Source organism: Enterobacter cloacae complex sp. P1B (assembly GCF_014982345.1).
GTDB classification, from domain to species: domain Bacteria; phylum Pseudomonadota; class Gammaproteobacteria; order Enterobacterales; family Enterobacteriaceae; genus Enterobacter; species Enterobacter bugandensis.
Genome location: NZ_JADCLF010000006.1, coordinates 225,601 through 282,194 on the forward strand (window position 1 = coordinate 225,601; position 56,594 = coordinate 282,194).

At 57.0% G+C, this 56,594-nt stretch carries 53 protein-coding genes, 1 tRNA gene and 1 pseudogene (1 of these 55 running past the window's edge); 30 read left to right on the top strand and 25 right to left on the bottom strand.

What is annotated here, in order from left to right; all coding sequences use genetic code 11:
• Both speA and yqgB read right to left on the bottom strand, forming a co-directional pair.
• Nucleotides 1–1,795: the 5' portion of a biosynthetic arginine decarboxylase gene (gene speA / locus INF77_RS05725; protein WP_045629995.1), read on the bottom strand. It extends 182 nt beyond the left edge of the window; the window shows 1,795 of its 1,977 coding nt (coding positions 1–1,795); it begins with the start codon at nt 1,793–1,795; its stop codon lies beyond the left edge, outside the window.
• A gap of 8 nt (nt 1,796–1,803) precedes the next feature.
• Nucleotides 1,804–1,935 carry an acid stress response protein YqgB gene (gene yqgB, locus INF77_RS05730; protein WP_127312443.1) on the bottom strand — a complete coding sequence of 44 codons (132 nt, stop codon included), beginning with the start codon at nt 1,933–1,935 and terminating at the stop codon, nt 1,804–1,806.
• 189 nt (nt 1,936–2,124) lie between these two features.
• Here yqgB and INF77_RS23390 point away from each other — a divergent pair, with 189 nt between their 5' ends.
• The 9 genes from INF77_RS23390 (at nt 2,125) to ruvX (ending at nt 9,669) form a co-directional block, all read left to right on the top strand.
• Complete coding sequence (locus INF77_RS23390; RefSeq protein WP_041908330.1) at nt 2,125–2,412, top strand: hypothetical protein; 288 nt, start codon at nt 2,125–2,127, stop codon at nt 2,410–2,412.
• Nucleotides 2,413–2,598: 186 nt separating this feature from the next.
• Complete coding sequence (gene metK, locus INF77_RS05745; protein WP_061097111.1) at nt 2,599–3,753, top strand: methionine adenosyltransferase; 1,155 nt, start codon at nt 2,599–2,601, stop codon at nt 3,751–3,753.
• Nucleotides 3,754–4,112: 359 nt separating this feature from the next.
• The gene (galP, locus tag INF77_RS05750; protein ID WP_045629996.1) at nt 4,113–5,510 is read left to right on the top strand and encodes a galactose/proton symporter; all 1,398 of its coding nucleotides are present in this window, start codon (nt 4,113–4,115) and stop codon (nt 5,508–5,510) included.
• A 58-nt stretch (nt 5,511–5,568) separates the two neighbouring features.
• Complete coding sequence (locus INF77_RS05755; RefSeq protein ID WP_136485047.1) at nt 5,569–6,066, top strand: SprT family zinc-dependent metalloprotease; 498 nt, start codon at nt 5,569–5,571, stop codon at nt 6,064–6,066.
• A 94-nt stretch (nt 6,067–6,160) separates the two neighbouring features.
• Entirely contained in the window at nt 6,161–6,868 is a 708-nt protein-coding gene (endA, locus tag INF77_RS05760; RefSeq protein WP_028014365.1) for a deoxyribonuclease I, read from the top strand.
• A gap of 51 nt (nt 6,869–6,919) precedes the next feature.
• On the top strand, nt 6,920–7,651 hold the full coding sequence (rsmE, locus tag INF77_RS05765; protein WP_041908327.1) for a 16S rRNA (uracil(1498)-N(3))-methyltransferase: 732 nt from the start codon (nt 6,920–6,922) through the stop codon (nt 7,649–7,651).
• A 19-nt stretch (nt 7,652–7,670) separates the two neighbouring features.
• On the top strand, nt 7,671–8,618 hold the full coding sequence (gene gshB / locus INF77_RS05770) for a glutathione synthase (RefSeq protein ID WP_033146605.1): 948 nt from the start codon (nt 7,671–7,673) through the stop codon (nt 8,616–8,618).
• Between the two features lie 74 nt (nt 8,619–8,692).
• Complete coding sequence (locus tag INF77_RS05775) at nt 8,693–9,253, top strand: YqgE/AlgH family protein (RefSeq protein ID WP_028014368.1); 561 nt, start codon at nt 8,693–8,695, stop codon at nt 9,251–9,253.
• On the top strand, nt 9,253–9,669 hold the full coding sequence (ruvX, locus tag INF77_RS05780; RefSeq protein WP_021242076.1) for a Holliday junction resolvase RuvX: 417 nt from the start codon (nt 9,253–9,255) through the stop codon (nt 9,667–9,669). The genes INF77_RS05775 and ruvX overlap by 1 nt, the downstream gene beginning before the upstream one ends.
• A 9-nt stretch (nt 9,670–9,678) precedes the next feature.
• Here the strand turns inward: ruvX and INF77_RS05785 are convergent, their stop codons facing one another.
• Complete coding sequence (locus tag INF77_RS05785; protein ID WP_028014369.1) at nt 9,679–10,659, bottom strand: type IV pilus twitching motility protein PilT; 981 nt, start codon at nt 10,657–10,659, stop codon at nt 9,679–9,681.
• Between the two features lie 17 nt (nt 10,660–10,676).
• Between INF77_RS05785 and INF77_RS05790 the strand changes: the two genes are divergently transcribed.
• The 6 genes from INF77_RS05790 (at nt 10,677) to INF77_RS05815 (ending at nt 14,393) form a co-directional block, all read left to right on the top strand.
• The gene (locus INF77_RS05790) at nt 10,677–11,378 is read left to right on the top strand and encodes a YggS family pyridoxal phosphate-dependent enzyme (RefSeq protein ID WP_028014370.1); all 702 of its coding nucleotides are present in this window, start codon (nt 10,677–10,679) and stop codon (nt 11,376–11,378) included.
• Nucleotides 11,379–11,399: 21 nt separating this feature from the next.
• Entirely contained in the window at nt 11,400–11,966 is a 567-nt protein-coding gene (locus INF77_RS05795) for a YggT family protein (RefSeq protein ID WP_045260768.1), read from the top strand.
• Nucleotides 11,963–12,259: a DUF167 family protein YggU gene (yggU, locus tag INF77_RS05800; RefSeq protein WP_047364545.1), complete on the top strand. Its 297-nt coding sequence runs from the start codon at nt 11,963–11,965 to the stop codon at nt 12,257–12,259. The genes INF77_RS05795 and yggU overlap by 4 nt, the downstream gene beginning before the upstream one ends.
• Before the next feature lie 3 nt (nt 12,260–12,262).
• Nucleotides 12,263–12,856 carry an XTP/dITP diphosphatase gene (locus INF77_RS05805; RefSeq protein ID WP_010435473.1) on the top strand — a complete coding sequence of 198 codons (594 nt, stop codon included), beginning with the start codon at nt 12,263–12,265 and terminating at the stop codon, nt 12,854–12,856.
• Nucleotides 12,849–13,991 (top strand): radical SAM family heme chaperone HemW, encoded by a 1,143-nt coding sequence (gene hemW / locus INF77_RS05810; protein ID WP_193532074.1) that lies wholly within the window; start codon nt 12,849–12,851, stop codon nt 13,989–13,991. Before INF77_RS05805 ends, hemW begins: the two co-directional genes overlap by 8 nt.
• A 63-nt stretch (nt 13,992–14,054) precedes the next feature.
• Entirely contained in the window at nt 14,055–14,393 is a 339-nt protein-coding gene (locus tag INF77_RS05815; protein WP_028014373.1) for an endonuclease domain-containing protein, read from the top strand.
• An 82-nt stretch (nt 14,394–14,475) separates the two neighbouring features.
• Here the strand turns inward: INF77_RS05815 and INF77_RS05820 are convergent, their stop codons facing one another.
• The 3 genes from INF77_RS05820 to trmB are packed head-to-tail and all read right to left on the bottom strand — an operon-like array spanning nt 14,476 to nt 16,295.
• Complete coding sequence (locus INF77_RS05820) at nt 14,476–15,192, bottom strand: DUF2884 domain-containing protein (protein ID WP_041908321.1); 717 nt, start codon at nt 15,190–15,192, stop codon at nt 14,476–14,478.
• Nucleotides 15,193–15,249: 57 nt separating this feature from the next.
• Complete coding sequence (locus INF77_RS05825; RefSeq protein WP_028014375.1) at nt 15,250–15,576, bottom strand: YggL family protein; 327 nt, start codon at nt 15,574–15,576, stop codon at nt 15,250–15,252.
• Entirely contained in the window at nt 15,576–16,295 is a 720-nt protein-coding gene (trmB, locus tag INF77_RS05830) for a tRNA (guanosine(46)-N7)-methyltransferase TrmB (RefSeq protein ID WP_028014376.1), read from the bottom strand. The genes INF77_RS05825 and trmB overlap by 1 nt, the downstream gene beginning before the upstream one ends.
• A 144-nt stretch (nt 16,296–16,439) precedes the next feature.
• Between trmB and mutY the strand changes: the two genes are divergently transcribed.
• The 4 genes from mutY to INF77_RS05850 all read left to right on the top strand — a co-directional run bounded on the left by mutY (nt 16,440) and on the right by INF77_RS05850 (nt 20,449).
• The gene (gene mutY, locus INF77_RS05835; RefSeq protein WP_169804859.1) at nt 16,440–17,492 is read left to right on the top strand and encodes an A/G-specific adenine glycosylase; all 1,053 of its coding nucleotides are present in this window, start codon (nt 16,440–16,442) and stop codon (nt 17,490–17,492) included.
• Nucleotides 17,493–17,518: 26 nt separating this feature from the next.
• Complete coding sequence (locus tag INF77_RS05840) at nt 17,519–17,791, top strand: oxidative damage protection protein (protein WP_023309138.1); 273 nt, start codon at nt 17,519–17,521, stop codon at nt 17,789–17,791.
• A gap of 56 nt (nt 17,792–17,847) precedes the next feature.
• Complete coding sequence (gene mltC, locus INF77_RS05845; RefSeq protein WP_045260773.1) at nt 17,848–18,924, top strand: membrane-bound lytic murein transglycosylase MltC; 1,077 nt, start codon at nt 17,848–17,850, stop codon at nt 18,922–18,924.
• 268 nt (nt 18,925–19,192) lie between these two features.
• Entirely contained in the window at nt 19,193–20,449 is a 1,257-nt protein-coding gene (locus INF77_RS05850; protein WP_041908317.1) for a nucleoside permease, read from the top strand.
• A 79-nt stretch (nt 20,450–20,528) separates the two neighbouring features.
• Here the strand turns inward: INF77_RS05850 and citG are convergent, their stop codons facing one another.
• From citG to INF77_RS05890, 8 genes are read right to left on the bottom strand one after another with little or no spacing between them, the layout of a single operon-like run.
• Entirely contained in the window at nt 20,529–21,332 is an 804-nt protein-coding gene (citG, locus tag INF77_RS05855) for a triphosphoribosyl-dephospho-CoA synthase CitG (RefSeq protein ID WP_193532075.1), read from the bottom strand.
• Complete coding sequence (gene citX / locus INF77_RS05860; protein ID WP_193532076.1) at nt 21,310–21,849, bottom strand: citrate lyase holo-[acyl-carrier protein] synthase; 540 nt, start codon at nt 21,847–21,849, stop codon at nt 21,310–21,312. The genes citG and citX overlap by 23 nt, the downstream gene beginning before the upstream one ends.
• A complete protein-coding gene (citF, locus tag INF77_RS05865) occupies nt 21,846–23,369 on the bottom strand; it encodes a citrate lyase subunit alpha (RefSeq protein ID WP_182034352.1) in 1,524 nt (507 codons plus the stop codon). Before citF ends, citX begins: the two co-directional genes overlap by 4 nt.
• Before the next feature lie 10 nt (nt 23,370–23,379).
• Nucleotides 23,380–24,255, bottom strand: a complete 876-nt coding sequence (gene citE, locus INF77_RS05870; RefSeq protein ID WP_049138302.1) for a citrate (pro-3S)-lyase subunit beta — start codon at nt 24,253–24,255, stop codon at nt 23,380–23,382.
• The gene (gene citD / locus INF77_RS05875) at nt 24,252–24,545 is read right to left on the bottom strand and encodes a citrate lyase acyl carrier protein (protein WP_028014384.1); all 294 of its coding nucleotides are present in this window, start codon (nt 24,543–24,545) and stop codon (nt 24,252–24,254) included. The genes citE and citD overlap by 4 nt, the downstream gene beginning before the upstream one ends.
• Before the next feature lie 16 nt (nt 24,546–24,561).
• Nucleotides 24,562–25,584, bottom strand: a complete 1,023-nt coding sequence (gene citC, locus INF77_RS05880; protein ID WP_193360125.1) for a [citrate (pro-3S)-lyase] ligase — start codon at nt 25,582–25,584, stop codon at nt 24,562–24,564.
• 10 nt (nt 25,585–25,594) lie between these two features.
• Nucleotides 25,595–26,458 carry a fumarylacetoacetate hydrolase family protein gene (locus tag INF77_RS05885; RefSeq protein WP_193532077.1) on the bottom strand — a complete coding sequence of 288 codons (864 nt, stop codon included), beginning with the start codon at nt 26,456–26,458 and terminating at the stop codon, nt 25,595–25,597.
• Nucleotides 26,459–26,475: 17 nt separating this feature from the next.
• Entirely contained in the window at nt 26,476–27,837 is a 1,362-nt protein-coding gene (locus tag INF77_RS05890; RefSeq protein ID WP_041908311.1) for a 2-hydroxycarboxylate transporter family protein, read from the bottom strand.
• A gap of 345 nt (nt 27,838–28,182) precedes the next feature.
• Between INF77_RS05890 and INF77_RS05895 the strand changes: the two genes are divergently transcribed.
• On the top strand, nt 28,183–29,808 hold the full coding sequence (locus INF77_RS05895) for a sensor histidine kinase (protein ID WP_041908310.1): 1,626 nt from the start codon (nt 28,183–28,185) through the stop codon (nt 29,806–29,808).
• On the top strand, nt 29,798–30,490 hold the full coding sequence (locus INF77_RS05900; protein WP_047367414.1) for a response regulator: 693 nt from the start codon (nt 29,798–29,800) through the stop codon (nt 30,488–30,490). The genes INF77_RS05895 and INF77_RS05900 overlap by 11 nt, the downstream gene beginning before the upstream one ends.
• Before the next feature lie 44 nt (nt 30,491–30,534).
• Here the strand turns inward: INF77_RS05900 and INF77_RS05905 are convergent, their stop codons facing one another.
• Entirely contained in the window at nt 30,535–32,673 is a 2,139-nt protein-coding gene (locus INF77_RS05905) for an ornithine decarboxylase (protein ID WP_193532078.1), read from the bottom strand.
• A 181-nt stretch (nt 32,674–32,854) separates the two neighbouring features.
• On the opposite strand from INF77_RS05905, the gene INF77_RS05910 reads away from it, so the two are divergent.
• The 3 genes from INF77_RS05910 to INF77_RS05920 all read left to right on the top strand — a co-directional run bounded on the left by INF77_RS05910 (nt 32,855) and on the right by INF77_RS05920 (nt 35,078).
• Nucleotides 32,855–33,568: a DUF554 domain-containing protein gene (locus INF77_RS05910; RefSeq protein ID WP_193532079.1), complete on the top strand. Its 714-nt coding sequence runs from the start codon at nt 32,855–32,857 to the stop codon at nt 33,566–33,568.
• 95 nt (nt 33,569–33,663) lie between these two features.
• Nucleotides 33,664–33,739 (top strand) — tRNA-Phe (locus tag INF77_RS05915).
• Nucleotides 33,740–34,259: 520 nt separating this feature from the next.
• Nucleotides 34,260–35,078 (top strand): DUF4225 domain-containing protein, encoded by an 819-nt coding sequence (locus INF77_RS05920; RefSeq protein WP_047364562.1) that lies wholly within the window; start codon nt 34,260–34,262, stop codon nt 35,076–35,078.
• Here INF77_RS05920 and INF77_RS05925 read toward each other — a convergent pair.
• The 3 genes from INF77_RS05925 to INF77_RS05935 all read right to left on the bottom strand — a co-directional run bounded on the left by INF77_RS05925 (nt 35,056) and on the right by INF77_RS05935 (nt 38,125).
• The gene (locus tag INF77_RS05925) at nt 35,056–35,382 is read right to left on the bottom strand and encodes a hypothetical protein (RefSeq protein ID WP_023298582.1); all 327 of its coding nucleotides are present in this window, start codon (nt 35,380–35,382) and stop codon (nt 35,056–35,058) included. The two genes, INF77_RS05920 and INF77_RS05925, sit on opposite strands and share 23 nt — an antisense overlap.
• Nucleotides 35,383–35,708: 326 nt before the next feature.
• Entirely contained in the window at nt 35,709–37,496 is a 1,788-nt protein-coding gene (locus INF77_RS05930) for a hybrid sensor histidine kinase/response regulator (RefSeq protein WP_047367408.1), read from the bottom strand.
• Nucleotides 37,493–38,125: a response regulator transcription factor gene (locus tag INF77_RS05935; RefSeq protein WP_028014393.1), complete on the bottom strand. Its 633-nt coding sequence runs from the start codon at nt 38,123–38,125 to the stop codon at nt 37,493–37,495. Before INF77_RS05935 ends, INF77_RS05930 begins: the two co-directional genes overlap by 4 nt.
• A 175-nt stretch (nt 38,126–38,300) precedes the next feature.
• On the opposite strand from INF77_RS05935, the gene INF77_RS05940 reads away from it, so the two are divergent.
• Nucleotides 38,301–38,615: a lipoprotein gene (locus INF77_RS05940; protein ID WP_028014394.1), complete on the top strand. Its 315-nt coding sequence runs from the start codon at nt 38,301–38,303 to the stop codon at nt 38,613–38,615.
• A gap of 114 nt (nt 38,616–38,729) precedes the next feature.
• Nucleotides 38,730–41,761: pseudogene (locus INF77_RS05945) on the top strand (autotransporter domain-containing protein).
• Nucleotides 41,762–41,822: 61 nt separating this feature from the next.
• Here the strand turns inward: INF77_RS05945 and INF77_RS05950 are convergent.
• A complete protein-coding gene (locus INF77_RS05950; protein WP_045260784.1) occupies nt 41,823–42,350 on the bottom strand; it encodes a helix-turn-helix domain-containing protein in 528 nt (175 codons plus the stop codon).
• Between the two features lie 673 nt (nt 42,351–43,023).
• On the opposite strand from INF77_RS05950, the gene pgaA reads away from it, so the two are divergent.
• The 4 genes from pgaA to pgaD are packed head-to-tail and all read left to right on the top strand — an operon-like array spanning nt 43,024 to nt 49,163.
• The gene (gene pgaA, locus INF77_RS05955; RefSeq protein WP_193532080.1) at nt 43,024–45,462 is read left to right on the top strand and encodes a poly-beta-1,6 N-acetyl-D-glucosamine export porin PgaA; all 2,439 of its coding nucleotides are present in this window, start codon (nt 43,024–43,026) and stop codon (nt 45,460–45,462) included.
• Between the two features lie 8 nt (nt 45,463–45,470).
• The gene (pgaB, locus tag INF77_RS05960; RefSeq protein WP_193532081.1) at nt 45,471–47,408 is read left to right on the top strand and encodes a poly-beta-1,6-N-acetyl-D-glucosamine N-deacetylase PgaB; all 1,938 of its coding nucleotides are present in this window, start codon (nt 45,471–45,473) and stop codon (nt 47,406–47,408) included.
• A complete protein-coding gene (gene pgaC / locus INF77_RS05965; RefSeq protein ID WP_136485029.1) occupies nt 47,401–48,732 on the top strand; it encodes a poly-beta-1,6-N-acetyl-D-glucosamine synthase in 1,332 nt (443 codons plus the stop codon). Before pgaB ends, pgaC begins: the two co-directional genes overlap by 8 nt.
• Nucleotides 48,729–49,163 (top strand): poly-beta-1,6-N-acetyl-D-glucosamine biosynthesis protein PgaD, encoded by a 435-nt coding sequence (gene pgaD / locus INF77_RS05970; protein WP_045260787.1) that lies wholly within the window; start codon nt 48,729–48,731, stop codon nt 49,161–49,163. Before pgaC ends, pgaD begins: the two co-directional genes overlap by 4 nt.
• A gap of 54 nt (nt 49,164–49,217) precedes the next feature.
• On the opposite strand, the gene gss is transcribed toward pgaD, so the two are convergent.
• The 6 genes from gss to INF77_RS06000 form a co-directional block, all read right to left on the bottom strand.
• Nucleotides 49,218–51,080 (bottom strand): bifunctional glutathionylspermidine amidase/synthase, encoded by a 1,863-nt coding sequence (gss, locus tag INF77_RS05975; RefSeq protein WP_193532082.1) that lies wholly within the window; start codon nt 51,078–51,080, stop codon nt 49,218–49,220.
• 116 nt (nt 51,081–51,196) lie between these two features.
• The gene (locus INF77_RS05980; RefSeq protein WP_193532083.1) at nt 51,197–52,168 is read right to left on the bottom strand and encodes an ABC transporter ATP-binding protein; all 972 of its coding nucleotides are present in this window, start codon (nt 52,166–52,168) and stop codon (nt 51,197–51,199) included.
• Nucleotides 52,165–53,139, bottom strand: a complete 975-nt coding sequence (locus tag INF77_RS05985) for an ABC transporter ATP-binding protein (protein WP_069732701.1) — start codon at nt 53,137–53,139, stop codon at nt 52,165–52,167. The genes INF77_RS05980 and INF77_RS05985 overlap by 4 nt, the downstream gene beginning before the upstream one ends.
• Nucleotides 53,132–53,977 (bottom strand): ABC transporter permease, encoded by an 846-nt coding sequence (locus tag INF77_RS05990; protein ID WP_028014404.1) that lies wholly within the window; start codon nt 53,975–53,977, stop codon nt 53,132–53,134. The genes INF77_RS05985 and INF77_RS05990 overlap by 8 nt, the downstream gene beginning before the upstream one ends.
• A gap of 4 nt (nt 53,978–53,981) precedes the next feature.
• Nucleotides 53,982–54,935, bottom strand: coding sequence for an ABC transporter permease (locus INF77_RS05995; protein ID WP_126817143.1), 954 nt, complete (start codon nt 54,933–54,935; stop codon nt 53,982–53,984).
• 44 nt (nt 54,936–54,979) lie between these two features.
• On the bottom strand, nt 54,980–56,569 hold the full coding sequence (locus tag INF77_RS06000; RefSeq protein WP_045260792.1) for an ABC transporter substrate-binding protein: 1,590 nt from the start codon (nt 56,567–56,569) through the stop codon (nt 54,980–54,982).
• Between the last annotated feature and the right edge of the window lie 25 nt (nt 56,570–56,594).

Consider the following 56,594-nt stretch of genomic DNA (forward strand, 5'->3'; position numbering starts at 1 on the left):
GCTCAACCTCGACGCTGCCGTCAGGGAAGACAAACACGTCAACCGCTTCGGTATCGCCGAACAGGTTGTGCATGTTGCCGAGGATCTCCTGATACGCACCCACCATAAAGAAGCCCAGCATTGGCGGGTTCTCCGGATCGTACTCCGGCATTGGCATCGTCGTTGCGATACCGTCACCGTCAACGTAGTGGTCAATCGCGCCGTCAGAGTCACAGGTGATGTCCAGCAGCACTGCGCGACGTTCCGGGGCGTGGTTCAGCCCTTCCAGCGGCAGAACCGGGAACAGCTGGTCGATACCCCAGGCATCCGGCATCGACTGGAACAGGGAGAAGTTGACGTACATTTTGTCCGCCATACGCTCCTGCAACTCGTCGATAATCGGACGATGCGCGCGGTTGCTCGGGTCGAGCTGTTTCTGCACTTCATGGCACATGTTCAGATAGAGCTGCTCCGCCCACGCGCGCTCCTGCAGGCTGAAGGTGCCTGACGAGTAGCCGACGTGAATATCGTGCAGATCCATCTGGCTGTCGTGCAGCCATTCGCGCAGGGAACGGCGCGTGCCCGGCTCGTGCATTTCCTGCCAGGTTTCCCACATGCTTTGCAGGGAACGTGGGGCATCGTCTGCCGGAGGCGTCGCTTCGGTGATTTCGCTGCGCTCGACGCCGATAATGTTAGACACCAGCACCGTATGGTGCGCGGTAACCGCGCGGCCAGATTCAGTAATCACCGTCGGGTGCGGCAGGCCGTGCTCTTCACAGGCATCGCCAATCGCCCAGATGATGTTGTTGGCGTATTCGTTCAGGCCGTAGTTCACCGAGCAGTCGGACTGCGAGCGGGTTCCTTCGTAGTCCACGCCCAGGCCACCGCCCACGTCGAAGCACTGAATATTCACGCCAAGCTTGTGCAGCTCAACGTAGAAACGCGCGGACTCACGCACGCCGGTGGCGATGTCGCGAATATTGGCCATCTGCGAGCCGAGGTGGAAGTGCAGCAGCTGAATGCTGTCCAGACGACCGCGCTCGCGCAGGATCTCCACCAGCTGCAGCACCTGGTTCGCCGCGAGGCCGAACTTGGATTTTTCACCGCCGGAAGACTGCCATTTACCGGAACCCTGCGACGCCAGACGCGCACGTACGCCGAGGCGCGGAATGACGTTCAAACGCTCGGCCTCTTCCAGCACGATGGCAATTTCGGTCATCTTCTCGATAACCAGATAGACCTTGTGGCCCATCTTCTCGCCAATCAGCGCCAGACGAATGTATTCGCGGTCTTTATAGCCGTTACAGACGATCACCGACCGGGTCATGCCCGCGTGCGCCAGAACCGCCATCAGCTCCGCTTTGGAGCCTGCTTCCAGTCCCAGCGGTTCGCCGGAGTGGATCAGGGATTCGATTACGCGGCGGTGCTGGTTCACCTTGATCGGGTAAACCAGGAAGTAGTCGCCGTTATAGCCGTAGGATTCACGCGCGCGCTTGAACGCGGCGTTAATGGAACGTAGGCGATGTTGCAGGATCTGCGGGAAGCAGAACAGTGCAGGCAAACGCTGGCCCTGCGCTTCACGGGCTTTCACCAGCTTAGCGAGATCCACGCGCGCTTCAGGGACGTCCGGGTCCGGGCAGACGCTGATGTGGCCCAGCTCGTTGACGTCGTAGTAGTTATTGCCCCACCAGGCAATATTGTAAGTGCGCAGCATCTTGCTGGCTTCCTGGGAGCTCATCGCAACCTCCTGCATAGAACGTAGTACACCCTGTTCGCCCGCTGACGAAGGCGAAAAAGAAGACATGTCGTCAGACATAGCGAACCTCAACTCTTTGTATTAAGTGTAAAACAGTTGACTACTATCGCAGCGTTATACGGCGATAACAACCCATAAACGGCTCCGTTTCCCAGCAGAGTATGCTGAAATCCAGACCGTGCGACCGGTTTCTTATTCATATCATTGTAAAACACGTATCCGAACTCTGTATGACAAGGTTCGGCGAAACCACGAGAAAACTCTTGTATTAACAAGAGCGCCCTTGTTCAGTTTTCACAGAGCGTAACCGGCCCTTGAATCCTGAGAAGCGCCGAGATGGGTATAACATCGGCAGGTTTGCAGACTAGAAATGCGGGTTGCGGGAATCAATGGCGCGCCAGAACGGCAGCGCTGAATTAGCGGAAAACGATGGTTCATTATCTCGTATCACCTCCACGGCCGCCTCTGATGAAACGGACCCCAAGCCAAAGCTAAAAGTTCACTGCTCAACCCGGCTGGAAGTGGCGACACGATGTATTCATCGAGCGCTGATTTTATATGAGCCGCGCGCCGCGTTTTATACCGAGAAGGGGGCTAAAAAGCAAAACAAAAATACGCGTGTTGCCAGCAGCGTCAGGAAAAATTTCCAGCAGCCATTTCAACGCAGTGAGAGATGAATCAAAAAAAACTGGAAATCGGGCGAAGAAGTGACCTAAAATAGCCATCCAGATGTTAATCCATCTATACTGATTAACACTCATACTGCCAGTGTCAAAAACCTGCAGGCCTTGGTAGAATTATCTCCTTTGGCTATTCCACACAGCAGCTTGAGCTAACCAAATTCCTCTTAGGTGAAATAAAACATGGCAAAACACCTGTTTACGTCCGAGTCCGTATCAGAAGGACATCCTGATAAAATTGCTGACCAAATCTCCGATGCGGTGCTGGATGCGATCCTGGCGCAGGATCCTAAAGCGCGCGTAGCGTGTGAAACCTATGTCAAAACCGGCATGGTTCTGGTTGGCGGTGAGATCACCACCAGCGCATGGGTTGATATCGAAGAGATCACCCGTAACACGGTGCGTGAGATCGGCTATGTACATTCTGATATGGGCTTTGATGCCAATTCCTGCGCGGTGCTGAGCGCGATTGGCAAACAGTCTCCGGACATCAACCAGGGCGTTGACCGTGCCGATCCGTTGGAACAGGGCGCGGGCGACCAGGGCCTGATGTTCGGTTATGCAACCAACGAAACCGACGTGCTGATGCCAGCACCTGTGACCTACGCACACCGTCTGGTGCAGCGTCAGGCTGAAGTGCGTAAAAACGGCACCCTGCCGTGGCTGCGCCCGGATGCGAAAAGCCAGGTCACCTTCCAGTACGACGACGGCAAAATCGTTGGTATTGACGCTGTGGTGCTGTCGACCCAGCATGCCGAAGATATCGATCAGAAATCCCTGCAGGAAGCAGTGATGGAAGAGATCATCAAGCCAGTTCTGCCAACCGAATGGCTGAGCTCAGCAACCAAATTCTTCATCAACCCAACCGGACGCTTTGTTATCGGCGGCCCAATGGGTGACTGCGGCCTGACCGGTCGTAAAATCATCGTTGATACCTACGGCGGCATGGCGCGTCACGGTGGCGGCGCGTTCTCCGGTAAAGATCCGTCTAAAGTTGACCGTTCTGCCGCGTACGCTGCACGTTATGTGGCGAAAAACATCGTTGCTGCCGGCCTGGCTGACCGCTGTGAAATTCAGGTTTCCTACGCTATCGGCGTGGCTGAGCCAACCTCCATCATGGTGGAAACCTTCGGTACTGAAAAAGTGCCTTCAGAACAGCTGACCCTGCTGGTGCGCGAGTTCTTCGACCTGCGTCCATACGGCCTGATTCAGATGCTGGATCTGCTGCACCCAATCTACCAGGAAACCGCTGCATACGGTCACTTTGGTCGTGAACATTTCCCATGGGAAAAAACCGACAAAGCCGCTCTGCTGCGTGAAGCTGCCGGTCTGAAGTAATCGACAGCCGAGAGTATTAAACAGGCCAGCCTTTGTGCTGGCTTTTTTTATGTCGGGTGGAGGCTAAAGCCGCACAACTGAAAGCGATTACACCGCACCGGCACCACTCCGCTTTCAGAATAATCTCTTTGCATGTTCGCCTTTCTTCTGCTGTTACATTTCCTTTCAGTTAAGTCTGAAATTCAAACAAACGCGATGCGCATCACCTCGTTTACCTCTATATTTTCAAAGCTTTAATAATTTTTACGGTTGCACGTTAGTGTAACCGATTACACCATTGTGATTAATCTCACATATTTTTACGGGTCGCTCACCTACCCTTATCATCAATAAAACTGATAACCCAACTGGAGGGCATAATGCCTGACAATAAAAAACAGGGGCGTACGTCCAACAAGGCGATGACTTTCTTCGTCTGCTTCCTCGCCGCCCTGGCAGGATTACTCTTTGGCCTGGATATCGGCGTCATTGCCGGCGCTCTTCCCTTCATCGCAGACGAATTCCAGATTAACGCGCATACCCAGGAATGGGTGGTTAGCTCCATGATGTTCGGTGCGGCCGTTGGGGCCGTCGGCAGCGGCTGGCTCTCCTTCAAGCTCGGACGCAAAAAGAGCCTGATGATCGGTGCGATCCTCTTCGTCGCCGGTTCGCTCTTCTCCGCTGCCGCCCCTAACGTTGAAGTGCTTATTCTTTCCCGCGTGCTGCTGGGCCTTGCGGTGGGCGTGGCGTCTTACACCGCCCCGCTCTACCTCTCCGAAATTGCGCCGGAGAAAATCCGCGGCAGTATGATTTCCATGTACCAGCTGATGATCACCATCGGTATTCTCGGCGCTTACCTGTCCGATACCGCGTTCAGCTACAGCGGCGCATGGCGCTGGATGCTCGGCGTGATCATCATCCCGGCCATTCTGCTGCTGATTGGCGTCTTCTTCCTGCCGGACAGCCCGCGCTGGTTTGCCGCCAAACGTCGCTTCGTTGATGCCGAACGCGTGCTGCTCCGCCTGCGCGATACCAGCGCGGAAGCGAAAAACGAGCTGGAAGAGATCCGCGAAAGCCTGAAGGTAAAACAGTCCGGCTGGGCGCTGTTTAAAGAGAACAGCAACTTCCGTAGGGCGGTGTTCCTCGGCGTGCTGCTGCAGGTGATGCAGCAGTTCACCGGGATGAACGTCATCATGTACTACGCGCCAAAAATCTTTGAACTGGCGGGTTACACCAACACCACCGAGCAGATGTGGGGCACCGTTATTGTGGGCCTGACCAACGTGCTGGCGACCTTTATCGCCATCGGCCTGGTGGACCGCTGGGGTCGTAAGCCAACCCTGACCCTGGGCTTCCTGGTGATGGCGACGGGTATGGGCGTTCTCGGCACGATGATGCATGTGGGCATCCACTCCCCAACCGCCCAGTACTTCGCGGTGGGCATGCTGCTGATGTTTATCGTCGGGTTTGCGATGAGCGCCGGTCCGCTGATTTGGGTACTGTGCTCTGAAATCCAGCCGCTGAAAGGGCGTGATTTTGGTATCACCTGCTCTACCGCAACCAACTGGATTGCCAACATGATCGTCGGCGCAACGTTCCTGACCATGCTCAACACCCTGGGCAATGCCAACACCTTCTGGGTCTACGCCGGTCTGAATATCTTCTTTATTGTGCTGACCATCTGGCTGGTTCCAGAAACCAAACATGTTTCTCTGGAACATATTGAACGTAACCTGATGAAAGGTCGTCCGCTGCGCGAAATCGGCGCCCACGACTAATCCTCTTGCGGGAGGCGCCTCTTGCGCCTCCCCGCTTCCCGCTTTATGCTCTGCCCCTATGAAAGCTCCCCGTCTCCCCATCGCCATTCAGCAAGCCGTTATGCGCAGCCTGCGGGAAAAACTTGCCCAGGCTAATCTGAAACTCGGCCGCAATTACCCTGAACCGAAGCTGGTCTATCAGCAGCGCGGCACCGCAGCCGGCACCGCCTGGCTGGAACCGTACGAGATCCGCCTGAACCCGGTGCTGATGATGGAAAACCAGCAGGCGTTTATTGAAGAAGTGGTGCCGCACGAGCTGGCGCACCTGCTGGTGTGGAAACACTTCGGACGCGTCGCGCCGCATGGAAAAGAGTGGAAGTGGATGATGGAGGCGGTGCTCGGCGTTCCGGCGCGCCGTACCCATCAGTTCGAGCTGGAATCGGTACGCCGCAATACCTTCCCCTATCGCTGCCAGTGTCAGCAGCACCAGCTTACCGTCCGCCGCCATAACCGCGTGGTGCGCGGCGAGGCGACCTACCGCTGCGTCAAATGCGGCGAACCGCTGATTGCGGAGTAATCACCTGAACTTTCAGGAACTTTCCTGATCTGACTGATTGCATACAGGAACAACATTCGTTACGTTGCGGGCTCGTTTTGACACGGAGTGTAAGATGTCCCGTAATGTTTCTCTCGCGGTCGCTTTTCTGGCGACGGCGCTTTCCGGTCAGGCCCTGGCCGACGGTATCAACAGTTTTTCCCAGGCCAAGGCAGCAGGCGTTAAGGTGAACGCCGATGTGCCGGGCGATTTCTACTGCGGCTGCAAAATTAACTGGCAGGGCAAAAAAGGGGTCGTTGACCTCGAATCCTGCGGCTATAAGGTGCGTAAAAACGAAAACCGCGCCAGCCGCATCGAGTGGGAGCATGTCGTTCCGGCCTGGCAGTTTGGTCACCAGCGCCAGTGCTGGCAGGACGGCGGACGTAAAAACTGCGCCAAAGATCCGGTTTATCGCCAGATGGAAAGCGACATGCATAACCTGCAGCCTGCGGTAGGTGAAGTGAACGGCGACCGCGGCAATTTCATGTACAGCCAGTGGAACGGTGGCGAAGGCCAGTACGGCCAGTGCGGTATGAAGGTAGATTTCAAAGAGAAAGTCGCCGAGCCCCCTGCCCGCGCGCGCGGCAGCATCGCCCGCACCTACTTCTACATGCGTGACCGTTATGACCTCAACCTTTCACGCCAGCAGACGCAGCTGTTCAATGCCTGGGATAAGCAGTATCCGGTGACGGAATGGGAATGCCAGCGCGACGAACGTATCGCCAGAGTCCAGGGGAATCATAACCCTTACGTCCAGCGGGCTTGCCAGGCGCAAAAGAGCTAACCTACACTACGGCAATTCGCTTATACCGCATGACATATGGAATTTTTGACTATGCGCATTCCCCGCATTTACCACCCTGAACTGATTACCGCAGGCCGCGAAATCGCCCTGTCTGACGACGCCGCTAACCACGTTGGCCGCGTGCTGCGCATGGGGGCTGGCCAGGCAATACAGTTGTTCGACGGCTCTAATCAGGTTTTCGACGCGGAAATCACGCGGGCGGATAAAAAAAGCGTGCATGTAAATGTCTTGCGCGGCGAAGTGGATGACCGTGAATCGCCGCTACACATCCACCTTGGGCAGGTGATGTCGCGCGGAGAAAAGATGGAGTTCACCATTCAAAAATCCATTGAGCTGGGTGTAAGCCTCATTACGCCACTTTTTTCCGAGCGCTGTGGCGTTAAACTGGATGCGGAACGTCTGAACAAAAAGATCCAGCAGTGGCAGAAAATCGCCATTGCGGCCTGCGAACAGAGTGGTCGCAACCGTATTCCGGAGATCCGCCCGGCGATGGATCTGGAGGACTGGTGTGCAGAAGAGGATAGCGGGCTGAAGCTCAATCTTCATCCGCGCGCCAGCGCCAGCATCAATACGCTGCCGCTGCCCGTTGAGCGCGTACGCCTGCTGATTGGCCCGGAAGGCGGCCTGTCGGCGGACGAAATTGCGATGACGGCGCGCTACCAATTTACTGATATTCTGTTGGGACCTCGCGTTCTGCGCACTGAGACAACGGCACTCACGGCCATAACCGCGCTACAGGTACGGTTTGGCGATCTGGGTTGAAGTATTAACGGAGAAGAACATGATAAAGCTCGGCATCGTGATGGATCCCATCGCAAACATTAACATCAAGAAAGATTCCAGCTTCGCCATGCTGCTGGAAGCGCAGCGTCGTGGCTATGAGCTCCACTATATGGAGATGAACGATCTTTATCTGATCAACGGTGAAGCCCGCGCACGCACCCGCATCGTTAACGTCGAGCAGAACTACGACAAATGGTACGAATTCGGCACCGAGCAGGACATCGCCCTGGCCGACCTCAACGTTATCCTGATGCGTAAAGATCCGCCGTTTGACACCGAATACATCTATAGCACCTACATCCTTGAGCGTGCCGAAGAGAAAGGGACGCTGATCGTCAACAAGCCGCAGAGCCTGCGCGACTGCAACGAGAAGCTTTACACCGCCTGGTTCTCTGACCTGACGCCGGAAACGCTGGTCACCCGCAGCAAAGCGCAGCTGAAAGAATTCTGGCAGAAGCACGGCGACATCATCATGAAGCCGCTGGACGGCATGGGCGGCGCGTCTATTTTCCGCGTGAAGGAAGGCGACCCGAACATTGGCGTGATTGCCGAAACGCTGACCGAGCTGGGCACGCGTTACTGCATGGCGCAAAACTATATTCCAGCGATCAAAGATGGCGATAAGCGCGTGCTGGTCGTGGACGGTGAGCCGGTGCCTTACTGCCTGGCGCGTATCCCACAGGGTGGCGAAACCCGCGGTAACCTGGCGGCAGGTGGCCGCGGCGAGCCGCGCCCGCTAACCGAAAGCGACTGGGAAATTGCCCGCCGCGTTGGCCCAACGCTGAAAGCCAAAGGCCTGATCTTCGTTGGCCTGGATATCATCGGCGATCGCCTGACTGAAGTTAACGTCACCAGCCCAACCTGCATTCGCGAAATCGAAGCGGAGTTCCCGATCTCGATCACCGGAATGCTGATGGACGCTATCGAAAAACGTTTACAGAAATAAACTGTGACAGCGCCTGGGTTTATCCCCATACTGGGCGCTGTCGCTTTTTAAACCAGGAAACAGTACCTCTGACAATGAATTTACAGCATCACTTTCTTATTGCCATGCCTGCTCTCCAGGATCCGATTTTTCGCCGCGCCGTGGTTTATATTTGTGAATACAATGAAGACGGCGCGATGGGTATTATCATCAACAAACCGCTGGAAAACCTGCAGGTTGAAGGGATTCTGGACAAGCTGAAAATCTCGGCTGAAGCGCGCCTGCCGGAAATCCGGCTTGATAAACCGGTGATGCTGGGTGGACCTCTTGCCGAAGATCGCGGCTTTATCCTGCATACCCCGCCGGTATTCTCTTCCAGCATTCGCATCTCCGATAACACCGTGATCACCACCTCGCGCGACGTGCTTGAAACGCTGGGCACCGCTGAGCAGCCTTCCGAAGTGCTGGTGGCGCTGGGCTATTCGTCGTGGGAGAAAGGCCAGCTTGAGCAAGAGATCCTCGATAACGCCTGGCTTACCGCACCTGCGGACATGAATATTCTGTTTAAAACCCCTATTGCCGATCGCTGGCGTGACGCGGCAAAGCTGATTGGCATTGATATTCTGACCATGCCTGGCGTAGCGGGGCACGCGTAATGAGCGGCACCCTTCTCGCCTTCGACTTCGGCACCAAAAGCATCGGCGTCGCCGTGGGTCAACGGATCACCGGCACCGCCCGCCCGCTCACAGCGCTGAAAGCTAACGACGGCACGCCGGACTGGAACCTGATTGAGCGCCTGCTCAAAGAGTGGCAGCCGGACGACGTAATTGTCGGCCTGCCGCTGAACATGGACGGCACCGAGCAACCGCTTACCGCCCGCGCGCGTAAATTCGCCAATAAAATCCATGGCCGCTTTGGCGTCTCCGTGAAGCTTCACGACGAGCGTCTCAGCACCGTCGAAGCGCGTGCAGGCCTGTTTGAACACGGTGGCTTCCGGGCGCTCAACAAAGGCAGCGTAGACTCCGCTTCAGCCGTTATCATCCTCGAAAGCTACTTCGAACAGGGCTTTTAACGCAGGGGCCTACAGCCGCCCCTGTGCCCGTCTCTCCGCCAGGCTCTGGTCAAAGTTCTGCATTCCCGCCTGCTGGCCGGTTTGAATGATGCCGGGCAGCTGCCACGTCTTCCCCTCACGAATCAGATTCGCCGCCGCCGCGGTGTTTACCAGCAGCTCGTACAGCGCGACGCGCCCGCCCTGAAGATCGGGAAGCAGCTTTTGCGCCAGCACTGCCCGCAGGCTGCCGGCCAGCTGGTTACGCACCGGATCTTTCTCCTGCGCCGGGAACGTATCGACCAGCCGTTCAATCGCCTGTGCTGCCCCGCGCGTGTGCAGCGTCGCCAGCACCAGATGCCCGGTCTCCGCCGCCGTCAGCGCCAGGCGGATCGTTTCGCTGTCGCGCAGCTCCCCCAGCAAAATAACGTCCGGGTCCTCGCGTAACGCACTGCGCAGCGCCTCTGCAAATGACGGGCTGTGCTGGCCTATCTCCCGCTGCTGAATCAGGCAACGTTCACTCTGGTACATAAACTCCACCGGATCTTCAAGCGTGAGGATATGGCCGTCAGTATGGCTGTTGAGGAAGTCGACCATTGCGGCCAGCGTGGTGGATTTACCGCTGCCGGTCGCTCCCGTTACCAGAATCAACCCGTTGTCGCTGGACAACAGTTCGGGAATAGCGCGCGGCACCCCAAGCGAAGGGAGCTGCGGACAGGAACGCGGCAACAGCCGCAGGGTAACGGAGATGCCCTTCATCTGCTTAAACGCACTGCCGCGCAGACGCTGGTCTCCTGCGACCGTCACGGCAAAATCGACCTGCCCGTTTGCCCACCATGCGCCCTGCTGTTCGTCGTTGAGCCACGCCTTTAGCAACGCCCCGACATCCGGCGGCGGAAACGGGGCCGGCTCAAGGCGGCCCAATCTGCGCCAGCGCGGTGGTGAATCACTGCACAGGTGTAGATCGGAGACGTTATGCTTTACACTAAGGGCCACAATTTCTTCCACATCCATAGACTACTCCTCGGAAAATGAACGACATTGCGCATAACCTGGCACAGGTCCGGGACAAAATCTCAGCCGCTGCAACGCGTTGCGGCCGTGCTTCAGAAGAAATTACGTTGCTTGCAGTCAGCAAAACCAAGCCTGCGAGCGCCATCGCAGAAGCGATTGCTGCAGGTCACCGGGCGTTTGGCGAAAACTACGTGCAGGAAGGAGTGGATAAAATTCGCTACTTCCAGGAGCAGGAGACGTCCGATCTGCAATGGCACTTTATTGGTCCCCTGCAGTCGAACAAAAGCCGTCTGGTAGCAGAGCACTTTGACTGGTGCCATACCATCGACCGTCTGCGTATTGCTTCCCGTCTGAGCGACCAGCGCCCGGCGGAGATGCCTGCGCTTAACGTGCTGATTCAAATCAACATCAGTGATGAAAACAGCAAGTCCGGCATTGCGCTGAGCGAGCTGGATGCGCTGGCCGCAGAGGTGGCCGCCCTGCCGCGCTTAACCCTGCGCGGGCTGATGGCCATTCCGGCACCTGAGTCAAGTTATGAAAGGCAGTTTGCCGTGGCACAGCAAATGGCTGTAGCATTTGAGGCGCTTAAAGCGCGCTATGAAACGGTAGACACGCTTTCACTGGGCATGTCGGATGATATGGAAGCCGCCATCGCGGCAGGCAGCACTATGGTGCGCATCGGCACAGCCATTTTCGGTGCGCGCGACTACACCAAATAATAAGGAAACCTGAGGAACGCCATGAAGACGTTGACTTTCCTGCTCTCAACGGTCATTGAGCTGTACACGATGGCGCTTTTGCTGCGCGTCTGGATGCAGTGGGCCCGCTGTGACTTTTACAATCCGTTCTCCCAGTTTGTCGTGAAAATCACGCAACCTGTTGTCGGACCGCTGCGCCGTATTATCCCGGCCATGGGCCCCATCGACAGCGCTTCGCTGCTGGTGGCGTTTATTCTGAGCGTGCTCAAAGCCATCGTGCTGTTTATGGTTATCACCTTCCAGCCGATTATCTGGATTGCCGCCGTCCTGATTCTGATCAAAACCGTCGGTTTGCTGATCTTCTGGGTACTGCTGGTGATGGCGATCATGAGCTGGGTAAGCCAGGGCCGTAGCCCGGTAGAGTACGCCTTGATTCAGCTGGCCGAGCCGCTGCTGCGTCCGATCCGTAACCTGCTTCCGTCCATGGGCGGCATCGACTTCTCCCCGATGATCCTGGTGCTGCTGCTCTATGTGATCAACATGGGGATCGCCGAACTGCTCCAGTCTACGGGCGATATGCTGCTGCCGGGGCTGTGGATGGCGCTATGAGTGCAGTAAGCACCTGCACCGACGGGCTGGTTTTACGGCTGTATATTCAGCCGAAAGCCAGCCGTGACAGTATTGTTGGGCTGCATGGCGACGAGCTAAAGGTCGCCATCACCGCCCCACCGGTCGATGGCCAGGCGAACGCGCATCTGACCAAATATCTGGCAAAACAGTTTCGCGTCGCCAAAAGCCAGGTCATCATTGAAAAAGGTGAACTTGGGCGGCATAAACAGGTAAAAATCCTTAATCCGCAATCTATCCCGACGGAAGTCGCGGCTCTGACAGAACAGGACTAAACCATGCAGAAAGTTGTTCTCGCGACCGGTAACGCCGGTAAAGTGCGCGAGCTGGCCTCGCTATTAAATGATTTTGGGCTGGACGTGGTGGCTCAGACCGAGCTGGGCGTGGAGTCCGCCGAAGAGACGGGCCTGACGTTTATCGAAAACGCCATTCTGAAAGCGCGCCATGCGGCGCAGGTAACCGGCCTGCCCGCGATTGCCGACGACTCCGGTCTGGCCGTGGATTTCCTCGGCGGCGCGCCGGGAATTTACTCCGCGCGCTATTCCGGGGTGGACGCCACCGACCAGCAGAATCTGGAAAAGCTGCTCGTGGCCCTGAAGGACGTTCCCGACGAACAGCGTACCGCGCAGTTCCACTGCGTGCTGGTCTACATGCGTCATGCGGAAGACCCGACGCCGATTGTCTGTCACGGCAGCTGGCCGGGCGTGATTACCCGTGAAGCGGCTGGCAACGGCGGCTTTGGCTACGACCCGATTTTCTTTGTCCCGACCGAGGGCAAAACCGCTGCGGAACTGACCCGCGAAGAGAAAAGCGCGATTTCCCACCGTGGACGCGCGCTGAAACTGTTACTGGAAGCACTGCGTAATGGCTAATTTGCCGCCTCTGAGTCTTTATATTCATATCCCGTGGTGCGTGCAGAAATGCCCGTACTGCGATTTCAATTCGCACGCGCTGAAGGGCGAAGTGCCGCACGATGACTACGTCGCGCATCTGCTGGCCGACCTGGACGCCGATGTGCCGTACGCACAGGGACGTGAAGTTAAGACCATTTTCATTGGTGGCGGTACGCCGAGCCTGCTGTCAGGCCCGGCAATGCAGACGCTGCTGGACGGCGTGCGTGCGCGCCTGAACCTGGCGGTGGATGCGGAAATTACGATGGAAGCCAACCCCGGCACCGTTGAGGCCGACCGTTTTGTCGACTATCAGCGCGCGGGCGTGAACCGCATCTCCATCGGCGTGCAGAGCTTTAGCGAGCCGAAGCTGAAGCGTCTGGGTCGCATTCACGGCCCGGAAGAGGCCAAGCGCGCGGCGAACCTGGCAACGGGGCTTGGGCTGCGCAGCTTTAACCTCGATTTGATGCATGGCCTGCCGGATCAGTCGCTGGAAGAGGCGCTGGACGATCTGCGCCAGGCAATTGAACTGAACCCGCCGCATTTGTCGTGGTATCAGCTCACCATCGAGCCAAACACGCTGTTCGGCTCCCGCCCGCCGGTGCTGCCGGATGACGACGCGCTGTGGGATATCTTCGAGCAGGGCCACAAGCTTTTGACCGCTGCCGGGTATCAGCAGTATGAAACGTCCGCCTACGCGAAGCCGGGCTTCCAGTGTCAGCACAACCTGAACTACTGGCGTTTTGGTGATTATCTGGGGATTGGCTGCGGCGCCCACGGCAAGGTGACCTTCCCGGATGGTCGCATCCTTCGCACCGCCAAAACCCGCCACCCGCGCGGGTATATGGAAGGCCGCTACCTGGAGCGTCAGCACGACGTTGAGGCGGCGGATAAGCCGTTTGAGTTCTTTATGAACCGTTTCCGCCTGCTGGAAGCCGCGCCGCGCGCGGAGTTTTCGCTGTACACTGGCCTGGCGGAATCGGTGATTCGTCCGCAGATTGACGAAGCGCTGGCAAAGGGGTATCTCACCGAGAGTGAGGAATGCTGGCAGATCACCGAGCACGGCAAGCTGTTCTTAAACTCCCTTCTTGAGCTGTTCCTCGCCGAAGATTCCTGAAGGCTGATTCAGGATTTCGCATCCCGTTCTGCCGGCTAAGGGAAAGGCTGGCAGAGTATGGGGATGGAAAAATCAAAACAACTCCGTAAACAAATGACGCCCGAAGAGTTACGCCTCTGGTATTTACTCAGGGGACGCCGCTTCTTTGGCTATAAGTTTCGCCGCCAGATGCCGATTGGTGCATATATCGTGGATTTTGCCTGTTTTAAGGCAAAGCTGATTATCGAGCTGGACGGTGGCCAACATCAGAATAACGAAACCTATGATTCACGTCGTACTGAATTTTTGAATGCGAACGGCTGGGAAATACTACGGTTCTGGAATAACGAATTCAGGACAAACGAGGAGGAGGTGTTAATGGCTATCAGGCAACGACTGCGCTGCCTGATGCCCTCACCCTAACCCTCTCCCACAGGGAGAGGGAACAATTACACCCTCTCCCCTGGGGAGAGGGCTGGGGTGAGGGGCCCAGCGCGCAGAGAACTTACTTCAGCGTCCCCACCAGCGCCTTCCGGCTATCTTCCAGCGACACCACGCGTTTACACACGTCTTTGCCGAACTGCTGGAAATCATCTTCCTGGTTCTTCCACTCGTTCTGAATGGAAGTCTGCAAGCCGCCCAGACTGCCCAGCACGCCCTGCAGCGGGTTACCGCCGCCTTTCAGCACCGCTTTGGCGCCCATCTCGTTAATGCTGTCCTGCAGGATGCCGCCCATCGCCTGGTTCACCAGCTGCTGGCCGTCAGCACGGACCTGATCGATCGCCTTATAGTGGAACGTCAGGCCATCAGAGCGCGTCTCGATAATGCGGTTCATCTGCTCTTTGAGCTGCTTGTCGAGCTTCGTAAGGCGGGAGCGCATATTACTGCTCTCCCCCACCTCTTTAGTGATGATTTTGTCCAGCGCGACGCGGCTCTTTTCGACGCGCGTCAGGGCGCCTTCATTAATCCATGGCAGCGCGGTACGCAAATCGGCCTGATAATCTTTCGCCTGCTCACGCTGTGCGGCAGTCAGGTTGTACTGTTTGCCGTTAAAGGTGACGTTTCCTTCCGGCGTAATCACCAGATTGCCGTTCTCGCCTTTGACCTGCACGGTTTGCGGGCTTAACACCACGTCATCACGCGGGGTGACGCTACATTGATAATCCGCATGGGCTGTGAATCCGGTTGCCATCAAAGCAACAGCCAGCAACGTTTTGCGCATCTTAAACACTCCCTCAGACAAAATGGGCCAGCTAATGCTGGCCCGCTTACTGCTTTATTAGTCCCACCAAACGTCGAAAAGTTCGCTCACGCGGACATCTTCCAGCTTGTGCTCTTCAAGCCATTTGCGAACCAGGGCCTGATGTTCTTCGGTGCATTTGCCAACTTCCTGGGTGCAGATCAGACCTTCCCATGCCAGGTAGCCGCTACCGTCGAAGGCCAACTTGTTAGGCTCGATCACCTCGTTGATGAACGCATCAACGTCCTGGTCGATCTGCTCAACGCTGGTGCCTTCCGGGAAACGCCAGGCAACGGAGAAGCCCACTTCCTGGAATTCTTCGATGTGCATCTTTTTACGCAGACGACGGCTACGATTCTTTGCCATTATTTCACCCTCTCGAACATTAAGTCCCATACGCCGTGACCAAGACGATGGCCACGCTGTTCAAATTTTGTCACCGGACGCGATTCCGGACGCGGTACGTAGTCGTTGCTCTCGGACTGATTTTTGTACCCGTCCAGCGACGACATCACTTCCAGCATGTGTTCCGCATAAGGTTCCCAGTCGGTCGCCATGTGGAAAACGCCGCCCAGCTTGAGCTTGCTTTTCACCAGCTCGGCAAACGGTGCCTGAACGATACGGCGTTTATTATGACGCGCTTTGTGCCATGGGTCAGGGAAAAAGAGCTGAACCATGTTCAAAGAATTGTCAGGAATCATTTTGTGCAGCACTTCCACCGCGTCGTGACACATCACGCGCAGGTTCTCAACGCCCTCTTCGTGGGCCGTTGCCAGGCACGCGCCGACGCCCGGCGAGTGTACTTCAATGCCGAGGAAGTTCTGCTCCGGGCGCGCTTTCGCCATAGTGACCAGCGAGGTGCCCATACCAAACCCGATCTCCAGCGTGACGGGCGCGTCGCGGCCAAACAGCTCGGTAAAGTCGAGCGGCTGCTCGCTGAACTCAACGCCCATCACCGGCCAGTAGTTGTCCAGCGCGTGTTGCTGCCCTTTTGTCAGGCGGCCCTGACGGCGGACAAAGCTGCGAATACGGCGCAGCGGGCGACCGTTTTCATCAAATTCCGGTGAAATGACGTCGTTTTTCATAAAAGAGTTGTCTGCTTGTGAGAATGTTCGGGAAACGGGCATTATCCAAAGTTAAGGCTTCTATGCAAGCATGGGAAAGATCCGGTTTACAGCAGATGGACGCTGTGCTGCAATCTGCGTCCCTGATTATGCGAATCGATGACCATGCAAGCCTCTCAATTTTCAGCCCAGGTGCTGGACTGGTACGACAAATACGGGCGTAAAACCCTGCCCTGGCAAATTGAAAAAACGCCCTACAAAGTATGGCTCTCCGAGGTGATGTTGCAACAAACGCAGGTCGCCACCGTGATCCCTTACTTCGAGCGTTTTATGGCACGCTTCCCGACGGTCACCGACCTGGCAAACGCGCCGTTGGACGAAGTGCTGCACCTGTGGACCGGGCTGGGCTATTACGCCCGCGCGCGCAACCTGCACAAGGCCGCGCAGCAGGTCGCCACCCGCCACAACGGTAAATTCCCGGAAACCTTCGACGAGGTGGCCGATTTACCCGGCGTCGGACGTTCAACCGCAGGCGCGATCCTCTCCCTTTCATTAGGCAAGCATTTCCCGATCCTCGACGGCAACGTGAAGCGCGTGCTCGCACGCTGCTACGCCGTTGACGGCTGGCCGGGTAAGAAAGACGTTGAAAAACGCCTGTGGGAGATCGCTGAAGCGGTCACCCCGGCGAAGGGCGTAGAGCGTTTTAACCAGGCGATGATGGATCTCGGCGCGATGGTCTGCACGCGCTCAAAACCGAAGTGCGAACTCTGCCCGGTGAACAACCTCTGCGTGGCGTATGCCAACCAGTCATGGGCGCAGTATCCGGGTAAGAAACCCAAACAGACGCTGCCGGAGCGCACCGGCTACATGCTGCTGATGCAGCACGGTGACGAGGTCTTCCTCGCTCAGCGTCCGCCGAGCGGTCTGTGGGGTGGTCTATACTGCTTCCCACAGTTTGAAGATGAAGACTTGCTGCGTGAATGGCTTAAACAGCGCGGCATTGCGGCAGATACCCTGACGCAGCTGACCGCGTTTCGCCACACCTTCAGCCATTTCCATCTGGATATAGTACCCATGTGGCTTCCCGTGTCCTCATTCACCTCCTGCATGGATGAAGGCACCGCTCTCTGGTATAACTTAGCGCAACCGCCATCAGTCGGGCTGGCGGCTCCCGTGGAGCGCCTGTTACAGCAATTACGTGCCGGTGCAATGGTTTAGCATCGGCAACACAAAGAGGAATACGTATGGCCAGAACCATTTTTTGTACTTTCCTGCAGCGCGACGCTGAAGGCCAGGATTTCCAGCTCTACCCGGGCGACCTGGGCAAGCGCATCTATAACGAGATCTCCAAAGAAGCCTGGGGACAGTGGCAGAAAAAACAGACCATGCTGATCAACGAGAAGAAGCTCAGCATGATGAACCCGGAGCACCGCAAGCTGCTGGAGCAGGAGATGGTGAGCTTCCTGTTCGAGGGCAAAGACGTCCACATCGAAGGCTATACGCCGCCGGAAAAATAACAGCGTGCGGGTGAAACCCCGCCGTAAAAGCAAACACAACACGCACTCCCGGAATGATGAAAAAACTTTTAGCGCTAGCCCTTGTTGCGCCGTTGCTGGTCTCGTGCTCGTCCAAAAAAGGCGATGATTACAACGAAGCCTGGGTCAAGGACACCAACGGTTTTGACATTTTGATGGGGCAGTTTGCCCATAACATCGAGAACATATGGGGATTTAACGAAGTTCTTATTGCCGGACCGAAGGACTACGTTAAGTACACCGACGCCTATCTGACCCGTAGCCACATCAACTTTGATGAGGGTACGATCACCATTGAGACCATCGCAGGCACCGACCCTGCGGCACGGCTGCGTCAGGCGATCGTCAAAACCCTGCTGATGGGTGACGATCCGGGATCTATCGATCTCTACTCCGATGCGGACGACATCACCATTTCGAAAGAGCCGTTCCTGTATGGTCAGGTTGTCGACCAGACCGGACAGCCGATCCGCTGGGAAGGTCGCGCCACGAAATTTGCCGACTACCTGCTGCAGACGCGCCTGAAGAGCCGCTCTAACGGCCTGAAGATTATCTACAGCGTTACCATTAACCTTGTCCCGAACCACCTCGACAAGCGTGCGCATAAGTATCTGGGCATGGTGCGTCAGGCGTCGCGTAAGTATGGCGTGGACGAGTCGCTGATCCTGGCGATTATGCAGACAGAATCCTCGTTCAACCCGTACGCGGTGAGCCGTTCCGACGCGCTGGGGCTGATGCAGGTTGTCCAGCACAGCGCCGGTAAAGACGTCTTCCGCTCGCAGGGGAAATCCGGCACGCCGAGCCGCAGCTATCTGTTCGATCCGCAAAGCAACATTGATACCGGCACGGCCTATCTGGCAATGCTGAACAATGTCTATCTCGGCGGAATTGATAACCCGACGTCGCGTCGCTATGCGGTGATCACCGCCTATAACGGCGGCGCGGGCAGCGTGCTGCGCGTCTTCTCGAATGACAAAGTGCAGGCTGCGAACATCATCAACAGCATGGCGCCGGGGGATGTTTACTCTACCCTCACCACCCGCCACCCGTCTGCGGAATCCCGCCGGTACCTGTATAAGGTGAATACGGCGCAGAAAAACTATCGTCGTCGATAATCAACACACCTTCTCCAGCAAGGAGAAGGTGTTCTGCTTCCCCTCTCCCTGTGGGAGAGGGTCAGGGTGAGGGCATCAGGCCGCACCTATCCTCCACCCATACGAAAATGTTATTTGCATCACAATCCAAACTGCAAATTAATGTGGATTGCATTTTTTTGCGGGAGGTAACAAAACATATCGTTGCCAACTGATAGAATTGCATCAAATAACAACCCTGAATGTTCCTATAACAACATATCTCCCGCTCACTTGTGAGGAAAGTAACATGAACCTTAAGCTGCAGCTTAAAATCTTGTCGTTTCTGCAGTTCTGCCTGTGGGGTAGCTGGCTGACTACACTCGGCTCCTATATGTTTGTGACGCTCAAGTTTGATGGTGCGTCAATCGGTGCCGTCTACAGCTCGCTGGGTATTGCGGCTGTTTTCATGCCAACGCTGCTCGGTATCGTGGCGGATAAATGGTTAAGTGCGAAATGGCTGTATATGCTTTGCCATCTGGTGGGTGCGGGGACGCTGTTTATGGCGGCCGAAGTGACCACGCCGGGGGCGATGTTTATGGTGATCCTGCTTAACTCGCTGGCGTATATGCCAACGCTTGGGCTGATCAACTCCATCTCCTACTACCGCCTGAAATCTGCCGGCCTGGATATCGTCACCGACTTCCCGCCAATCCGTATCTGGGGCACCATCGGCTTTATCATGGCGATGTGGGGCGTGAGCTTCGCGGGCTTCGAGCTGAGCCACATGCAGCTGTATATTGGTGCTGCGCTCTCCGTACTGCTGGCGCTGTTCACCCTGACGCTGCCAACCATTCCGGTGTCTAACCAGCAGAAAAATCAGAGCTGGAGCACCATGCTTGGCCTGGATGCTTTCGCGCTGTTCAAAAACAAGCGCATGGCGATCTTCTTTATCTTCTCCATGCTGCTGGGCGCGGAGCTGCAAATCACCAACATGTTCGGCAACACCTTCCTGCACAGCTTCGATAACGATCCGCTGTTTGCCGGGAGCTTTATCGTTGAGCACGCGTCGGTGATGATGTCCATCTCGCAGATCTCCGAGACGCTGTTCATCCTGACCATCCCGTTCTTCCTGAGCCGCTACGGCATCAAAAACGTCATGCTGATCAGTATCGCCGCGTGGATGCTGCGCTTCGGCCTGTTCGCCTACGGCGACCCGAGCGCGTTCGGCACCGTGCTGCTGGTGCTGTCGATGATTGTTTACGGCTGCGCCTTCGACTTCTTCAACATCTCCGGTTCGGTGTTTGTGGAAAAAGAGGTGAAGCCTGAAATCCGCGCCAGCGCGCAGGGCATGTTCCTGATGATGACCAACGGCTTCGGCTGTATTCTGGGCGGCGTGGTGAGCGGTAAAGTGGTTGAGATGTACACCACCAACGGTATCACCGACTGGCAGCCCGTGTGGCTGATCTTCGCGGCGTATTCGCTGGTGCTGTTCTTCGCGTTCCTCGCGCTGTTCAAGTACAAGCACGTTCGCACAGCGCACGGTACACAGCCGATTGCGCATTAATTGTTGTGCCCGGTGGCGCTTCGCTTACCGGGCCTACAAAACCAGACCGTAGGCCGGGTAAGGCGTAGCCGCCACCCGGCTATTTTATTGCAGAGAGCACCCACCCCACCGACAGCAAATCCGCGCTGCCGCCCGGACTCAGGTTTCGTTCAATCAGTGCCTCATCCATCTTAAGCAACGCCTCGCGATCCCAGCCGTTAGCCAGCAGTTTCCGCGCATAGCCCTGAACGTAGCGCAGCCCCTGAATGCCGCCGCGTGACACGAGATTACTGTCCTGATTGACCGCCATCAGGCGCAACAGCAGGCCGTGAAGCGACTGTCCGTTCCACTGCCCCAGCGCCTTACGCACCGTCGCAAAGCCGCTCTCCGCCTCGCCTCGCGCCCCGGTTAAGCCGTACTGCTGAAACTGCCGCTCGCCCGCCGTCGCCTGCCCGCTGCGCGCTGCCAGTTCCCGCGACACCAGCCCGCGGCAGATGTTACTCACCTCACAACAGAGGCTGCTGGCGGAGGTATTTTTCACACGCCCGGCAGCGAAGCACAGCAGGCCGAGAGCAAAAATCCCACCCTTATGCGTGTTCACGCCGTTCGTCGCGGCGTACATCGCCTGCTCGCAGGCCATCCCCATCGGGCGGATAATCCGCAGCTGTGCGTCAGCGGGTTTATCCGCATGCGCGCTGCCCAGCTCGGCAAAGCGCGAAAACCACGGCGTAATTGCCGCGATGCTGCGGACAAACAGCGCGTGGTCCATATCGCGATGGGAACCGTTGTTGAGCTTGTCCACCAGCCCCGGCTTGGGCGTTAGCTCCAGCTCCTGCCACAGCGCTGCTTCGGCAAGCGCGGGCACATCAATCGGGCGCGGTTTAGTCGCGAGCAAACCAGTCATCGATCGTCTTCTCCACGCGGGAAATTACCTGCTCAACGGGGTGATTGCGCGAACGGGAGCAGGCATGCGCGGGCTCGTCGCAGATCAGACAGCGCCTGAGGTTTGCCCCCAGCGACTGACGCCCGACGTGGCCGTGCTGAGGGCAGATCACGTCCAGATCCCACAGCCTGCCGAGCGGGTGCGTCTGCTCCAGTTCCGCGCAGTGCGCTTTGATTTCCGCCGCCGCATGGGCGACGCACCACAAGGCTTCCGGTCCGGTGGGCAGCCACAGCACCTGCCGGTCCAGCACCTGCCAGCGGTTCTCCCACAGCAGCTGGTCGCACATCTGGAGCGCCACGCCCATGGTGTTGCGATAGCGCAGGCTGTCCTTGATTTCCCCTGGCGTGACCAGCGAGAGGGAGATCACCGGCTGTTTATAGTGCTCAAGCATGTCAGCCTGACGGGCTGCGCGACGCTCTTTCGCCGCCAGCAGTTCCTCCAGGCTGACACCCGCCCGCACGGGTGTCGCTAAAATCATACTGACTCCTTCACCTGTCGTACGGTATCGATCACGCTGCCGTCGCGGTAGCGGATCACCCCGACGATTTTATCTGTAAATTCAATCGGTTTCGGTACGCCGGTCAGGGAAATCGCCCGCTCATAGAGCGCGCTGATGTCCACTACCTTCAGCCCGGCCGCCAGCAGCCGCTCGCGGATCTCCGGGCGCGCCGGGTTGACCGCGATGCCGTGGTCGGTGACCAGCACGTCGATGCTTTCGCCCGGCGTGAGGCGCGTGGTGACGCGCTTCACGACCGTTGGAATGCGGCTGCGCAGCAGCGGCGCGACCACGATGGTCAGGTTGGCTGCCGCCGCCACGTCGCAGTGCCCGCCGGATGCGCCACGCATCACGCCGTCGGAGCCGGTGATGACGTTGACGTTGAAATCAACGTCAATTTCCAGGGCGCTGAGGATCACCACGTCGAGCTGGTCGCAGCTTGCCGCCTTGCTGCCGGGGTTGGCGTAGACGTTGGTAGAGATCTCTACGTGGTTCGGGTTGCGCGCCAGCGAAGCCGCCGCCTGGCCGTCAAAGCACTGGGTGTCGAGCAGCTTGTCGATAAGCCCCTTCTCGTGCAGATCCACCAGACTGCCGGTGATGCCGCCGAGCGCAAAGCGCGCCTTTACGCCGCTGCGCTCCATCTTCTCTTCCATAAAGCGGGTGCAGGCGGTGGCCGCCGCGCCGGAGCCGGTCTGCATCGAGAAGCCAGGCTTGAAGTAGCCGGAATGCTCGATCACGTCCGCCGCATAGCGGGCGATCATCAGCTCGCGCGGGTTGCTGGTGACGCGCGCCGCGCCGACGCTGATTTTCGCCGGGTCGCCCACGCTCTCCACCTGCACGATGTAGTCCACCTGGTCCTGCACCAGGCTGGCGGGCATATTCGGGAACGGCACCAGCTCTTCGGTCAGCAGCACCACCTTGCGGGCAAAGTGCGCGTCCACCATCGCGTAGCCGAGCGAGCCGCAGCACGATTTACCGTGCGTGCCGTTGGCATTGCCAAACGCATCGCTGCACGGCACGCCGAGAAACGCCACGTCGATATTCAGCTCGCCGTCCTGGAGCAGCTTCACGCGCCCACCGTGGGAGTGAATCTGTACCGGCTCGTCCATCAGCCCGTGGGAGATGGCGTCCGCCAGCCTGCCGCGCATGCCCGAGGTGTAAATCCGGGTGATGACGCCGCTTTCAATATGCTCGATCAGCGCGTCGTTGCAGGTCATCAGCGAGCTGGAGGCCAGCGTCAAATTTTTAAATCCCATCCGCGCCAGCAGCGCCACAACGGTGTTGATCACCCGGTCGCCTTCGCGAAAGGCATGGTGGAAGGAGATGGTCATCCCGTCCTGCAGGCCGCTGCGCGCTACGGCTTCTTCAAGGGAGGCACAGAGCTTGCGGTTGTGCTTCGCGTCACTGTCCGCCAGCCACGGCGTGGCGCTGTGGGCGGTATCAAAGGGCTTTAAGTCCCGCAGATGGGGGAAGTTTACGTGGAGAAGTTCAGTCTGATTCATTGTCTTATCCTTACCGACGCACGCCGGAAGCCGCCGCGCGCTCCAGCACCACCTGCGCGTGGTTAATAATTGGTGCATCCACCATTTTGCCGTTGAGCGACACCACGCCCAGGCCGTTACGCTCGCCCTCTTCTGCCGCTTCAATCACCCTTTTGGCGTGATCCACCTCTTCCTGCGTCGGTGCATAAGCGTTGTGCAGCAGGTCAATCTGGCGCGGGTTAATCAGCGATTTGCCGTTAAAGCCCATCTTGCGGATCAGATCGACCTCGCGAAGGAACCCGGCCTCGTCGTTAACGTCTGACCACACCACGTCGAAGGCGTCGATGCCCGCGGCGCGAGCGGCGTGCAGCACGGCGCAGCGGGCATAGAACAGCTCGGTGCCGTCGCCGCGCTCGGTCTGCATGTCCATCACGTAGTCAAAGGCGGCCAGCGCGATGCCGATGAGGCGCGGGGAGCTGCGGGCAATCGCCACGGCATTGATGACGCCAATGGCCGACTCAATCGCCGCCATCACGCGGGTGGAGCCGACCTCGCGGCCGCACTCGCGTTCAATGCGCTCAAGATGGCCCTCCAGCTCGTAGATATCATCCGGCGTGTCGGTTTTTGGCAGGCGGATCACGTCCACACCCGCGCGCACGGCGGCTTCCAGATCCAGCAGGCCAAACGGCGTGCTGAGCGGGTTAATGCGCACCACGGTTTCGATATCCTGATACATCGGGTGCTGTAGCGCGTGGAATACCAGCAGGCGCGCGGTGTCCTTCTCACGCAGGGCGACGGCGTCCTCAAGGTCAAACATGATGGAGTCGGGGCGGTAGATAAACGCGGTGGAAAGCATGGCGGCGTTGGCACCCGGCAGGAACAGCATGCTGCGGCGGAGCTTGCTCATTTCAGCGCCTCCCAGTTGATGGCCTGTTCATCGGCAGCACGCATCAGCGCGCTTTGCAGGCGGGCGCGAATAACACAGTCCAGCGCCCCTTTGTCTTCAATAATGATGAGCCCCTGGCGCACGTTCATGGCGCGCAGCGTGTCGTTGACCACCTGGCGAATTTGCTCGCCAAACTGCTTAATCACTTCACTGTGGATGACAATCTCCAGCTCGCCGTGAGCGGGGGCGATTTTCACCATCAGGTCGCTGGACTCCTGCGTTCCGGCCAGCGCCTCCCTTACAATATTCATGATAAATTCCTGATAGTTATGCGACTTCCGCACTCGCACGATAGTGTGTTTCGAGATGCGCGAAGGTGGAGTCCGGGACGATCTCCCGGATCCGGGAAAACTGCTGTGTCTTGAGTAAACGGCGCACTTCGGACGCCGAAATGGCGTTGCCGGTGGCCTTGATGCGCGGCATCTCCACCACCTCGATATGCGAAGCCAGCAGATCGTGCAGCGTCTGGTTGTACTGGCGGGTGATATCGCAAAAAGGCTCCGAGCCGATAAAGCGGTGCGTGATGCCGAGCGCCGGGGCGATGAAGTCCCGGAAGATCAGCACGTCGATCTCGCTCCACGCCTGCTGCACTTTGCCGGTCTCCTTCAGGAAGTAGGCCGGGAAGGTGGCGCGGGAGATGATGTACTGCGAGCCTTCATGCACCACCACGTTCGGCAGATGGGCTACGCCTGCGCGCACCATCTCGAGACGCGCGCTGAACGGGAAGAACGAGGCGTCTTCACGCACCACGAACAGATGCAGGGCATCGCACCGCTGCGCCGCCTGCTCCACCAGATGGCAGTGGCCGAGGGTGAACGGATTGGCGTTCATCACTATCGCGCCAGTTTTCTCCCCGCCCTTTCGCATCCGGCTTAAGGTACGGCAGTAGCGCGAGATCCCCTGCGGGGTGTTCTCCATCAGCACCGCGTTGTTCCCGCTCTGGGCAATTGGCCAGAAGCCGCTGCGGGCAAAGCGCTCCCGGTTGCACGGACGGGTGCAGAGGAAGAGGTGAAAATGGCCGCGCTCCAGCGCCGCATTTTCCACCTCTGCCAGCAGCCGCGCGCTGAGGTTTTCCCCACGAAGCTGCTCGTTGACCGCCACGCATTTGATGACGTTGCCGGCAAGTCCTGCGCAACCCACCAGCTGCGCGCCGGACCAGGCTTCGACAAACAGCGTGATGTCGTTGTCCAGGCCAAGGCCGCTGTCTGCCAGCAGGTAGCGGATCTGGCTTAAGCGTTCCGGGTGTTTCGCCACCAGCGTCTGGCGAAAATCGATGGGTTGACTGTTCATGCCGCCTTTCTCAGTGTGCCGCCGCAAGCCCGACGGCTGGCGCTTCAACAATCACGTTGCTCAGATGACCGATATGCTCGATCTCCACCTCAATGCGATCCCCCTCTTTCATAAACAGCGGCGGGTTACGCTTTTTACCCACGCCGCCCGGGGAGCCGGTGATGATCACGTCGCCCGGGCTTAAGCGGGTAAAGGTGCTGATGTACTCGATGAGCTCCGCGACCTTGTGGATCATGCTGCTGGTGTTGTCCTCCTGCACCATGCGGCCGTTAAGCCAGGTGCGGATCGCCAGGCTGTGCGGGTCCGGGATCTCATCCGCCGTCGCCATCCAGGGGCCAAACGCCCCGGTCTGACGCCAGTTTTTACCGGCGGTGAACCAGGTGTGCTGCCAGTCGCGGGCGGAGCCGTCCATGTAGCAGCTGTAGCCCGCCACGTGGCGCAGGGCGTCATCGCGGCTGATGTTCTCCCCACCCTTACCGATGATCACCGCCAGCTCGCCTTCGTAGTCGAATTCGCTGGAGTGGCGCGGCTTCAGCACCGGCTCGTTGTGGCCGGTCTGTGAGTCCGGGAAGCGGACAAACAGCGTTGGGGCCGGGTTGTGCTGGTCAAACTCCTTGCGCTTGTCGGCGTAGTTCATGCCCACGCAGAGGATTTTTTCCGGCTGCACGATCACCGGCAAGAAGGTGATGGCGCTCAGCGGTACATCCACCGCGTCGTTCAGGTAACGGGTGGCCAACGCCAGCCCGTTGCCCTGCAGCAGCGCCTTGAGGTCGCTGTAACGGTCGCCGAGACGGCGGCCTAAATCAATCACGCCCTCGGCCTGAACGATGCCGTAGCTGCGTTTTCCCTGGTATAAAAAGCTTGCGAGTTTCATTGTTTTTTCCTGAATACTTAGACGAGGAAGTTGCCCAGAATCAGCAGAGAGATTGAGACGTTAATCGCCCCGCCGATACGGGTAGCAATCTGGGCGAACGGCATCAGGCTCATGCGGTTGCCTGCGGTCAGGATCGCCACGTCGCCGGTACCGCCCTGTCCGCTCTGACAGCAGGAGACGATGGCGACATCAATCGGGTGCATACCGATCTTTTTGCCGACGAAGAACCCGGTCGCCACCAGCGCGGAGACGGTGCTGATAATCACCAGCAGGTTGGTCAGCGTGAAGGCGGCCACCAGTTCATGCCACGGGGTAATGGCCACGCCAACGGCGAAGAGGATCGGGTAGGTCACGGAGGTCTGGAAGAATTTGTACACCACCTGAGAGCCCTCCAACAGGCGCGGAGAGGCGCCGTTGCAGAGCTTCACCAGCACCGCCATAAACAGCATGCCGACCGGAGCAGGCAGGCCAATCAGCTTGTGGCCGAGCATCCCGAGCATATAGAGCAGCACCGCCAGCAGCGCGCCGGAGGCGATAGTCGTCACGTCCGCTTTACCGGAAAACGCAGGCTGAGAGACGGTGGCATCGGCATTCGCGCGGTTAGGCATCAGTTGGCCTTCACCGGTCAGGTGCGGGTAGCGTTTACCGAGCTGGTTCAGGCAGCCGGAGATGATGATTGCCGTCAGCCCGCCGAGCATGACCATCGGCAGCACGCGGCCGAGCGCTACGCCCTGGTCCATATGCAGCAGGGTGGCATAGCCGATGGAAAGCGGAATCGCCCCTTCCCCGACGCCGCCCGCCATGATCGGCAGAATGATAAAGAAGAAGATCTGGAACGGCTCCAGGCCCAGCGCCAACCCCACGCCCATGCCAACAATCATGCCGACGATTTCACCGCACAGCATCGGGAAGAAGATGCGCAGGAAGCCCTGAATCAGCACCGTGCGGTTCATGCTCATGATGCTGCCGACGATAATGCAGCAGATATAGAGGTAGAGAATGTTGGTGGATTTGTAGAATTTGGTCGTGGATTCCACCACCACGTCCGGCAGCAAACCGTAGTAGACCAGCGCGGAAGGGATAAAGGTGGCGCAAATCGCCGCCGCACCAAGCTTGCCGACAATCGGCAGGCGTTTGCCGAACTCACCGCAGGCAAAGCCGAAGAAGGCCAGCGTCGCCACCATCACCACGATATCGCTCGGCAGTTTTCCGCCCAGGCAATCAATCGCGATCAGCGCGCCCGCCAGAACGAACAGCGGCAGAGGAATAATCCCGATTTTCCAGGTATCCATAATATGCCACCACCGCTCCTTGAGGGATGGCCGCTGAATTTCAATCGGGTCGTGGGTAACAGAGAAAGAATCGTCAGTTGTGCTCATAATAAGCCCCTTAGTTATTTTGTGCGTTCAGCTTAGAGTCACAAAGGCCTACTTTATGTGAGGAATGGCATATTAAAAGCGAAGTTTTAATGGCAGCTATGGTTTTTATGGTTTCTTTTATTTAATGTGATTTATGCCTTATTTATTATCGTGGTTTTTATGGTTTCTTTTCTGAATTGAACGACCAAATAACATTTAACTTAGCAGCATGAAGATCTTAAGCCTTCTGGATAAATCATTTACAGCCCTTGCTGTGCAAGGGATCACAAGTTTCCCGCAAAGCGGACATCCGCATGAAAAAAGATGATATATTGACGATCTTTGCCGCTACTTTGCGTGATAGTTATGAAAGTCTCTTTCCAGATTAAGCTGTTTATTTCGCTCGTTGCCTTTTTCTCAGTGCTTTTTGTGCTGCTGGGCGGATATTATTATGCCGATGTCGGAAAACAGCTTTATCAGGAAATGAGTGCGCGCGCTAAAATACAGGCGGAAGAGATTGCGCTTATTCCATCATTGCGCACTGAAGTTGAACAAAAAGATATCAACGCCATTCATGATTTCATGCAGAAAATGGCCGCGCACAGCGACGCCAGCTTTATTGTCATTGGCGATAATACGGGACGGCATCTTTTTCACTCCGTCTTTGCCGACAGGGTGGGCACGACGCTGGTCGGCGGCGACAATGAAGCCGTATTGCAGGGGAAAAGCACGACAACCATACGTAAAGGCGGGTTGGGCATTTCACTGCGCAGTAAAGCGCCCATTTTCAACGACGCCGGGCAGGTGGTCGGCATTGTTTCAGTTGGCTATCTCACCAGCTACCTGGACACCATTACCGTCAGTAAAGTGGTCAATATCCTGATTGCCGCCGTGCTGCTGCTGATCGCCCTCTTTGTCTTCTCCTGGTTCTTTACCCGTAGTATTAAGAAGCAGATCTTCTCCCTGGAGCCACGAGAGATCGGCCTGCTGGTGCGCCAGCAAAAGGCGATGATGGAGTCCATCTACGAAGGCGTGATCGCCATTGATAACGAACGGCGCATAGAGGTGATCAACCAGGCGGCGCGCAAGCTGCTGGGCCTGAGCCAGCCGGCCCGGGAACTGCGCGGGCAACTGATAAGCCAGGTGATCGATCCGGTCCCGTTCTTCGACACGCAGACGATGCTGGCGAAAGATACCCATGACGAGATTTGCCGCTTTAACGATCTCACGGTGATTGCCAGCCGGGTACACATCATGCTTGAGGGGTCGCTGCAGGGCTGGGTGATCACCTTCCGCGATCGCAACGAGATCGACTCTCTCAGCAGCCAGCTCAGCCAGGTAAAACGCTACGTCGATAACCTGCGCATTATGCGTCATGAGCAGCTGAACCGGATGACCACCCTCTCCGGCCTGCTGCATATGGGCCGCTATGAAGAGGCCATTCGCTACATTCAGGCGCAGTCGGAGCATGCTCAGGAGCTGCTGGACTTTATCTCCTCCCGCTTTAGTTCCCCGACACTTTGCGGGCTGCTGCTGGGAAAAGCCGCCCGCGCGCGTGAGAAAGGCGTCGAGCTGAGTTTCGACCCGGCCTGTCGGCTGGACAAACCGTTCCTGCCGCTGGGAGAGCAAGAGCTGATTTCGATTATTGGCAACCTGCTGGATAACGCCATCGAAGCGACGCAGCGATCGCCGCTCCCGCATGCGCCAGTGGAAGTGCTGATAAAGCTCAGCGAGCAGGAGCTGATTATTGAAGTGGCCGACCAGGGCGTTGGCATTACCCCGGCGATCCGTGACCGGATATTTGAACGCGGCATCACCACCAAAACGCGGGGCGATCACGGGATTGGCCTGTATCTGATCGAAAGCTACGTCACGCAGGCTGGCGGCACAATAGAAGTTGCCGATAACATGCCGCACGGGACCATTTTCTCACTGTTTATCCCGGCCTCGGGAACCGTCCGGCAACTGGAAGATACCGACTATGCAACATGAACTTATCGACGTACTGATTGTTGAAGACGAGAACGAACTGGCACAGCTGCACGCGGAGCTTATCGGTAAACATCCGCGCCTGAGGCTGGTGGGGATAGCCGCGTCGTTGGCCGACGCGCAGCGACAGCTGGAGAGCAAACAGCCGAAGCTGATGCTGCTGGATAACTACCTGCCGGACGGCAAAGGCATCACCCTTATCAGCAACCCGATGCTGGCCCGCGCCAACTGCTCGGTGATTTTCATCACCGCCGCCAGCGATATGGACACCTGTAGCCAGGCCATTCGAAACGGCGCGTTTGACTATATCCTTAAGCCGGTCTCCTGGAAGCGGCTCAGCCAGTCGCTGGAGCGTTTTGTGCAGTTTGCAGAACAACAGCGGGTCTGGAAGATTGTCGACCAGCAGAACGTGGATTCACTCTATCAGTTACAGGCGAAAAACTATCGTCTGGACAACGGCAGTAAGGGAATAGAGGAGAACACGCTGGCGCGGGTGCAAACGCTGTTTAACAGCAAGGCGGCGCACTGCTTTACGGTGGATGAGGTGGTGAGCGAGACGGGACTGAGTAAAACCACCACCCGACGCTATCTGGAACACTGCGTGGAGGTGGGTTTTCTGACGGTGGAGATGCTGTACGGGAAGATTGGGCATCCGAGAAGGATGTACCGCCGCGCAGAAGCCTGACGAAGTATTATAGGCCCGGTAAGCTTGCGCCACCGGGCCTACGTTCAGACATTCAATACGTACCCATACAGCCGCTTAATCCCGTCCGCATCCTTCTCGCTGTAAACGCCCTGCAACTCCGGCGAGAAGCCCGGCAGCATATTAATGCCCTCTTCCAGCGCCAGGAAATAACGCTGTACCGCCCCGCCCCAGACTTCTCCCGGCACCACGCACAGCACGCCTGGCGGGTACGGCAGCGCACCTTCGGCGGCAATGCGCCCTTCAGCGTCACGAATACGCACCAGCTCCACGTTCCCGCGAATGTACTCCTGGTTGGCATCCTGCGGGTTCATCACTACGGCGGGCAGGCTCTCCCGGCGGAACATCGCCTTCTGTAGATCCTTCACGTTAAAGCTGACGTAGAGATCGTGCATCTCCTGGCACAGTTGACGGATCGTGTAGTCGCGGTAACGCACCGGGTATTTTTGGTAGATGGTCGGCAGCACGTCGGCGAGCGGCGTGTCGTCTTCAATATGCTGCTCAAACTGCCCCAGCATCGCCACCAGCTGCGCCAGCTTCTCGCTGCTTTCGGCAGGCGTCAGCAGGAACAGGATCGAGTTGAGGTCGCACTTCTCCGGCACGATGCCGTTTTCGCGCAGGTAGTGGGCGAGAATGGTCGCCGGAATGCCGAAATCGGTATAGTGACCTGTTTCTGCATCAATGCCCGGCGTGGTCAGCAGCAGCTTGCACGGGTCGACGAAATACTGCTCGCTCGCATAACCCTCAAACCCGTGCCATTTGGCCCCCGGCTCGAAGCTAAAGAAGCGACGCTCGCTCGCAATGACCTGCGTGGGGTGATCCTGCCATGGCCGCCCCGCCACCACCGGCGGGATAAACGGTTTGATCATATGGCAGTTGGCGATGATGGCCTTGCGCGCCTCAATGCCCAGCTCGACGCACTCCGCCCACAGCCTGCGCCCGCTCTCGCCCTCGTGAATTTTGGCGTTCACGTCCAGTGCCGCAAACAGCGGATAAAACGGGCTGGTGGAGGCGTGCAGCATAAACGCGTTGTTCAGCCGCTTGTGCGGACAGAAGCGCGCCTGACCGCGGATGTGGTTATCCTTTTTATGGATCTGCGACGTTTGCGAGAACCCGGCCTGCTGCTTGTGCACCGACTGGGTCACGAAAATACCCGGATCGTTCTCGTTAAGCTCCAGCAAGAGCGGGGACGTTTCCGCCATCATCGGAATAAACTGCTCGTAGCCCACCCACGCGGAGTCAAAAAGGATGTAGTCACACAGATGGCCGATCTTGTCGATCACCTGGCGGGCGTTGTAGATCGTCCCGTCGTAGGTGCCAAGCTGAATGATCGCCAGGCGGAACGGGCGGGACTCGTCGGCCTTTTCCGGCGCCGCCTCGCGGATCAGATCCCGCAGATACGCGTCATCAAAGCAGTGCTCGTCGATCCCGCCGATAAAGCCAAACGGATTGCGCGCCGCCTCAAGATACACCGGCGTGGCGCCCGCCTGGATCAGTGCGCCGTGGTGGTTAGATTTATGGTTGTTGCGGTCGAACAGCACCAGGTCACCGCGGGTCAGCAGCGCGTTGGTCACCACCTTGTTGGCCGCCGACGTGCCGTTCAGCACAAAGTAGGTTTTGTCCGCGTTGAATACTTTCGCCGCGAACTTTTGCGCGTGCTTGGCGGAGCCTTCATGGATCAGCAGATCGCCCAGCTTAACGTCGGCGTTGCACATGTCGGCGCGAAACACGTTCTCACCGAAGAAATCATAGAACTGTCGCCCTGCCGGGTGTTTTTTGAAAAAAGCCCCGTGCTGGTGACCCGGACAGGCGAAGGTGCTGTTGCCCATCTCTACATACTGGCTCAGGGTATCGAAAAAAGGCGGCAGCAATTCCTCTTCGTAACGGCAGGCGGCGCTCTCCAGTTCCAGAAACTCCTGAGCTTTACCCGAGATAATCGCCGTGACGCCATCAGGCACCTCTCCGGGCTCTTGCGAGAACATAAACACCGGTAGCTGAAAGCCCGTACGCTTCAGCAACGCGAGAATGCCGCTGTAGCTTTCAACAACGCTAATGACGACTGCCGCCACATCGGTGAAATCGGTGTTATCCAGCGTCACCTTTTCACGGTGCGTAGAAACTTTGGATACCAGCTCATGGCTGACGGCAATTTTCATGGTTTTCATAAGCGCAAATACCCTCACCGAGCGGTGAGACAGGGAGGAGAAAATTCGCGCAATCATGTCACTTTTTATTTTCACGCGCAAGAAGGAATCAGTATGCACGAAACCACCCAAAGCTAAGGCTCGCGCAGCCCTGACGTGCCATAATAATGCAATATCAATGAGTAAATAACAGGAGTTAACCGTGGTTATCGGGCCATTTATTAACGCCGGAGCCGTATTGCTGGGCGGCGTACTGGGCGCAGTGTTGAGTCAGCGGCTGCCGGAGCGTATCCGTTCATCCATGCCCTCTATATTCGGCCTGGCATCCTTAGGCATCGGCATCCTTTTAGTGATCAAATGCGCCAACCTGCCCGTCATGGTGCTGGCTACACTGCTCGGCGCACTGATTGGCGAGTTTTGCTATCTGGAAAAAGGCATCAATAGCGCGGTGGGCAAAGCCAAAAACCTGATTGCCCGACCGGGCAAGGCGAAACACGGCACGCACGAGTCGTTTATTCAGAACTACGTCGCCATCATTATTCTGTTTTGCGCAAGCGGCACCGGGATTTTCGGCTCGATGCAGGAAGGGATGACGGGCGACCCAAGCATATTGATTGCAAAAGCGTTTCTCGATTTCTTCACCGCCACCATTTTCGCCACCACGCTCGGCGTTGCCGTTGCGGCGATTTGCGTGCCGATGCTGCTGATTCAACTCGCGCTTGCCACCTGCGCCACCTTGATTCTCCCGCTGACCACGCCAGCGATGATGGCGGACTTCACCGCCGTCGGCGGCCTGCTGCTGCTGGCGACGGGCCTACGTATTTGCGGGATCAAAATGTTTGCCGTGGTGAATATACTGCCCGCATTACTGCTCGCCATGCCGCTCTCTGCGCTCTGGACTCACTTTTTCGCTTAAGATTGCGGCGAAATGGCGAGAGATTGCGCAGTCTGTAACGAAAACAACATTTTTCGTTGACGGCAACGGGCAGATCGGGTTTAATGCGCCCCGTTGCCCGGATAGCTCAGTCGGTAGAGCAGGGGATTGAAAATCCCCGTGTCCTTGGTTCGATTCCGAGTCCGGGCACCACTTATTTATAACCCTCGCTTCGGCGGGGGTTTTTGCTTTCTGAGTCAGCAACTCGTTGTTTGAACAGTAGTTACCACCCTTATCTTTCCTCCGGCCCCGCTTCCCGGTGGTACAACTGGCGTGTTTACCGCCTTTACCGCCACACAGAAGCAGAAAAACCTGACCTTAACCGATCTATTTGAGCATTACAAATGCACATATCAACTGGACAGAGCCCGACAGAGCGGCATCACGTATCCGTGATTACACCCCATCGGCTAACTGTTTTATTAGATTGATTGGTGGTAAATCCATCCGGGACATCCTGAAAAGTGACCTGTCGGCGTTCCGTACACTGCTGGAACAGGCCCAGGCTAACCGCAGTAAAGTAGGCCGAGGAACGAAGCTGTAAAAAGCGACTTCTACTTCAGACACCGTAACCACATTGCTACTATATTGTGTGTGCGTTGGCACGCATGGCTGTCAGGGGGGCGTTTATCAGTCTAAGCAGAGGCCGGTAAAGCAATTGAGAGGAACTACAATGGATGCAGCATTACTTAACATGATGCGCTCAGGTGGAAGAAATAAAGCCTGGGCGGAAACGATGGTGAATATGGAAGCCAGGAAATTGGTAAATACAGCCAACACTCTGTCGGCTTTTCATCTCAGCGATAGTTTGACTCGAATGAAGTTTGTTCAGGAAATTCGGGACCTCATAGAACATCAGTTTACGTTAGCTCGTCGGGCTAAATCAGATGAAGAATGCATGGAATGCGTTAAAATTCTCAGAGAAGAAAACAGTAACCTGCTGGAACAAGCGCGTTTATTAAGAACGAAGGCAGCGAAGCTTTACGCTAAAGTCGAGTTTATCCGAGAGAATAACAAAATTGTTGGGTATGTGATCTCGGCTGTTAGTGTTGTCCTGGCCGGTGCTGAAATAGCCGCAGGATTTACCCTCATAGGCACTATGACCCCTCTCGGGGTTCTTGCTGGTGCGATTCTGGTTACTGACGGGGCAAACAGCATCAGTAAAGAAGTGGCTCGCTACGCAACTAACAACACTACCAGTGAAGGGCTGGTCGCGAATGCCGCGATGTCTACAGCTGAGTTTATGGGCTTTAGTCGTGAGAATGGGTTAGGTGTCTACAAATCAATTTCACTGGCCGCTAATGCGTACACCATTTTTGGCTTGTTACGGCGACCTGGTACCTGGCGACTGTTTCGTTATCTCCCTGCTGACTATTACCGAAAGGTGAGCACACTGAGCCGCCCGCAGCTTACAATGAAAATAGCGGGTTATGGCGTGAAAGCTAAGATTATTTTTGATCTGTTGTCCGTCAGCGACCCGTCCCAGAATTAGTCAGCATTTTACGATAACGCCAGGATTTGTAGCCAAGTTTTGCTGGCGTTATATACCAGATGAAAGGTAGTACAATCAATAACGTGAGTGCAAGTGTCAGGCTTGTATCCTTGGATGCAAGTAAAAGAGTTAAAGCCAGTATGATGAAGGCAATAATAGTTATCCACTTCATAGCCTTAAAACGATTGGCCAGATCATGAGTTACGCTATCAAACGAACCACCGTAATTTTCAATATTGTTTTTTAGCTTTTGAAGATCTCGTTTGCTAAAACCTGATTTTAAAAGTGCCTCTTCGCTGGTCATTCTGTTATCCGTCCCATAACTCACTGAAACCTGTGACGAAGTTTAACTTAATTTGGCGGATAAATCGCTACCTGACGATATTCGTCAAATTTATATATATCAACGAGTTGAAGATATCTTAGAGTATACGCTCGAAAACTGACATTATTGCCCACTGCGGAACTTCGCTGGTAGCAACTCTAATGACTCCTTCGGGGCCGTTTCCAACATCTCCCGCCCTGCCCGGTAGAAGCAACATGCAGATCACCACAGGAGGCTGAATCATGCACGATGAAATCATTAATTAGGCCCTACAGTGAAGCGCAATGCTGCTATTATCTATTCCCCTATCCACGACATCCTGACCACTGCGTCAGCAGCGCATGCAGTTTAGCCGGCTCCAGAGGTTTGCGCAGCACCAGATACCCTTCCTGCTCCGCCTCCAGCAGAACAGGCGAATTAAATTCGCCGCTGACCATCGCGCCGCTCATGTCCGGCAGACGTTCAAAAAGCGCTTTCAGGATGTCGAAGCCGCTTTCGCCGGATCGCAGGCGCTGGTCGCACAGCACGGCGAACGGGGTGAAGCCGTCGTCGATGATGGCGAACGCTTCTTCAGCGGAGGCCGCGCAGCGCACGTTGATTCCCCAAACGCTCATCAGGCTCTCCCAGGCTGACGTCACCAGCGGGTCGTCATCGACGACCAGGCAAGAACCGCGCAGCGGCGCATAGCGTACCGGCGCAGAGGCGTTGTTATCGGCGGGCGGGATGTCCGTCGCGATCTCTTCGCCAGCATATTGAGTGAAGCGCATCCAGAAGCGTGAGCCTTTACCTTCTATGGATTGCATCCCGTACTTCACCTTCATCAGCCTGGCACAGCGGGCAACCACGGCGAGGCCCAGCCCGTGTCCGGCGCTGTCGATCTTCCAGGCCAGTTCGGGGCGGTAGTAAGGGGAGAAGATTTTACCTTTCTCGTCATCAGCGATACCGACACCTGTGTCCCACACCTCCACCAGGCACTCGTCACCGCGCGGTCGGATGGCAACCAGCACGCCGCCCTGCTGCGTGTAGCGAAGGGCGTTTTGAATCAGGTTAATCAGCGATTGTCGCACCAGCAGCGGGTCGCCCATCACGTGGATGCGGCGTTTGGGTCGACGGGTGGACAGCCTAAGTGCACGGCTGTTGGCCTCTTCGCGAAACAGCGTGATCACCGAGTCGAGCAGAGCGCCGATGTCCACTTTGGTAGGGGCAGTGAGCACTTTTCCGGATTCAATCTTGCTGAGGTCGAGCAGAGAATTGAACATCAAATGCACCGAGCGAACGCTCTGCTGCAGGTCAAGCAGCTGGGGCGTCAGGCTGTCGTCCCGGTTTCGGTGGATAATCGCTTCAATCAGAAAGCCCATGGCGTGTACCGGCTGACGCAGGTCGTGGCTGGCTGTCGTCAGGAACTGATTTTTATCCAGCAGCGCCTGCTCCGCTTCCTCTTTGGCCTGGCGAAACTGTTCTGCCAGGCGTGAGCTTTTTTCCTCAAGCAGCGCTTGCTGAATAAAGTACGCGTGCGACGTTAACGCATGGCGGTAAATGGCGAAGCCGTACAGCAGGTTCAGCATCAGCACAATGAATATCAGCTCGTCCAGCCGCCAGATGATGCCGATATTCAATACTCCCCAGGAGGCGAAGAAAAAGCACGTAAAAGTGCTGATGACTGGCGTCAGATGCGTCGCATTGGCGGCGACGATGGCGGCAATACTGATATTAAGGAGCAGGAAAAAGTCAAAGTTCTGCGTCTGCGGAGTAATTAAATAGAGAGATGAAATCCCCAGCCCGTGAATAAAAGCGATCTTATTTATGCGCGGAAGCCAGCGGCGCAGGACGTCCTCTTCATCATGCTCTTTCACTTCGCGCTGGTAGCGTCGGTGCAATATTCGGATTGCCACGGCACATAGCAGGTAAATAATTATCCAGATAATGGTTGGGCCAAGTTCATCGCCCAGCAAATAGATCCAGATGGCAAAAGGAATACCGACAAATGGCACCGCGCTAAAGCTGAACACCAGCCGCAAAAAAGTGTTGTTTAGCAAACGGATCTGCGCGGGAGATGAGATACCATCCTTCTGTAAACTCTGGAAAAACCTCATTCTGATGATTCCCGCTTGCCATGCAGAAGCGTGATGGCTTCGACCCGGCTGTTAACGCCTATCTTTTTCAATATATTGCTGATGTGTTCTTTGACCGTGGGCTCAGAAATTGAAAGCTGCGCGGCGATTCGTTTATTTGGCAGGCCGCGCATAATCATATTTAAAACGTCTATTTGTCGCGGCGTTAAGTTAAATTTACTTAACTTCTCATTATTCGATTCAACGGGAAAATCGTTTCTCTCAGGAAACCAGGTCAGATTATCAAGGAGTGCACAAACGGCCCGTGAGAACATTTCAGGCGGTTCGCTTTTCAATACAAAACCGTGTCCCCCGGCGGCGTGAACTTTCTGCCAGATGTCATTATTGTCGTCCCCGCTGACCACCAGGAACCGTACCTGTGGGTAATGTTGTTTTACTTCTTTGAGTAATTTCAGTGCCGTGCCGGACGAAAGCCAAAAATCGATGACCAGCAAACGCGGCGGGCCATTATCCCTAATTTGACGGTAGCAATCTTCCTCATTCGTCACCACGCTCGCCTGCTTAAACTGGCAATGTGAAATCAGAAAATTAGCGATGCCGCTTGCTACCAATGGATGGTCATCAACGACCAACGCATAATTCTGCCCCAAAGGATCCTCCTTTTACCTTCGCATATCTGAGTGTACAGATGAATTATTATCTACCCACCCTACTTTAGGAGGGTTTTTTCGATTAGGAAAGGGAAATATATTATTCGCTGATTTGGGTAATTGAAAACATAAATACAATCAGTGAAATTAACTGATTGGATATCAAGGATAATTTATGAAAAAACCACTCATCTTTTTAAGCGTTACGTTGATGCTCGCCGGTTGTTCCACGCTAAAAACCGATCAGGCTATTCCACTCCTGCAGGCGGAGACCGCTAAAATGCTGGGGCTGGGCTCATCGGATGAAATAACCGTGACCAATGTTAATGGCGCCCAGCCGGACGCACTGGGAGGGCAAAAACTGTCTTATCGCGCTACGACGGAAAAAGGGCGTATTTTCGATTGCTCATCAATGATGATGCCGGGGATTTTAGGATCCGCCCCGACGCTCAGCGCACCTACCTGTACCCCTGTTGTCACGCATAAATAATTAACGGCAAATGAAAAGGCGTACATAAATAACGCCTTTTATATTTTCTGACGTATCTGAGTTTTCATAAAAACGATTTTCCAGACATCACGCTAATGAGTACGGAGATAGCCCGTGAATAACTCTACATCGCATGCTTTAGCGGTTAAGACGCCGCTTTCCAGACTTTACCTCGCTCTATTTTCCGCGCCACTGTTACTGCTTTCACCTGCCGATTTCGCGCGTGCAGCCGATGCCATTTTTGATGGCGAGGCGCGTATAACCGAAACGCTGGGTTACACCGGAGATGTTTACGTTGGACGTAATCAACCCGGAAACCTGCTGATTGATAATGGCAAAATCACCGCCTATAACATCAACATCGGTCGGCTGTCGACGGCCAAATTTATGAAAGCGTGGTCACGGTCCGTGGGCCAAACGCTGAACTTAACGCAGTCAACGATCAGTACGTCCTGCGCGGCGACCTGAATCTTGGCCTCGGCACCCTGCGAATCGAAGAAGGCGCGCTGGCCAGCGCAAAAGAAATCGTTGTCGGCACCACCCGCGGCTACGACAGTCACCTTATCGCCACTGGCGCCGGCTCTCGCGTGACCAGTAATTTTCTCAGCGTAGGTACCGATCTGGGGGCACGCTCCACGCTGGCGATTGAAGACGGCGCGGCGCTCAGCACCGCCTACGATGCGCGCATCGGCAACGGTACCGGGCCGGGTGAAACCGACACGCTAAGCCCGAAAGCCACCGTCACGGGGAGCGGCTCACAGTGGAACGTTGGCCGTACGTTGACGCTTTATGGCGACCTGGACGTGCTGAACGGCGGTGCGGTTAACGTTGGCGGCGTGCAGGTGGCGGGCGTCTCCGGGGCAGGTAAAACCGCCGAGCTGGTTATTGCGGGCAAAGACTCGCGCTTTACCAGCGGCAGCAGCGTGAGCGTGGGCGATTATGGCAATGGCGTGCTGTCGGTGATTGACGACGGTTCATTTTCCGCTGGCAGCAATACGCTGATCGTGGGGACCTCGGGTTCCGGCTCGAACCGGGGTGCGCTCATTGTCGGCAGCCGCGGCAATATGGACACCGGCACGGGTTTAACTGAGCCAACGCTTGGCACAGCGGGCGGCGCGGGTACTCTCGATGCGAATACGGCAATCAGCCTGCGCGGCGGGCTGTTCGGCAGCTATGTCTACTTCAACCATACCGATGAAAATTACGTCTTCAGCAACAAGATGAGCGGCGAAGGTGAGGTGATCAATACTTCCGGGCAGACAACGCTGAATGGCGATCTTTCAGCCCTTCAGGCGAACGTGACCGCGCGCGGTGGCAAAGTCATTATCGCCAGCAACATCAACACCCAGCCAGAAGACGATATTTTTGATATTCAGACCCTTAGCGCCGAGAACGGCGGGACGCTGATCCTCAACGCGACGGCTGGATCCGACGTTAGCGACGGGCTGGGCTACAGCAGCGCCGCGTCAATCAAGGCCGGCGGAACGCTGGGAGGGAACGGCACGCTGGGTCAGACCGAGATCCTTTCCGGCGGGCATATCTCGCCAGGGGATGGCGATATCGGCACGCTGACGCTGAAACGTTATCTGAATTTTGTGGGTGACTCTTTCTATGACGTCGATATCGCCGGTGATGGCCGCAGCGACCAGCTGCTGGTCGCAGGCAAAACGACCATCAGCGATCGGGCTCAGGTACAGGTCACCGCGCTGGATCCGCAAACCAGCTACAAAACGGGCCAAAGCTACCGCATTTTAACCTCCGAGGGAGGGATTGACGGTGAGTTCGCCGGCGCGATTTCCAAATCCGCCTTCCTGGACGTGGCGCTCAAACAAGGCACCAACGCCGTGGATCTGACCATCGCGCAGAAAGAGACCGGCGGCGAGAATCCTGGAGGCGAAAACCCGGGAGGTGAGAATCCGGGAGGAGAAAACCCCGGAGGCGAAAATCCGGGAGGTGAGAATCCAGGAGGGGAAAACCCTGGCGGTGAGAATCCTGGCGGTGAAAACCCGGGCAGCGGCAAGCCGGGGATTTTCCAGACCGTCGCCAAAAGCAGCAACCAGTGGAATACCGCCGGCGCGCTCTCCACCCTGACGCAAAGCGGCCCGTCGCTGGCGCTGTATAACTCGCTGCTGGTACTCAGCGCGCCGGAAGCGCGCGAGGCGTTCAACCAGCTGTCCGGTGAAGTTTATCCGTCAATGCAGTCCAACCTGATCGCCGGCAGCACACAGGTGTTTAACGTCTTAAACCAGCGTATGCAGCGCGCGTTTGATAACGACAGCCTGCCGATACCACCGTTTGCGATGTCGCTGGTGCAGCAGCCGGAGCCGCAAAATAATGGCGTCTGGGGCCAGACCTTCAGCTCCTGGAGCCGAAACGACGGCGACGGTAACGTGGGCAAGCTGGACGGCAACACCACCGGCTTCCTGCTGGGGGCAGATCGCAAGCTGGCGGATCATAACGTGCGTGTCGGTGGCTACTTCGGCTACAGCCGCGGTGATTACGACGTCGACAGTCGTCGTTCCTCAACGGATACCGATAACTACCACCTTGGCCTGTATGCGGCGGGTCAACAGGATGCGTTCTCCCTTCGCGGCGCGCTGGGTTACACCTGGCACAAGATCGAAGGCGAGCGCAGCGTTGATTTCAGCGGATTCTCAGATCGGCTGAAGTCGGATTACGACGCCAACTCGCTGCTGGCATTCACCGAAGCGGGCTACCGCTTCGGCCAGCCTGATATGAATATCGAGCCGTTCGTCAATTTATCGTACATTCGACTGCATACCGACAGCTTCAGGGAAGACGGCGGTGCCGCCGCGCTGAGCGTAAGTAACGAAACGATGAACACCTTCTACTCCACCCTCGGGGTGCGCGGTGTAACCGAGCTGCCGAAGAACGTGAACCTCTACGGTTCGTTGGGCTGGCAGCACGCCTATGGCGATAAGAATACCTCTTCGCGCATGGCGTTTGCGGGCAGCGACGCGTTCATTACTCAGGGGCAGGCCGTGGATGAGGACGTGATGGTGGGTGATATCGGCGTGAGCGTACAGCTGTCGCGTGCTGCGACGCTGGATGTGGGTTATCAGGGGCAATATGGTGCGGATACCCGCGTCAACTCGGTTAACGCTAATCTGCGCTGGTCGTTCTGAATTATTTCCAGTAAAAGAACCCGCCCTTGTGGCGGGTTTTTGCTTTTAGGCTCTCAGGAATTCAGGGATCGTTCCCAACCGCATCCAGCAGTTTGTTTTTAAAGATAAACAAACACGCCTCGTTGAAGTTCTCCGCCCCCAGGCGTTCCGACAGCGCCGTCCGTTTGCGATAGAGGCTCTTCACTGACGTGTTCAGTTCATCGGCAATCGCTTCCATCGACATCCCTGCCCTTAACAACCGCAGCATGATCGCTTCGTGCGTGCCAAGCCGTAAGTTAAGCAGCCATTTAGTGGTCAGACGTCTGCCCTTCATATTGAGCACCAGGTTAAATAACGATGCCATATCCGGCGCCGTAAGCGACGTGTTCATAAACAACTTCATACTGAGTAGATTCTCCTCGCGATGTCGCATATCCAGCATAACGCAGCAGATCGTTTTTTTTGTTCTGGCCGGATGGCGTATCAGGTAATCATATAAACGGAGCGGAGAACGGCTATCAATCAACACAGAATATTCATCTGCACCGTTATCAAATATGTTTCTGTCAATCGAGTCGAGCAGGATAATATCCGGGAAAAATAGCCTCATCCCCCTGACAAGATAGCGATCCTGGGTCACTAACACTATTGAAGTTGCCACTAACCATCCCTTTTAGATTAAAGCAAGAACGCACCTTCAGAAAGAAGGCCGCCTTCGTTTTATAGCGCTGTAATATTAACGACAATATGTATTCTGGCGTTGAACATCCCTCAATACAGACATTGATGAGTAAGACTTCCTGTAGACTTTCATTCAATGGCTGGCGTTAATTATAAATAAAAAACAATCGCAGAAAAGTCACTTCGCTGAACATTAAGACTTTTTGTCATGAAACTTCCCAAACATGCACCAGAAAGTACTTTAATTGCTACAATAAAACCTCGCCGGGAATATAAACAAACTCAAAAAGACATAAATAAAACACATTAATATCAAATAGTTACAAATACATATTCAATTCAAAATAATCACAAAAGACATCTCATTCCAGAATTATCCCAAAACTATCCCTCTGCTTTTCACCATATTTATCCGGCAACATATCAGGTGTACATTACCTTCCACCCAGTTCCCAAAGAGGAGGTTCCATAATTACCTTAAAGTAAGTGCCCCATAACGTTACTGCATTCAGATTTAATGTACTCATTTATGGCCTTTAACGCAGAGTTAAAAGGCGGCCGTGTTATGCAATGGATTCATGATAAACAAATGGCAAATAGATATGGAAAGATCGCTTCGCTTCAATACGTTATTCTTTTATCGCGCCCCAGGATTATTGTTTCTGCTATTTCTGTTTCCTGTTCTCGTTCAGGCAACGGAATCCGTTTATGAGCAACAGATTCAACAGGCACGTAACGGTAATTACACGCCGTTTCTCAATTATCTTCAGCGGTATCAGCAACAGCATGCTCTGACGCCCGAGCAAGTGGCGGACTGGTTACAGGTGGCTGCGTGGGCAGGTCGTCATGACGAGGTGATTCAGCTCTGGCAGCGCTATGGCATTTATATGCCGCTGCCCGCTCGCGGCGTTGCGGCTGTCGCGCAGGCCAGAAGAGATCAAAAAGCGTGGCAGCCAGCCTTATCGCTGTGGAAAGAGGCGCTTAGCCTTGCGCCACATAATGACGATTATCGTATCGGCTATATCAAAACCCTGGCCGATGCCCGCATGGATACGCTCGCTCTGCAGGAAGCCCGCCAGCTGGTGACGGAGGATCCCTCTCCGGCGCATCTTCAGACGCTTTCGTACGTCTGGTTACGCCAGGGAAAAAGCTGGGATCGGCTTTTAGCGGACACGCGCGCGCTGACCCTCGCGCCGGAGAATAACGCGCTCCTTAGCGAGCTGACTGACGCGCTAACGGATAACCGGGTGAGTACTCCCGCGCTGATGCTGTCACAAAGGGTAACGCTGCCCCCCGCGCAGCGCCGCCGTCTGGAGCTTAATGCCGCCGCAGAATGGGTTCGCCTTGCCGACGTGCCTGGCAGAACGGAAAAGGAGCGCCTGCAGCTGGCGCAAACGGCACTGAATCGTTACGACGCCCTGCTCTCACGCTGGCAACACGAACCGCAGGCAGCGGAAGACATCATCCTCGCCCGTATCGACAGGCTGGGTGCGCTGTACGCGCATGGCGATTACCCGCAGGTCATCCGTGAATATCAGGCGCTGACGGAGGCGCAGCATCCGGTGCCGGGCTGGGCGATCGGCTGGGCGATCTCCGCGTATCTACAAGAGAAAAACGCCACTGCCGCCTTCTCGCTGCTGCAACGCTATCCGCAATACACCGCCGATCCGCAGGACGAGGAGCATGCGCTTTTCTACGCCTGGCTGGACACGGGGCAGTATCAGGCCGCTCGACAGTACGTAGAGCGCCAGACCCGCAGCGTTCCGTGGATCCGCTACGATTTCGGCTCGCCCACTCCGCAGCCCAACGATCGGTGGCTTACCGGGCAGTCGCTCAAATTTAACTATTTGCTCTCAACCAACGCCCTGCCGGATGCGGATAAGCTGGCGCACCGTCTGGCCACAACGGCGCCGGGCAATCAGGGGCTGCAGATTGACTATGCCACCCTGCTTCAGGCGCGGGGCCAGCCGCGCGCGGCCGAGCAAACGTTAAAAAGGGCGGAGGCGCTGGAGCCATCTAATCTGGAGCTGGAACAGCAGCAGGCTTACGTCGCCATGGATCTGCAGGAGTGGCGCCAGATGGATTTACTGGCCGACGATGTGCTTGCCCGCGCGCCCGTTGCTCGCAGCGCCAGGCGTCTGAACAGGCTCAGAACGGTGCATCACATGTCCGAGCTGCGCCTTAACGCGAGCAAGGGCTTGCACTCCGATAACCCCATCAGCGGGACGCACGACCTGAACGGGGATGCCACGCTCTATGGTCCACCGGTAGCGGATAGCTGGCGGCTGTTTGCGGGTACCCGCTATGCGCAGGGTAATTTCGATGAAGGCAAAGGCACCAGCCGTCACCTCCTTGGCGGCATCGAGTGGCGTCCTCGCGACCTTCAGCTCGAAGCCGAGGTATCCAGCAACCGCTATCACGGTGAAAACAAGCCGGGTGCTCGCCTCTCAACCACGTACTTTCTCAATGATAACTGGCAGTTCAGCGGCAGCCTTGAACGCTTATCCCGCACCGCGCCGCTACGGGCATTACGCAACGGGATTAGCGCCAACCGGGGTGAAGGCGGGATCCGCTGGTATCAAAACGAGCGCCGTGAGTACCAGTTCAGCGCCGCCGTCAGCCGCTTCTCAGACCATAATCGCCGACAGGAATACACCCTTACGGGTAAGGAGCGTCTCTGGCAGACCCCGACCCTGACGCTGGATCTTGAACCGGGGATCGCCGCCAGTAAAAACAGCCTGCGGGACACGCTCTATTACAACCCGGCGCGGGATCTGTCCGTGACGGCCGCCCTGTCCGTGGACCATGAGATGTACCGCCATTACGACACCCTCTGGAGCCAGCAGTTGGTGGCGGGAGGCGGCAGCTACTGGCAGAAAAACCAGTCCGTTGGCGCCATCGCCCTGCTGGGCTACGGGCAACGCGTCCAGTGGAATAACGTCATTGATACCGGCGTGATGCTGAACTGGGATAAACGCCCTTACGACGGCAAACGCGAGAGCAACCTCTCCGTCACGCTTGACGCGACTTTACGCTTTTAAGGATGAATATGCTGAACACACGTTTTTCCGTGAGCCTGATCTTCATCGGCTGGCTCTGCCTCAGCGCGAGCGTCTGGGCGCAGGCGATCTCGTTCGTTGCGCCCAGCGAGCGGCCGCAGCCGGAGGCGAGCAAACCCTGGCCGCAGAACCAGTTTCTGGTGCTGGCCTACCACGACGTCGAAGACGATGCCGCCGATCAGCGCTACCTCTCCGTGCGCACCAGCGCGCTAAACGAGCAGATTAGCTGGCTTCTGCACAACGGCTATCACGCCATCAGCGTGCAGGACATTCTGGACGCGCATGACGGCAAAAAATCGCTGCCGCCGAAAGCCGTTCTGCTCAGCTTTGACGACGGCTACAGCAGCTTCTACACCCGCGTCTGGCCGCTGCTTAAGGCCTGGAACGTGCCTGCGCTCTGGGCGCCGGTGGGCAGTTGGGTGGATACGCCAGCAAACCAGAAGGTGAACTTTGGCGGCCTGATGACGCCCCGGGATCGCTTCGCGACCTGGGACATGGTGCGCGAGCTCAGCCAGTCTCCGCTGGTTGAGATCGGATCGCATACCTGGGCCTCGCATTACGGCATCGTCGCCAACCCGCAGGGCAGCCGCGAACCGGCCATCGCCAACCGCTTTTATGATAAAGCGACGGGGCGCTATGAAACTGACCAGCAGTTCAGCCAGCGGATCGGCGATGACGTCCGCAAGGTGACAGAGAAAATCGCGCAGGTGACGGGCAAAGCGCCGCGCGCCTGGGTCTGGCCTTACGGTGCCGCCAGCGGTACGTCGCTCGCCATCGCCAGGCAGCAGGGCTATCGGCTGGCCTTTACTCTGGAGGACGGGCTGGGTGACATGCGCAATCTCGGTAGCATTCCCCGTTTGCTGATCGCCGGCAACCCCTCGCTCAAAGCGTTTGCCAGTTCGGTCAGCCGGGTTCAGGAGCGCGATCCCGTGCGCGTGATGCACGTCGATCTCGACTACGTTTACGATCCCGATCCGGCTCAACAGACCCAAAACATCAACAGGCTGATCCAGCGGGTCTACGACATGAAAATCAGCCACGTCTTCCTGCAGGCGTTTGCCGACCCGCAGGGCGACGGCAGGATCAGGGCGCTCTATTTCCCCAACCGCCGGCTTCCGGTCCGGGCCGACCTTTTTAACTTCGTATCCTGGCAGCTGCAAACCCGCGCGGGGGTGAAGGTCTACGCGTGGATGCCGGTGCTCTCGTTCGATCTCGATCCTGACCTGCCGCGCGTGCAGCGCCGGGACGATCGAACCGGCCAGCTGCGCGAAGCCAATGAGCCCTACATCAGGCTTTCACCGTGGGACCCGCAGGTTCGCCTGCAGGTGACGGAAATCTATGAAGATCTGGCCCGCCATGCCAGCTTCAACGGGATCCTGTTCCATGACGATGCGGTACTGACGGACGTTGACGCTGCCGGGCAGGACACGACGCGCCAGAAAAGCCGGAGGCTTATCGGATTTACCCGCGCTCTGAGCCAGGCGGTGAAGCACATCCGCGGCCCGCAGATAAAAACCGCGCGCAATATGTTCGTCCTTCCCATTCTGCAGCCCGAAAGCGAAGCGTGGTTTGCGCAGAATCTCGATGATTTTCTGGCGGCCTATGACTGGACGGTCCCCATGGCAATGCCGCTGATGGAGTCCGTTCCGGCGAACGAGAGCAATGCCTGGCTGACGCGTTTGATCAAGGCCGTCGCCGCGCGGCCCGGCGCGCTGGATAAGACCATTTTCGAGCTGCAGGCCAGAGACTGGGAGCAGAAGCCGCAGCGCGCCGTCTCCGACAGTCAGCTTGCGGCGTGGATGCGCGTCCTCCAGCTGAACGGCATCAAAAACTACGGCTACTACCCTGACGATTTCATCAATAACCAGCCTGATATCTCGCGCATCAGGCCCGTCTTTTCTTCCTACTGGTACCCTGACAATGACTGATCGCATAATCGCCTTTTCAATTTTGTGTCTGGTATTCGGGCTGCCGTTAGGGGTGGCCGCCCTCTTTACCGGCGAGCTGATTCTGGATTTTGTCTTCTTCTGGCCGCTGTTTATGTCCGTGCTCTGGGTCACTGGCGGCCTCTATTTCTGGTTTCAGCTTGAACGCCGCTGGTCGTGGGATAAAGACACGCCCGCCCCGACGCTCGCCGGCGAGCCGCTCATCTCAATTCTGATCCCCTGCTTCAATGAGGAAAGAAATGCCAGAGAGACCATCAGCGCCGCGCTGGCTCAGCGATACGAGAATATTGAAGTGATCGCCATCAACGACGGCTCGTCTGATAACACCGCGCAGGTGCTGCAGCAGCTGGCAATGGAGCAGCCGCGTCTGCGGGTGATTAACCTCGCGGAGAACCAGGGAAAAGCCGTGGCTCTCAAAGCCGGGGCGGCGGCGGCCCGGGGCGATCTGCTGGTCTGCATTGACGGCGACGCCCTGCTCGACCGCGACACCGCGGCCTATCTGGTCGCGCCGCTGATTCAGTATCCCCACGTCGGGGCGGTTACCGGGAACCCGCGCATTCGCACGCGCTCCACGCTGATTGGCCGCATTCAGGTTGGCGAGTTTTCGTCCATCATTGGGCTCATCAAGCGGACGCAGCGGATCTATGGCCGGGTCTTTACCGTCTCCGGCGTCATCGCCGCCTTTCGCCGACAGGCGCTGGCGGACGTGGGGTACTGGAGCCCGGACATGATCACCGAAGACATCGACATCAGCTGGAAGCTCCAGCTGCGCCACTGGGATATCTTTTTCGAGCCGCGGGCGCTGTGCTGGATCCTGATGCCGGAGACGCTGAAGGGCCTGTGGAAACAGCGTCTGCGCTGGGCACAGGGCGGCGCGGAGGTATTTCTGGTCAACCTGCGCAAGATGGTGCGCTGGGAGCATCACCGCATGTGGCCCCTGTTTCTGGAGTACGCGCTGTCAACGCTGTGGGCCTTCGCGTATGCGATAACGGTGCTGCTGTACATCATCAGCCACGTCGCGCCCATTCCCGCCAGGCTGACCGTTGAAACCCTGTTTCCCCCGGCGTTTACCGGGCTGCTGCTGGGCGTGATGTGCCTGCTGCAGTTCCTGGTCAGCTTGTACATCGAGCGGCGCTATGAGCGCAAGGTGGCAAGCTCGCTTTTCTGGGTGATTTGGTTCCCGATGGTCTACTGGATGATTGGTCTGTTCACCACCCTCGTCGCATTTCCAAAAGTCATGCTTAAACGTCAGCGCGCCCGCGCGCGCTGGATCAGTCCGGACAGGGGAAAAGGAAGCCTTCAATGAATGAAAATACCTTAATTTTGACTGAACATCGGTTGCTGCCACGACTTTTTGATGCCGCGTTAACCGTGGTGGCGTGGGGCGGGTTTCTGTTCTTCCTGTATGCCAGGCTGTGGATGCAGTTAACCGAGGAGAGCGACCACCGGTGGAGCGTGATTATTGCCTCCTTTAATACGGTGTTGATCTATTTGCTGTTCGCCGCGCTCAACGGCTGGCTGCTGATTTTGTGGTATCAGTACAACCGCCGCCGCGCGAACGTAAGACGGCGTCAGCCGGGCTTGTTGCATCATGACGAACTTGCCCGCAGCTTTAACGTCTCACCGCAGCTCATCTCGGAGATGAGCCAGCACAACCTGCTGACGGTTTATCATGACCAGATTGGACGCATCATCGAATTGAAAACCAGCGCGCAGCAGGACGAGGAAGCGCAGTAACAAAAAGCCCCCACAGAGAATACCCTGCGGGGGCTTTTTTAGCGCAGATGCTCGTTACTTATCCTTGAGTACAATCAGCGGCTCGATATCGCTCTCTTTTTTCACCACCAGCGAGTCATCACCGCGCAGGCAGGTCCCGCCGTAATTTCCGCCCACGGTAAAGGTACAGACCTGAATGTACTTGCCGTCGACGTTTGGCAGGCACCAGAGCTGCTGGTAGATATTTTTGCGGTCAACAAACTTGCCGCTGGATTTATCCAGTAGCTCGTCCTGGGCGCTGATGAGATCGATATTGCTGCCGCAGCGTCCGGCAATCGGCTTGACGGCATAGCCGGTCTGCTTCAGCAGGTCGTTAACCTCAAAATCGGTGTCGAGCAGGTAACGGTGGTTCGGGAACAGCTGCCACAGTACCGGAAGAATCGCCTTGTTGCCGGGAATAACGGTCCACAGCGGTTCAAAGACCAGCACTTCCGGGCGCAGCAGAACATCAATCAGGCGCACTTCGCCCTCAGGATGCCCGGTGCGGATCGGCACGGCGGCGTATTCGGTTTCGCTGACCTCGCGGATCTGCTCTATCGCCGTCTCCCACGCCCAGGTTTTCCACACGCAGTTGACGTGGCGACCTTCGTCGTCAATCAGCTGTCCGGCGCCATCCCAGCTCAGCGCCTCCAGCCCGTGCAAGATTTTGGTCTCGAACCCGGCCTGCATCAGCGAACGCTGAATAAAGAGCGCGTGATAGTCCTCTTCGACATCGTTGTCCTGCATGATGTGAACGAACGGCCGCGCGTGGCTGTGCTTCCATGCGCCGGTCAGCTCTTCCAGCAGCCCTTCCGCCGGGTTGTGCCCGCTGCCGCGATAGCCGTTTTTGACCCACTCTTCGAGGATCAACCCGCCTTCTGTGTGACAAGACGCGGAGTCGGCATTGTACTCGTAGACCTTAATCCCGCGCTCATCCATGCAGAAATCCATACGACCGGTGATCATATGGTGGCGGCGCCACTGCCAGGAGAGGCGCAGGCGCGGCCAGAGGATTTTCGGGATGTCGAACAGCGCCAGCAGATTGTCGTCTTTCAGCACCTTGTCCGTCGCGTGCAGGTACATCAGGTGCAGTTCGTTGGTGGCCTTGATCAGCTCCTGCTCGGCGCTTTCGGTAATGGTGAAGTACTGGCAGGGATCTTTGTTGATCACATGGCCGTTGGCGCGGATATATGCCTGCTGCAGCGCGTCATTTTCGTTCAGCCATTTTACGTCGAACTGACGTTTGTTTTTCAGCCGCGCACCGCGGATTTTCAGCAGTTCACCGTCCGGTTCAGGCTGGGGAATGCTGTGCTCCGTGTCGTCCGTCTGGATCATCCAGCCGAGAATTTCGGTATCGCTGAAGGTGTCATGAAGGGTATAGCAGCCGTTCTCCACGGTCATGCGCAGCTCGCGCGTCCACTGCTGTCCGAGCGGCAGCGGGGAGTGAATCACGTTCTGCTCCGCAATACGCACCTTATCGTCCAGAAGCTGGGTGATCACCGCAACGTGGCCGGTCTCATGAAACTCGCCGCCTTTTTGCCAGATCAGCAGCGCCCCGGCGCGCGGCGCGCGCTTCGAGCCGTTGGCAAAAGCCTGAAGGGGCAGAATGTTATCGTTCACCACCTGGCGCAAAAAGCGCAGGGAGAAGATTTCCCACGCCATGCCGACATCGGTAAACACGAAGCCATAGTTGAGGAACAGGAAACGGCGGGCGAACTCAACGCACTGCCACTTGTGGCCCATGTATTCGTTGCCGATATAGCTGCGAAAGTCCGCGTCTTCCGGGTAGTTACGCGGGTCCAGACTGCCGTAATTTGAAGAGTAAATCGCCACGCCACCGGGCGCATAGCCTAACAATGTCCCGAATGGCGCATCACTGCTTAACTTTCCTTTACGCATGTATCCAACCTAAAACAGGCAGGCGGCAATTTTTTATGGGTTGTCGTCGTCTGCACGTTGTAATTAACCTGACAGAGGAGCGTTTATCATACACCTGCGCGACGCGTGAATAACATTTAAAACAGCCAGCATGCCGCGAAATGCCCTGGCGCAATCTCCTGCATCGCAGGCTCCTGCGTCTGGCAAACCGGCATGGCGTGCGGGCAGCGGCTGCAGAACTTACAGCCCGGCAGCACGGACGTGGGGCCGGGAATGTCGCCGCGCAGGGTGGCGTCTTCGAGATTGCGGATGCGCGGATCGGGCTGGGGAACCGCCGCCAGCAGCGCGCGGGTGTAAGGGTGTGCCGAGCGCTGATACAGTTCATTCGCCGGGGCCACCTCTACCAGTTTGCCGAGATACATCACCCCGATGCGGCTGGAGATATGGCGCACCATGGAGAGATCGTGGGCGATAAACAGATAGGTTAGCCCCAACTCCTGCTGCAGGTCCTGCAAAATATTCACCACCTGCGCCTGAACCGATACGTCCAGCGCCGAGAGCGGCTCATCACACAGCACAAATTCAGGATGCACGGACAACGCGCGGGCAATACTGATGCGCTGACGCTGCCCGCCGCTGAACTCATGCGGGAACCGTTCAAGGTGTTCGTGCTTCAGCCCCACTTTGTAGAGCAGCGTTTCCGTACGTTCTCGCTGTTCTTCGCGGCTGTAGCCGTGGATCTGCATCGGTTCGGCCACCAGCTGTCGCACCGTCATACCGGGGTTGAGCGAGGAGTAAGGATCCTGAAAAATTGCCTGCATCCGCTTACGCAGCGGCTTGAGCTCTCTTTCGCGGGCGTGGGCGATTGCCTGTCCGGCAAAGTGGATCTCGCCAGAGGTAATATCGAAAAGGCGCAGTATGGCGCGCCCGAGGGTGGATTTTCCGCAGCCGGACTCCCCCACCAGGCCAAACGTCTCGCCGGGCTGGATATCAAAGCTCACGCCATCAACCGCCTTCACGGCCACGCCTTTACGCAGCAAACCGCCGTTGAGCGGATAGTGCTTGCGCAGATCGCGCACGCTCACTAATGGTGCCTGTTGTTCACTCATGCCTGAATCTCCTCGGCCCATAGCCAGCAGGCGGCGCGATGGCCCTCTCCGGCGGTGTAAAATGCGGGTTGCCGTTCACACTGGGGCATGCGCTTCGGGCAGCGTTCCGCAAATGGACAGCCCGGCGGCGGGTTAAGCAGGCCAGGCGGCGAACCTTCAATGGGCGATAAACGTTGATTCACCTCATCCGGGCGCGGCAGCGAGGCCAGCAGACCCTGGGTGTAAGGATGCGCAGGGCGATAAAAAATGTCCTCCACGCTCCCCTCCTCCATCACCAGGCCGCCGTACATCACCACCACGCGGCTGCAGACCTGCGCCACCACGCCGAGATCGTGGGTGATCAGCAAAATCGCGGTCCGGGTCTGCTGTTGCAGACTTTTCAGCAGGCGCAGGATCTGCGCCTGAATGGTCACGTCCAGCGCGGTGGTCGGCTCATCGGCAATAAGAAGCTTCGGATTGCAGGAGAGCGCAATAGCGATCATCACCCGCTGGCGCATCCCGCCGCTGAACTCGTGGGGATACTGGTCGTATCGGCGTTCCGCTTCAGCAATGCCCACCTGATCCAGCATGGCTATTGCTGCCGCTTTGGCCGCTTTTTTCGACAGTTTTTTATTTCGCACCAGGATCTCAGACATCTGCTTGCCGATAGTGAGCACCGGGTTCAGGGCGGTCATCGGATCCTGAAAAATCATCGCGATCTCGTTGCCGCGAATGGCACGCATCTGCGCGGGCGTTTTCTGCGCCAGGTCCTCATTCTGGAAGCGAATGCTGCCGCCGGTTATCCGTCCGTTGCTCCCCAGAAGCTGGATAATCGACTTACAGGTGACGCTTTTCCCGCAGCCCGACTCGCCGACGATGCCGACGAGTTCCCCCGGCTGAACCTGAAAGCTCACGCCACGCACCGCCTGAACCTCGCCCTCGCGGGTGCGGAACGTGGTTTGCAGGTTCTCAAGCGCTAATAAGTTACTCATCGCGATTTGCTCCCGGCTCAAAGGCGGTACGGAACACATCGCCCAGCACGTTAAAGCTGAACACCGTCAGCAGGATCAGAATGCCGGGGAACATCGCCAGCCACGACGCTTCGCCAATATAAGACTGGGCGTTGTTGAGCATGCTTCCCCACGACGCCGCCGGTGCCTGCACGCCGAGCCCTAAGAAGCTGAGCGTCGACTCCATCAGAATGGCCGAGGCGATATTCAGCGTGGCGGCCACGATAATGGTCGGCAGCACGCCGGGAATGATGTGGCGCACGATAATACGCAGCGGATGCGCTCCCGACGCGCGGGCATAAAGCACGTACTCGCGCTCTTTCACCGATAGGGTTTCAGCGCGCACCAGTCGCGACATGTTCATCCACGTCAGCAGGCTGATGATGAGAATGATGTTATCCACGCCCGGCTTGAGGTAAGCATTCACCACCAGCAGCAGGAAGAAGGCCGGTATGGCCATCAGGATATCCACGGCGCGCATCATCAGGTTATCCAGCCAGCCGCCAAAATAGCCGCTCACCGTTCCTACCACCGTGCCGATAAGCGTGGAAAAGAGCATGGCAAGAAAACCGACCATCAGGGAGATCTGGCCGCCGTACAGCGCGCGGGTAAAGTAGTCGCGCCCGTACTCGTCGGTGCCGAACCAGTGCGCGGCATCCGGCGGCAACGTGCGCGCGCCGAGCGCCATCCGATCCGGATCGTACGGACTTAACCCCGCACAGAGCGCGGCGACAACGAAAATAAAAAGCACAAACAGGGAGAACTGCGCCGGACGGTTGCGGCGCAGCTGGTGACGAACCTGCTGCCAGCGTCTGCTCATCCGGTTACCTCAGCGTACGAATGCGGGGATCGGCGAAGCGATAAAGCACGTCGGCGATCAGGTTACCGACGATCAGCATTATCGACGAGAGCATGATGATCGCCATAATCAGCGGGTAGTCCAGCGAGGCGATCGACTGGATCCCGAGCAGCCCCATCCCCGGCCAGGAGAAGACGCTCTCGGTCACATAAGCTCCTACAATCAGCTCACCGAACGACAGGCCGAACAGGGTAATCACCGGCAGCAAGACGTTTTTCAGCACGTGGCGTAACAGAATACTGAAACGCGTGGCGCCGTAGGCAAGCTGGGTCTGTACGTAGTCGGCGGAGAGCTGCGAGATGGTGTTAGAGCGGATGTAGCGCACGTAGCTGGAGAGGTTATAGAACGTGAGCGCAATACACGGCAGCACGCCGTGGCGCAGCAGATCCAGCCCGTTATCCTCCATGCCGATGGTGCGCATCCCCATGCTGGGGAACCAGTTAAGCTGCACGGCAAAAACGGTGATGAGCAAAATGCCGAACCAGAAAATCGGTACCGAGATGCCGATATAGGCAAACAGGTTCAGCAGGTGATCCAGCCAGCGGTGCTTAAATGCCCCCGCCAGCAGCCCCAGCGGGATCGCCAGCACGATAGCCATCAGCAGCGACGCCCCCATCAGCCCCAGCGTGGCCGGAATGCGTTCGCCGATCATCTCCAGCACCGGGCGGTGGTAAATCAACGAATAGCCGAGATCGCCCTGCAGGACGCTTTTCAGCCACAGGACGTACTGCGTGACCAGCGGCTTATCCAGCCCCAGGCTCTGGCGAATGCGCTCAATATCTTCCGGCGCCATACGCGGCGTGATGTACGCGGCCACGGGGTCGCCGGGCGCGAGCTTGACCAGCAAAAACGCCACCAGCGAAATAAAGAAAAGCATCGGCAGCAGCTGCAGCAGCCGACGCGTGAGGAGTGTGTTCACGACGTGCCCTTAAAAGGCCCCGATATTACGACCGGGGCAACAGCCTATTTTTGATAAATTTTTGACAGATCCTGGAACAGATAAACCGGCTTCGGCTCCGCTTCCTTCGTGCCGCCGAAGCGTTTATCCACGGCGACGGTCGCATTGGTGTAGGCGATCGGGTAGTAGGTCATCTCGTTCGCCACGGTCTGCTGAATTTGTTTGTAGATATCGGCACGTTTCGCGGCGTCGGTTTCCACCGCACCTTTATCCCACAGGGCATCAAACTGCGGATTTTTGTAGTGCGCGTAGTTATAGGCTTCGTTGCTCATGAACAGCGATTTGTAACCGTCCGGCTCTGCTCCCATAATGTAGCCGCCCAGGTTCAGTTCCCACGCGGTGTTGTTCATATCAAGACTGCGCTGAGACATGGCGTTGGAGTCCAGCGGCATCAGCTCCACGTTCACCCCAATGCCCTTCAGCGCCTGCTGAATGTAGAGCGCCATGCTCTCCTGGGTTTTGTTGGTGTTCACATACGCCAGGCGTAGCTTGAGATTATCCGGCGCGCCGGACGTCTTCAGCAGGTCTTTGGCTTTTTGCAGATCGAATTTGTACTGTTCAACGTCATCCGTCTTGTAAAGCGTATCTGGCGTCAGGAACGAGGTTGCCGGTTTAGCGTAGTCCAGCGAGGTAAACGCGGTCTGGGTTAGCTCGTCTTTGTTGATGGCGTACGCGATGGCCTGACGCAGCGCTTTGCTCTTCATCACCGCCACGTTCTGGTTGAACGTCATATAGGCCAGACGGCCTTCCGGATAGACCACGAAGTCAAATTTCCCGGTATTTTTCAGGCGGTTCACATCCTGCGGGTCAACCATCTTGAGGTTGATTTCACCGTTTTGCAGCGCCAGGTTGGCGGCGTTGCTGTCTTTGGCGAAACGGTAGGTGACGGAATCGAGCTTCGGTTTGCCGTTCCAGTAATCGTCGAAGCGCGTAAGGGCGTAATACTGACCGGCGCGATACTCTTTAAATTTGAACGGCCCGGAACCGACCGGCGCATCGTTTTTGGTGCTCTTTTCCAGGTCGCCTTCACCGGCGAACACGTGCTGCGGGATCGGGTAGATCTGCACCAGGGTGCCGGTAAAGGCCGCGCTGACCTGCGGTAAGGTGAACTTAACGGTGCGCTCATCAACCTTGCTCACTTCAACAGGCTTGCCGCCGTAGGTAAACATGCTGCGGAAGAAGCTGTGCTGTTTGGCATCCAGCAGCTTATTGAAGGTGAAGACCACGTCGTCCGCCGTCAGCGGCTGGCCGTCCTGCCATTTTAGGTTGGGTTTTAGCGTCAGGGTATAGCTCAGGTTGTCGGCAGAAGGCGTCAGGCTTTCCGCCAGGCCCCACTCAATGTTGCCGTTATTAAAGCTGTACAGCGGGGCATAAAGCGCCTGCATGATGGTTAATGTTGTGCGGTCGCTGGCGTAGAGCGGATTAACAGCTAACGGGTCGCCGGAGGTAATCCCGATAATGAGCGAACCGCCCTCTTTTGGCGCGTCGCTTTTTGCCGCCGCGGCCGAATTTGTCTCTTTATTTTTCGCATCATCACAGCCCGCCAGGCCTAACGCGAGCGAAACGACCACTGCCGATAACAGAAGCTTGCGCATCTCACTAACTCCTTGCCTTATAAAG

Bases quoted from the DNA above. Each gene is read 5' to 3' on its own strand.
- pgaC (WP_136485029.1), top strand. From the start codon at position 47,401: ATGACTGATCGCATAATCGCCTTTTCAATTTTGTGTCTGGTATTCGGG.
- INF77_RS05985 (WP_069732701.1), bottom strand. From the start codon at position 53,139: ATGAGTAACTTATTAGCGCTTGAGAACCTGCAAACCACGTTCCGCACC.
- INF77_RS05890 (WP_041908311.1), bottom strand. From the start codon at position 27,837: ATGAGCACAACTGACGATTCTTTCTCTGTTACCCACGACCCGATTGAA.
- INF77_RS05795 (WP_045260768.1), top strand. From the start codon at position 11,400: ATGAAGACGTTGACTTTCCTGCTCTCAACGGTCATTGAGCTGTACACG.
- citF (WP_182034352.1), bottom strand. From the start codon at position 23,369: ATGAATCAGACTGAACTTCTCCACGTAAACTTCCCCCATCTGCGGGAC.
- rsmE (WP_041908327.1), top strand. From the start codon at position 6,920: ATGCGCATTCCCCGCATTTACCACCCTGAACTGATTACCGCAGGCCGC.
- INF77_RS05930 (WP_047367408.1), bottom strand. From the start codon at position 37,496: ATGAGGTTTTTCCAGAGTTTACAGAAGGATGGTATCTCATCTCCCGCG.
- INF77_RS05940 (WP_028014394.1), top strand. From the start codon at position 38,301: ATGAAAAAACCACTCATCTTTTTAAGCGTTACGTTGATGCTCGCCGGT.
- yqgB (WP_127312443.1), bottom strand. From the start codon at position 1,935: ATGAATAAGAAACCGGTCGCACGGTCTGGATTTCAGCATACTCTGCTG.
- INF77_RS06000 (WP_045260792.1), bottom strand. From the start codon at position 56,569: ATGCGCAAGCTTCTGTTATCGGCAGTGGTCGTTTCGCTCGCGTTAGGC.
- INF77_RS05805 (WP_010435473.1), top strand. From the start codon at position 12,263: ATGCAGAAAGTTGTTCTCGCGACCGGTAACGCCGGTAAAGTGCGCGAG.
- INF77_RS05790 (WP_028014370.1), top strand. From the start codon at position 10,677: ATGAACGACATTGCGCATAACCTGGCACAGGTCCGGGACAAAATCTCA.
- INF77_RS05980 (WP_193532083.1), bottom strand. From the start codon at position 52,168: ATGAGTGAACAACAGGCACCATTAGTGAGCGTGCGCGATCTGCGCAAG.
- trmB (WP_028014376.1), bottom strand. From the start codon at position 16,295: ATGAAAAACGACGTCATTTCACCGGAATTTGATGAAAACGGTCGCCCG.
- galP (WP_045629996.1), top strand. From the start codon at position 4,113: ATGCCTGACAATAAAAAACAGGGGCGTACGTCCAACAAGGCGATGACT.
- hemW (WP_193532074.1), top strand. From the start codon at position 12,849: ATGGCTAATTTGCCGCCTCTGAGTCTTTATATTCATATCCCGTGGTGC.
- INF77_RS05990 (WP_028014404.1), bottom strand. From the start codon at position 53,977: ATGAGCAGACGCTGGCAGCAGGTTCGTCACCAGCTGCGCCGCAACCGT.
- citE (WP_049138302.1), bottom strand. From the start codon at position 24,255: ATGAGCAAGCTCCGCCGCAGCATGCTGTTCCTGCCGGGTGCCAACGCC.
- INF77_RS05895 (WP_041908310.1), top strand. From the start codon at position 28,183: ATGAAAGTCTCTTTCCAGATTAAGCTGTTTATTTCGCTCGTTGCCTTT.
- pgaD (WP_045260787.1), top strand. From the start codon at position 48,729: ATGAATGAAAATACCTTAATTTTGACTGAACATCGGTTGCTGCCACGA.
- pgaA (WP_193532080.1), top strand. From the start codon at position 43,024: ATGGAAAGATCGCTTCGCTTCAATACGTTATTCTTTTATCGCGCCCCA.
- gss (WP_193532082.1), bottom strand. From the start codon at position 51,080: ATGCGTAAAGGAAAGTTAAGCAGTGATGCGCCATTCGGGACATTGTTA.
- INF77_RS05785 (WP_028014369.1), bottom strand. From the start codon at position 10,659: ATGGATGTGGAAGAAATTGTGGCCCTTAGTGTAAAGCATAACGTCTCC.
- INF77_RS05850 (WP_041908317.1), top strand. From the start codon at position 19,193: ATGAACCTTAAGCTGCAGCTTAAAATCTTGTCGTTTCTGCAGTTCTGC.
- gshB (WP_033146605.1), top strand. From the start codon at position 7,671: ATGATAAAGCTCGGCATCGTGATGGATCCCATCGCAAACATTAACATC.
- INF77_RS05885 (WP_193532077.1), bottom strand. From the start codon at position 26,458: ATGAAACTCGCAAGCTTTTTATACCAGGGAAAACGCAGCTACGGCATC.
- INF77_RS05825 (WP_028014375.1), bottom strand. From the start codon at position 15,576: ATGGCAAAGAATCGTAGCCGTCGTCTGCGTAAAAAGATGCACATCGAA.
- INF77_RS05925 (WP_023298582.1), bottom strand. From the start codon at position 35,382: ATGACCAGCGAAGAGGCACTTTTAAAATCAGGTTTTAGCAAACGAGAT.
- INF77_RS05815 (WP_028014373.1), top strand. From the start codon at position 14,055: ATGGAAAAATCAAAACAACTCCGTAAACAAATGACGCCCGAAGAGTTA.
- INF77_RS23390 (WP_041908330.1), top strand. From the start codon at position 2,125: ATGGCGCGCCAGAACGGCAGCGCTGAATTAGCGGAAAACGATGGTTCA.
- endA (WP_028014365.1), top strand. From the start codon at position 6,161: ATGTCCCGTAATGTTTCTCTCGCGGTCGCTTTTCTGGCGACGGCGCTT.
- ruvX (WP_021242076.1), top strand. From the start codon at position 9,253: ATGAGCGGCACCCTTCTCGCCTTCGACTTCGGCACCAAAAGCATCGGC.
- INF77_RS05755 (WP_136485047.1), top strand. From the start codon at position 5,569: ATGAAAGCTCCCCGTCTCCCCATCGCCATTCAGCAAGCCGTTATGCGC.
- citC (WP_193360125.1), bottom strand. From the start codon at position 25,584: ATGAACAGTCAACCCATCGATTTTCGCCAGACGCTGGTGGCGAAACAC.
- pgaB (WP_193532081.1), top strand. From the start codon at position 45,471: ATGCTGAACACACGTTTTTCCGTGAGCCTGATCTTCATCGGCTGGCTC.
- INF77_RS05920 (WP_047364562.1), top strand. From the start codon at position 34,260: ATGGATGCAGCATTACTTAACATGATGCGCTCAGGTGGAAGAAATAAA.
- INF77_RS05905 (WP_193532078.1), bottom strand. From the start codon at position 32,673: ATGAAAACCATGAAAATTGCCGTCAGCCATGAGCTGGTATCCAAAGTT.
- mutY (WP_169804859.1), top strand. From the start codon at position 16,440: ATGCAAGCCTCTCAATTTTCAGCCCAGGTGCTGGACTGGTACGACAAA.
- INF77_RS05775 (WP_028014368.1), top strand. From the start codon at position 8,693: ATGAATTTACAGCATCACTTTCTTATTGCCATGCCTGCTCTCCAGGAT.
- citX (WP_193532076.1), bottom strand. From the start codon at position 21,849: ATGATTTTAGCGACACCCGTGCGGGCGGGTGTCAGCCTGGAGGAACTG.
- yggU (WP_047364545.1), top strand. From the start codon at position 11,963: ATGAGTGCAGTAAGCACCTGCACCGACGGGCTGGTTTTACGGCTGTAT.
- INF77_RS05820 (WP_041908321.1), bottom strand. From the start codon at position 15,192: ATGCGCAAAACGTTGCTGGCTGTTGCTTTGATGGCAACCGGATTCACA.
- INF77_RS05840 (WP_023309138.1), top strand. From the start codon at position 17,519: ATGGCCAGAACCATTTTTTGTACTTTCCTGCAGCGCGACGCTGAAGGC.
- INF77_RS05950 (WP_045260784.1), bottom strand. From the start codon at position 42,350: ATGAGGCTATTTTTCCCGGATATTATCCTGCTCGACTCGATTGACAGA.
- INF77_RS05900 (WP_047367414.1), top strand. From the start codon at position 29,798: ATGCAACATGAACTTATCGACGTACTGATTGTTGAAGACGAGAACGAA.
- citG (WP_193532075.1), bottom strand. From the start codon at position 21,332: ATGACTGGTTTGCTCGCGACTAAACCGCGCCCGATTGATGTGCCCGCG.
- mltC (WP_045260773.1), top strand. From the start codon at position 17,848: ATGAAAAAACTTTTAGCGCTAGCCCTTGTTGCGCCGTTGCTGGTCTCG.
- citD (WP_028014384.1), bottom strand. From the start codon at position 24,545: ATGAATATTGTAAGGGAGGCGCTGGCCGGAACGCAGGAGTCCAGCGAC.
- metK (WP_061097111.1), top strand. From the start codon at position 2,599: ATGGCAAAACACCTGTTTACGTCCGAGTCCGTATCAGAAGGACATCCT.